Annotated in this window: 43 protein-coding genes and 1 pseudogene; 20 read left to right on the top strand and 24 right to left on the bottom strand. The window is 65.2% G+C overall.

Features of this window, described 5'->3' with window-relative positions; all coding sequences use genetic code 11:
• The 5 genes from AC1RUR_RS36340 to AC1RUR_RS36360 all read left to right on the top strand — a co-directional run.
• Window positions 1-207: chemotaxis protein CheW (locus AC1RUR_RS36340; protein ID WP_492852945.1), on the top strand; the 207-nt coding region annotated here is incomplete at its 5' end.
• 33 nt (window positions 208-240) lie between these two features.
• Window positions 241-627 carry a response regulator gene (locus AC1RUR_RS36345; protein WP_028143851.1) on the top strand — a complete coding sequence of 129 codons (387 nt, stop codon included), beginning with the start codon at window positions 241-243 and terminating at the stop codon, window positions 625-627.
• A 60-nt stretch (window positions 628-687) separates the two neighbouring features.
• A complete protein-coding gene (locus tag AC1RUR_RS36350) occupies window positions 688-1,569 on the top strand; it encodes a CheR family methyltransferase (protein WP_492852946.1) in 882 nt (293 codons plus the stop codon).
• 2 nt (window positions 1,570-1,571) lie between these two features.
• On the top strand, window positions 1,572-1,889 hold the full coding sequence (locus tag AC1RUR_RS36355; protein WP_492852947.1) for a PilZ domain-containing protein: 318 nt from the start codon (window positions 1,572-1,574) through the stop codon (window positions 1,887-1,889).
• A gap of 138 nt (window positions 1,890-2,027) precedes the next feature.
• Entirely contained in the window at window positions 2,028-2,531 is a 504-nt protein-coding gene (locus tag AC1RUR_RS36360) for a response regulator (RefSeq protein ID WP_492852948.1), read from the top strand.
• A gap of 52 nt (window positions 2,532-2,583) precedes the next feature.
• Here AC1RUR_RS36360 and AC1RUR_RS36365 read toward each other — a convergent pair whose 3' ends face one another.
• On the bottom strand, window positions 2,584-2,889 hold the full coding sequence (locus AC1RUR_RS36365; RefSeq protein ID WP_492852949.1) for a hypothetical protein: 306 nt from the start codon (window positions 2,887-2,889) through the stop codon (window positions 2,584-2,586).
• 166 nt (window positions 2,890-3,055) lie between these two features.
• Between AC1RUR_RS36365 and AC1RUR_RS36370 the strand changes: the two genes are divergently transcribed.
• Entirely contained in the window at window positions 3,056-3,691 is a 636-nt protein-coding gene (locus AC1RUR_RS36370) for a response regulator transcription factor (RefSeq protein WP_092192010.1), read from the top strand.
• A gap of 163 nt (window positions 3,692-3,854) precedes the next feature.
• Here AC1RUR_RS36370 and AC1RUR_RS36375 read toward each other — a convergent pair whose 3' ends face one another.
• Both AC1RUR_RS36375 and AC1RUR_RS36380 read right to left on the bottom strand, forming a co-directional pair.
• Window positions 3,855-7,451: a PAS domain S-box protein gene (locus AC1RUR_RS36375; protein ID WP_492852950.1), complete on the bottom strand. Its 3,597-nt coding sequence runs from the start codon at window positions 7,449-7,451 to the stop codon at window positions 3,855-3,857.
• Complete coding sequence (locus AC1RUR_RS36380) at window positions 7,429-7,848, bottom strand: response regulator (RefSeq protein ID WP_492852951.1); 420 nt, start codon at window positions 7,846-7,848, stop codon at window positions 7,429-7,431. Before AC1RUR_RS36380 ends, AC1RUR_RS36375 begins: the two co-directional genes overlap by 23 nt.
• A gap of 386 nt (window positions 7,849-8,234) precedes the next feature.
• Here AC1RUR_RS36380 and AC1RUR_RS36385 point away from each other — a divergent pair, with 386 nt between their 5' ends.
• Window positions 8,235-10,415, top strand: a complete 2,181-nt coding sequence (locus AC1RUR_RS36385) for a HAMP domain-containing methyl-accepting chemotaxis protein (protein WP_492852952.1) — start codon at window positions 8,235-8,237, stop codon at window positions 10,413-10,415.
• Between the two features lie 4 nt (window positions 10,416-10,419).
• Here AC1RUR_RS36385 and AC1RUR_RS36390 read toward each other — a convergent pair whose 3' ends face one another.
• Window positions 10,420-11,124: a GntR family transcriptional regulator gene (locus AC1RUR_RS36390; protein ID WP_492852953.1), complete on the bottom strand. Its 705-nt coding sequence runs from the start codon at window positions 11,122-11,124 to the stop codon at window positions 10,420-10,422.
• A gap of 91 nt (window positions 11,125-11,215) precedes the next feature.
• On the opposite strand from AC1RUR_RS36390, the gene AC1RUR_RS36395 reads away from it, so the two are divergent.
• From AC1RUR_RS36395 to AC1RUR_RS36415, 5 genes are read left to right on the top strand one after another with little or no spacing between them, the layout of a single operon-like run.
• Window positions 11,216-12,235, top strand: coding sequence for an ABC transporter substrate-binding protein (locus AC1RUR_RS36395; protein WP_492852954.1), 1,020 nt, complete (start codon window positions 11,216-11,218; stop codon window positions 12,233-12,235).
• Window positions 12,235-12,996, top strand: coding sequence for an ABC transporter ATP-binding protein (locus AC1RUR_RS36400; RefSeq protein WP_492852955.1), 762 nt, complete (start codon window positions 12,235-12,237; stop codon window positions 12,994-12,996). Before AC1RUR_RS36395 ends, AC1RUR_RS36400 begins: the two co-directional genes overlap by 1 nt.
• A 12-nt stretch (window positions 12,997-13,008) precedes the next feature.
• Entirely contained in the window at window positions 13,009-13,872 is an 864-nt protein-coding gene (locus AC1RUR_RS36405; protein WP_492852956.1) for an ABC transporter permease, read from the top strand.
• Window positions 13,869-15,605: an L-arabinonate dehydratase gene (araD, locus tag AC1RUR_RS36410; RefSeq protein WP_492852957.1), complete on the top strand. Its 1,737-nt coding sequence runs from the start codon at window positions 13,869-13,871 to the stop codon at window positions 15,603-15,605. Before AC1RUR_RS36405 ends, araD begins: the two co-directional genes overlap by 4 nt.
• Before the next feature lie 9 nt (window positions 15,606-15,614).
• Entirely contained in the window at window positions 15,615-16,334 is a 720-nt protein-coding gene (locus tag AC1RUR_RS36415; protein WP_492852958.1) for a ribonuclease activity regulator RraA, read from the top strand.
• A gap of 104 nt (window positions 16,335-16,438) precedes the next feature.
• Here the strand turns inward: AC1RUR_RS36415 and AC1RUR_RS36420 are convergent, their stop codons facing one another.
• On the bottom strand, window positions 16,439-18,538 hold the full coding sequence (locus AC1RUR_RS36420) for a S9 family peptidase (protein WP_492852959.1): 2,100 nt from the start codon (window positions 18,536-18,538) through the stop codon (window positions 16,439-16,441).
• Between the two features lie 303 nt (window positions 18,539-18,841).
• Here AC1RUR_RS36420 and AC1RUR_RS36425 point away from each other — a divergent pair, with 303 nt between their 5' ends.
• The gene (locus tag AC1RUR_RS36425) at window positions 18,842-20,278 is read left to right on the top strand and encodes an MBOAT family O-acyltransferase (protein WP_492852960.1); all 1,437 of its coding nucleotides are present in this window, start codon (window positions 18,842-18,844) and stop codon (window positions 20,276-20,278) included.
• On the top strand, window positions 20,278-21,384 hold the full coding sequence (locus AC1RUR_RS36430) for a hypothetical protein (RefSeq protein WP_492852961.1): 1,107 nt from the start codon (window positions 20,278-20,280) through the stop codon (window positions 21,382-21,384). The genes AC1RUR_RS36425 and AC1RUR_RS36430 overlap by 1 nt, the downstream gene beginning before the upstream one ends.
• 187 nt (window positions 21,385-21,571) lie before the next feature.
• On the opposite strand, the gene AC1RUR_RS36435 is transcribed toward AC1RUR_RS36430, so the two are convergent.
• The 3 genes from AC1RUR_RS36435 to AC1RUR_RS36445 all read right to left on the bottom strand — a co-directional run bounded on the left by AC1RUR_RS36435 (window position 21,572) and on the right by AC1RUR_RS36445 (window position 25,547).
• Window positions 21,572-22,759: a pyridoxal-phosphate-dependent aminotransferase family protein gene (locus AC1RUR_RS36435; protein WP_492852962.1), complete on the bottom strand. Its 1,188-nt coding sequence runs from the start codon at window positions 22,757-22,759 to the stop codon at window positions 21,572-21,574.
• Window positions 22,760-22,924: 165 nt separating this feature from the next.
• Complete coding sequence (locus AC1RUR_RS36440; protein WP_492852963.1) at window positions 22,925-23,650, bottom strand: thermonuclease family protein; 726 nt, start codon at window positions 23,648-23,650, stop codon at window positions 22,925-22,927.
• Window positions 23,651-23,816: 166 nt separating this feature from the next.
• Window positions 23,817-25,547, bottom strand: coding sequence for a hypothetical protein (locus tag AC1RUR_RS36445; RefSeq protein WP_492852964.1), 1,731 nt, complete (start codon window positions 25,545-25,547; stop codon window positions 23,817-23,819).
• Between the two features lie 423 nt (window positions 25,548-25,970).
• Here AC1RUR_RS36445 and AC1RUR_RS36450 point away from each other — a divergent pair, with 423 nt between their 5' ends.
• Window positions 25,971-26,819: a caspase family protein gene (locus tag AC1RUR_RS36450; RefSeq protein WP_492852965.1), complete on the top strand. Its 849-nt coding sequence runs from the start codon at window positions 25,971-25,973 to the stop codon at window positions 26,817-26,819.
• A gap of 168 nt (window positions 26,820-26,987) precedes the next feature.
• On the opposite strand, the gene AC1RUR_RS36455 is transcribed toward AC1RUR_RS36450, so the two are convergent.
• The 4 genes from AC1RUR_RS36455 to AC1RUR_RS36470 form a co-directional block, all read right to left on the bottom strand.
• Entirely contained in the window at window positions 26,988-27,872 is an 885-nt protein-coding gene (locus tag AC1RUR_RS36455; RefSeq protein ID WP_492852966.1) for an efflux RND transporter periplasmic adaptor subunit, read from the bottom strand.
• A gap of 211 nt (window positions 27,873-28,083) precedes the next feature.
• Window positions 28,084-28,254 carry a hypothetical protein gene (locus AC1RUR_RS36460; protein WP_492852967.1) on the bottom strand — a complete coding sequence of 57 codons (171 nt, stop codon included), beginning with the start codon at window positions 28,252-28,254 and terminating at the stop codon, window positions 28,084-28,086.
• A gap of 68 nt (window positions 28,255-28,322) precedes the next feature.
• Entirely contained in the window at window positions 28,323-29,435 is a 1,113-nt protein-coding gene (locus AC1RUR_RS36465) for a lactonase family protein (protein ID WP_492852968.1), read from the bottom strand.
• Window positions 29,436-29,610: 175 nt separating this feature from the next.
• Window positions 29,611-29,748 carry a hypothetical protein gene (locus AC1RUR_RS36470; RefSeq protein ID WP_492828751.1) on the bottom strand — a complete coding sequence of 46 codons (138 nt, stop codon included), beginning with the start codon at window positions 29,746-29,748 and terminating at the stop codon, window positions 29,611-29,613.
• Window positions 29,749-30,045: 297 nt separating this feature from the next.
• Between AC1RUR_RS36470 and AC1RUR_RS36475 the strand changes: the two genes are divergently transcribed.
• Both AC1RUR_RS36475 and AC1RUR_RS36480 read left to right on the top strand, forming a co-directional pair.
• Window positions 30,046-30,168 (top strand): hypothetical protein, encoded by a 123-nt coding sequence (locus AC1RUR_RS36475; RefSeq protein WP_492828750.1) that lies wholly within the window; start codon window positions 30,046-30,048, stop codon window positions 30,166-30,168.
• Between the two features lie 139 nt (window positions 30,169-30,307).
• Window positions 30,308-32,407 (top strand): methyl-accepting chemotaxis protein, encoded by a 2,100-nt coding sequence (locus AC1RUR_RS36480; RefSeq protein ID WP_492852969.1) that lies wholly within the window; start codon window positions 30,308-30,310, stop codon window positions 32,405-32,407.
• 112 nt (window positions 32,408-32,519) lie between these two features.
• Here AC1RUR_RS36480 and AC1RUR_RS36485 read toward each other — a convergent pair whose 3' ends face one another.
• Together AC1RUR_RS36485 and AC1RUR_RS36490 are read right to left on the bottom strand one after the other, a co-directional pair.
• Window positions 32,520-34,217 carry a GMC family oxidoreductase gene (locus AC1RUR_RS36485; protein ID WP_492852970.1) on the bottom strand — a complete coding sequence of 566 codons (1,698 nt, stop codon included), beginning with the start codon at window positions 34,215-34,217 and terminating at the stop codon, window positions 32,520-32,522.
• A gap of 81 nt (window positions 34,218-34,298) precedes the next feature.
• Entirely contained in the window at window positions 34,299-35,171 is an 873-nt protein-coding gene (locus tag AC1RUR_RS36490) for an SDR family oxidoreductase (protein ID WP_492852971.1), read from the bottom strand.
• A gap of 103 nt (window positions 35,172-35,274) precedes the next feature.
• On the opposite strand from AC1RUR_RS36490, the gene AC1RUR_RS36495 reads away from it, so the two are divergent.
• On the top strand, window positions 35,275-36,165 hold the full coding sequence (locus tag AC1RUR_RS36495) for a LysR family transcriptional regulator (protein ID WP_492852972.1): 891 nt from the start codon (window positions 35,275-35,277) through the stop codon (window positions 36,163-36,165).
• Window positions 36,166-36,215: 50 nt separating this feature from the next.
• Here AC1RUR_RS36495 and AC1RUR_RS36500 read toward each other — a convergent pair whose 3' ends face one another.
• The 4 genes from AC1RUR_RS36500 to AC1RUR_RS36515 form a co-directional block, all read right to left on the bottom strand.
• A complete protein-coding gene (locus AC1RUR_RS36500) occupies window positions 36,216-36,476 on the bottom strand; it encodes a hypothetical protein (protein ID WP_492852973.1) in 261 nt (86 codons plus the stop codon).
• Window positions 36,477-36,579: 103 nt separating this feature from the next.
• Window positions 36,580-36,855, bottom strand: coding sequence for a 30S ribosomal protein S21 (rpsU, locus tag AC1RUR_RS36505; protein ID WP_492828740.1), 276 nt, complete (start codon window positions 36,853-36,855; stop codon window positions 36,580-36,582).
• 260 nt (window positions 36,856-37,115) lie between these two features.
• Entirely contained in the window at window positions 37,116-39,779 is a 2,664-nt protein-coding gene (locus AC1RUR_RS36510) for a bifunctional diguanylate cyclase/phosphodiesterase (RefSeq protein ID WP_492852974.1), read from the bottom strand.
• A gap of 242 nt (window positions 39,780-40,021) precedes the next feature.
• The gene (locus AC1RUR_RS36515) at window positions 40,022-40,714 is read right to left on the bottom strand and encodes a hypothetical protein (protein ID WP_492852975.1); all 693 of its coding nucleotides are present in this window, start codon (window positions 40,712-40,714) and stop codon (window positions 40,022-40,024) included.
• Between the two features lie 185 nt (window positions 40,715-40,899).
• On the opposite strand from AC1RUR_RS36515, the gene AC1RUR_RS36520 reads away from it, so the two are divergent.
• Both AC1RUR_RS36520 and AC1RUR_RS36525 read left to right on the top strand, forming a co-directional pair.
• Window positions 40,900-41,955, top strand: a complete 1,056-nt coding sequence (locus AC1RUR_RS36520) for a LysM peptidoglycan-binding domain-containing protein (protein ID WP_492852976.1) — start codon at window positions 40,900-40,902, stop codon at window positions 41,953-41,955.
• Window positions 41,956-42,257: 302 nt separating this feature from the next.
• Window positions 42,258-43,529: a Spy/CpxP family protein refolding chaperone gene (locus AC1RUR_RS36525; protein WP_492852977.1), complete on the top strand. Its 1,272-nt coding sequence runs from the start codon at window positions 42,258-42,260 to the stop codon at window positions 43,527-43,529.
• A 62-nt stretch (window positions 43,530-43,591) separates the two neighbouring features.
• Here the strand turns inward: AC1RUR_RS36525 and AC1RUR_RS36530 are convergent, their stop codons facing one another.
• From AC1RUR_RS36530 to AC1RUR_RS36555, 6 genes and pseudogenes are all read right to left on the bottom strand, one after another.
• Window positions 43,592-44,419, bottom strand: a complete 828-nt coding sequence (locus AC1RUR_RS36530) for a hypothetical protein (RefSeq protein WP_492852978.1) — start codon at window positions 44,417-44,419, stop codon at window positions 43,592-43,594.
• A 151-nt stretch (window positions 44,420-44,570) separates the two neighbouring features.
• On the bottom strand, window positions 44,571-47,732 hold the full coding sequence (locus AC1RUR_RS36535) for a type I restriction endonuclease subunit R (protein WP_492852979.1): 3,162 nt from the start codon (window positions 47,730-47,732) through the stop codon (window positions 44,571-44,573).
• 238 nt (window positions 47,733-47,970) lie between these two features.
• Complete coding sequence (locus tag AC1RUR_RS36540) at window positions 47,971-49,290, bottom strand: restriction endonuclease subunit S (protein WP_492852980.1); 1,320 nt, start codon at window positions 49,288-49,290, stop codon at window positions 47,971-47,973.
• Window positions 49,280-50,857, bottom strand: coding sequence for a class I SAM-dependent DNA methyltransferase (locus tag AC1RUR_RS36545; RefSeq protein ID WP_492852981.1), 1,578 nt, complete (start codon window positions 50,855-50,857; stop codon window positions 49,280-49,282). The genes AC1RUR_RS36540 and AC1RUR_RS36545 overlap by 11 nt, the downstream gene beginning before the upstream one ends.
• A gap of 299 nt (window positions 50,858-51,156) precedes the next feature.
• Window positions 51,157-53,604 carry an adenylate/guanylate cyclase domain-containing protein gene (locus tag AC1RUR_RS36550; protein WP_492852982.1) on the bottom strand — a complete coding sequence of 816 codons (2,448 nt, stop codon included), beginning with the start codon at window positions 53,602-53,604 and terminating at the stop codon, window positions 51,157-51,159.
• Between the two features lie 210 nt (window positions 53,605-53,814).
• A pseudogene (locus AC1RUR_RS36555) lies at window positions 53,815-54,611 on the bottom strand (AsmA family protein); the annotation flags it as partial.

Genomic DNA, 54,611 nt, shown 5'->3' on the forward strand with positions numbered 1-54,611 from the left:
CGCGGTGAATCCTACGGCCTCTTGATCGACCAGATCGGCGAAGTGCTGCGCCTGCCCGAGGCCGGCATGGAGGAAAATCCCGTCAACCTCGACCCCCGCATGGCCAAGCTCGCCGGCGGCGTCCACCGTCTCGACGGCCAGCTCATGGTCGTCCTCGACGTCGATCGCGTCCTCGAGCTGGAAACCAAAGTGCAAATGGCTGCGTGAGCCAACGAAAACATCGAAGCCGGAGAACCGAAAATGAAGACGTGTTTGGTGGTCGATGATTCCAGCGTGGTGCGCAAGATCGCGCGCCGGATCCTGGAGGGCCTCGAATTCCAGGTGACCGAGGCCGAGGACGGCTCGAAGGCGCTCGAGATCTGCCAGCGGCAACTGCCCGATGCGGTGCTGCTCGACTGGAACATGCCGGTCATGGATGGCTTCGAATTCATGGGCCACATGCGCCGCCTGCCCGGCGGCGACCAGCCCAAGGTGGTGTTCTGCACCACCGAGAACAACGTGGCGCATATCGCCCAGGCGCTCAGCGGCGGCGCCAACGAGTACATCATGAAGCCCTTCGACAAAGACATTATCGCCGACAAGTTCGCTGAAGTCGGCTTGATCCCGGTCGGACAAGCCATGGTCTGAGTGTGTCTGGCCGAAGTGCTTTGGCCAGAGTGTTCCAGTACAGCTTCGAAGAGGCCATCCGTGACCCCGACCGAGTATGAGTATCTGCGCAAGTTCCTGAAGGACAATTCAGGTCTCGACCTGTCCGCAGACAAGCAATATCTGATCGAAAGCCGCCTCCTGCCGCTCGCCCGCAAGGCCGGGCTCTCCGGTATCCCCGAGCTCGTGCAGAAGCTGCAAGGCGGCTCGCGCGCTCTGATCACCGACGTGGTCGAAGCCATGACCACCAACGAGACCTTCTTCTTCCGTGACAAGGTCCCGTTCGACCATTTCCGCGAAACCATCATGCCCGAGATCATCAAGGCGCGGGCCGGCCGCCGCAGCGTGCGGATCTGGTGCGCCGCCGGCTCGACCGGACAGGAGCCCTATTCGCTGGCGATGTGCCTGAAGGAGATGGGTGCGGCCCTCACCGGCTGGCGCGTCGAGATCATTGCGACCGACCTGTCGCAGGAGGTGCTGGAAAAGGCCAAGGCCGGCGTCTACAGCCAGTTCGAGGTGCAGCGCGGCCTGCCGATCCAGATGCTGATGAAATATTTCAAGCAGACCGGCGAGACCTGGCAGATCAATCCCGAATTGCGGGCGATGATCCAGCACCGCCAGCTCAACCTGCTGCACGATTTCGCCCAGCTCGGCACGTTCGACATCATCTTCTGCCGCAACGTGCTGATCTATTTCGACCAGGAAACCAAGATCAACATCTTCAACCGCCTGGCGCGCCAGATCGAGCCCGACGGCTTCCTGGTGCTGGGCGCGGCCGAAACCGTGGTCGGACTGACCGACACGTTCAGGCCGATTCCGGAACGGCGCGGCCTCTACAAGCCGAATGACCCGCGTGCAGCTGCGGCCAAGCCGGGCGTCGCCGGCGCCGTCCCGCCGCGCATGGCGGTGATGGCGGGACGATAGGCATGGCCGAGGATGGAAAAGGTGTGGAGCGCGTGACGTTCAGTCGCGGCTATGATGTCTGCATCATGGCCATCGACGGGACCTGGCGCCGCGACTGCAAGCTCAACGCCATTTCCGACACCGACGCCGTCCTCACGGTCGAAGGCTCGATCCAGGGACTGAACCTCAAGGAATTCTTCCTGCTGCTGTCGTCCACCGGCCTTGCCTATCGCCGCTGCGAGCTGGTGCGCGTCAACGGCGCCGAAATGGACATCCAGTTCTTGCGCGGCAAGAACAGGAAGAAGCGCGGCGCATCCGGCGGCCACGACGCGGCAGCCTGACCGGCGCGCGGCTGCCGTCGCTTTCCGCCACGTTGCTTTATATTTGCTGAAACATCCGAATGAATTTGCCGCAGCGGCTTTACGTCACCTAAGCGCGCTCCGTGTATCGATCGCCTGTCTCAATCTCAGGATACGGCAATGCCCAGAAGTTCCCTCTCCCCCGTCCCGTCAAACCTGCCCGACGTCGCCGAGCGGCGTGCGCTTCAGCTCCTGGTGGTCGATGACGACGCCACCCAGCGCAGCCTGATCACCGTCGCCGCCAAGCAGGCCGGCCACGAAGTCACCGTGGCGCCGTCGGTGGCGGAAGCGATCGAGAAGCTCCGCGCCGCGCGGTTCGACTGCGTGACGCTCGATCTCGTGCTGGAGGATGGCGACGGCATCGACGTGTTGCGCGAAATGGCAGAGGCGAAATTCGCCGGTGCCGTGATCGTCATCAGCGGCATGGACGGCAAGCGCCGCAGCGCCGCCCGCAGCTTCGCCCGCTCGGTCGGGATCGGGCTCCAGAGCCTGCCGAAGCCGCTCGATCTGGCGGCCCTGCGCATCAGCCTCGCCAACCTCGGCAAGACCGCGATGGGGCTGCCGGCAATCCATACCTGGGGTGGCGTCGCCACCGACGCGATCGTGGAGCGGCACCGCACCTGACGCGCGGAGCTGCCATGCGATCGGACGCAGCCGCCGCGGCGCCGATCGCGACCTACTCCGCCTTGCCGGAATCCGACAGATATTGCAGGGCGTGGCCAAGGCCTGCCCGGCAGGCGTTGAGGGCGGCGCTCGCCGTGGCATAACGCGGCGTGACGTCGTCGAGCACGAAAATGTCGGCGGAACCCGCCTGATTGCCGTCATCGTCCCGCGCCCGGCCTGCGTCGATCATGGCTGCGTCGATCAGGCGCATGCTGCTCTCGATCTGCGCGATCAGGCAGCGAAGGTCGGCCGCGATCAACTGACGGCTGTCGGCTTCGGGCGTCGTGACGAGAGGTGGCGTGCCGGCCAAATTTAGCATGGATATTCTCCGTCTCCCGCAATTAGGCGCCATGCCGCTACTTGTGCGTTAAGTCTATGTCCCGTACAAATACGGGTGGGCCGAATCCGCGCCGAACGCCATAACGGTTGGCGCGGACGCGAGTCCTCAATGCCGAATGGACTCTAATGCCAATTGGACATGGCACATGGCCGAACAAACCTCTCGCGGTGAAATCTTCGTAGTCGACGACGACCCTGCCGTTCGCGACACCTTGTCGATGGTGTTGAAGGCGGCAGGCTATGAGGTGATCTGTTTCGCGGACGGCGCAGCGCTGCTCTCCGTCGCGCGGAACCGCACACCGGCTGCGATCCTGCTCGACGTGAACATTCCCGGAAAGTCGGGTCTGGACATTCTGAAGGAGCTGCACGGCGAGGATTATCCGGCGCCGATCTTCATGATCTCCGGGCAGGGCGACATCGCGATGGCGGTGGGCGCCATCAAGAGCGGCGCGCTCGACTTCATCGAGAAGCCGTTCCGCGGCAGCGAGATCGTCGGCCGGCTCGACGAGGCCATCGGCGCCTATGCCCGCAGGCAGGCGGAGAACGCAGCGCCGAAATTCGGCTCGCTGCACTTCCCCGGACGCGAGCCGTTGACGCGGCGTGAGCGCGAGGTGCTGGAGCAGTTCGCCGCCGGTGCGTCCAACAAGGAAGCCGGCCGCACCCTCGGCATCAGCCCGCGCACCATCGAGGATCACCGCGCCAACATCATGAAGAAGCTCGGTGCGCGCAATGCCGCCGACCTGATCCGGATCGTGATGACCGCGGCCCAGCGCGCGTCGTAGGCGACCGGTTCTCCTCGCTCGTGCCCCGGACGCAGCGCATCATGCAATGATGCGCTGCCGAGCCGGGGTCCATCTCTCGTCAGTGACAGCAAGAAGCTCTGGGTCCCGGCTCTGCGTCGCAGCGCTGCACGCTGCGCCTTGTCCGGGACACGAGTGCGGCGCGCTATCCGCTCAGCGCCTTGCGGATGATCCGCGCCAGATCCGACTTGCGATAGGGCTTTGCGAGCAGCAGGACGCCCGAATCCAGCCGGCCGTGATGGATGATCGCGTTCTCGGTATAGCCTGACGTATAGACCACCCTGAGATCGGCGCGCGTCTTCATCAGCTCGTCGGCGAGCTGCCGTCCGTTCATCTTGCCGGGCATGATGACGTCGGTGAACAGCAGGTCGAACGGTTTTCCGGCGGCGACGATCGCGAGCGCCTCCGCGGCGTTTGCGGCCTGCAAGGTGACGTAGCCCAGCGAATGCAGCTGCGCCAGCACGTAGTCGCGCACCAGGCGGTCGTCCTCGACCACCAGGATCGTCTCGTGTCCGCCCTCGATCGTCGCGGGGCTGACGCCGTCGCCGACCGCCGTCGCCGTCTTGCCGGGCGGCAGGTACATCTTGATCGTGGTGCCGTGGCCTTGCTCGCTGTAGATCTTGATGTGGCCTGCGGACTGCTTGATGAAGCCGTAGACCATCGACAGTCCGAGTCCGGTGCCCTTGCCCGGCCCCTTCGAGGTGAAGAAGGGATCGAACACCCTGGCCAGCATGTTGGCGGGAATGCCGGTTCCGGTGTCGCTCACGGCGATCAGCACGTAATGGCCGGGGCGGACGTCGTTGACGCTGGCATAGACCTCGTCGAGATAGGCGGCGCCCGTCTCCACGATCAGCTTGCCGCCGCCCGGCATGGCGTCGCGGGCGTTGAGCGCGAGGTTGAGGATCGCCGTGGTAAGCTGGTTGGGATCGACGATCGCCACGCAGCTCTCCTCCTCGAACACGGATTCGATCTGGATCTGCTCGCCCAGCGTCGGCCGCAGCAGTTTTGCGGTGTCGACGATCAGCGAGTTGATGTCGATCTCGCGCGGCTGCAGCGGCTGCTTGCGCGCGAACGCGAGCAGGTGCTGGGTCAGCTCGGCGCCGCGTCCGGCGGCCTCGTCGATCATCTTGGTGATCGCCGCAAGCTCGGGCTCCTTGGCCACCGCGTCGCTGAGGATCTCGATCGTCCCGGTGATCACGGTGAGGATGTTGTTGAAGTCGTGCGCCACGCCGCCGGTGAGCTGGCCGACCGCCTCCATCTTCTCGGCATGGCGGATGCGCTCCTCGGACGCGATCTTGTCGGTGAGGTCGCGGTAGAAGACGTTGAACAGAATGCCCTCGCGGCGCTTCAGCGCCGTGACGCTCAGCTCGGCCTTGAAGTCCTTGCCGTCGCGGCGGCAGCAGACCAGCTCGCGGCGGCGATTGAGCGTCTGACCGTCTCCGGCCTCGAGGAAGCGCGCGAGACCTGCCTTGACCCTCTCGCGCTCGCTCTCGGCGACGATGAGGTCGATCGCATTCTTGCCCAGCGCCTCGTCACGCCGCCAGCCGAACAGCTCTTCGGCCCGCGAGCTCCAGTTCAGGATGGTGCTGCGGTCGTCGGTCTGGACGAAGGCGTCGAGCGCGGTCTCGACGATGTTGCGCGCGAGCTGCTCGCTTTCGCGCAAGGACTCCTCCGCGAGCCTTGCCTCGGTCATGTCGCGCCCGACCAGGAAGAAGCGCTTGGCCTGATCCGACCAGTTGCCGAGCCAGGACAGCCACACCTCGCGTCCGTCCTTGTGGAAGCAGCGGGTGTCGGCGAGCTTCGGGTGCCCGGCGCGCCGGAGCGCGCGCATCTCCTCGCGCGATTGCTCGAGATGGGCCGGGTGGATGAAATCGACGCCGCTGCGGCCGATCATCTCGTCCGGCCGGAAGCCGAGAATGGCCTCGCAGCTCGGGCTGATCTGTACGATATGGCCCCGCGAATCCATGATCATGATCAGGTCCTGCGAGGCGTCGAAAAGCTGCCGCCGCTCCTCGAGCTGCTGCTGCAGGGCCCGCTCGGTCCGTCGCGCCTCGGTGAGGCTGCGCCCCGAGCCCGAGGCGCCGATGATCTCGCCGGAGGGGCCCCTGATCGGCGAGAGGCTGACCGAGATTTCGACCGGCCTGCCATCCTTGTGCAGGCGCATGGTTTCGAAATGTTCGATCCGCTCGCCCCTTGCGATCCGCCGAAGATAGTCCTTGCCCTCTTCGCGGCGATCGGGCGGAAGGAGGATCGACGTCGGCCGTCCGATCGCTTCCTCGGCCGGGTAGCCGTAGAGGCGTTCGGCTGCCGCGTTCCAGCCGATGATGATGCCGTCGAGCGTTTGCAGGACGATCGAATCGTCGGAGGACTGGACCGCCGCGCTGAACAGGCTTTCGCGGACGGCGAGCTGATCGCGGGCGGTCTCGGTGCGACGCCGCTCCTCGACCTCGTGCTCCAGTGCCGACGTCTTTGCCTTCGTCTCCTCGACCATGCGGGCAAAGGCCCGCGCCAGCATGCCGGTCTCGCCGCTTGCATCGACGGGAATGTCCGCGGGCCGTCCGCTGCCGATGGCCTCCACGGCCGCGGTCAGGCGCCCGATCGGTCGCGTCAGCGAGCGCGCCAGCAGCACCGCGAGCAAGGCCGCGGCGAGGACGGAGAACAGGCCGACGAGCAGGGACGTCTTTTGAATGGCGGCCGGCACGCGGCCGAAGACGGACGGGGGAACGGTCACGATGATTGCGACCCATTCCTTGCCCGCAAGCAGCACGGACGCGATCGCCGCGCCGCTCGGCCGGCCCGATCCATCGGTCGTCAGCTGCGTGGAGACTCCCGGCGTGCCTGCCAGGGCCGAGAAAAATGGAAAATCATTGCGCCAGTCGGTGGGGTGGCCGCGCAATGAGCCGAATTCCCGCGTCTGATCGGGATGAACCAGATAGTCGCCGCGCGAATTGACGACGTAGATCTCTCCTCCCGAGCCCGCGGTCGCGCGAACGCGGTCGAGTGCCGGACGCATGTCGATATTGGCGATGATGATGCCGAATGGCTTGCCGTCCGGCGTGAACAGCGGCGTCGCGACTCGCAGAGTCGGAACGTGCAAGGCCGTGGTCCCGCCCTGGCGGGTCGCCAGATCGATGGGCGAAACATAAATCTCGCCCGGCGCCAGGCGGATCGTGTCCTGAAAGTAGGGTCGTTCGCTCTTGCGCTCCAGTTCGCTGTCGGGAACGATCCGTACCGCTCCGTTCGGGCCGGAGCGATCGACGCGGACCAGCTCGCGCTGGTCGTCGTCGAGACCGATGATTCGAAACTGCCCGTAGCTGGGTTTGGCCTCGATCTCGGCCGCGAGCCGCGCCGCGATGCGCTCGCGCCAGGTTTGCTCCGAAACGCCGTCGGATGCGTCAACTCCTCCGCCGAGATGAGCGCGGATCAGGCCATTGATGGCCGCGGCTGAGCGATAGCCGACCAAATCGCCACGAACGCCGGCAACGTAGAATTCGAGATTGGTGGCCAGCAGGCGTGACTGGGCTTCGACCCGTTCCAGGACCCGCGGAATGACGGCCTGCGTGATGTTGCGATAGCCCAGCCAACCGACCGCGGTCACGGTCACCGCCACCAGCAGGATCATCGCGATGGCCAGCCGCGTTGCGAGCGTCATGGGAATAGTCGCAAGGGTTCCCGGAGGACCGCGCCTGGTCTGGCCTGAAGCAGAGGGGGCCCCCTCGTCATCGACGGCCGGTGCTGACATCAGGACCCCCCGGCTTGCCCGCGTCGAGGCAGCCATCGACCGCGGCGAGCAGCGCATCTGCCCGGAACGGCTTCTGAAGGCTCGCCACTGCGCCGAGCTTGGTCGCCATCTTCAGGAAATCCGGTTCCGCATACGCATCCGGCGTGATCGATCGGCCGGAAATGACGATGATCGGAATCGCCGGCTGCTGTGCCCGGATGTGGCGCATCGTCTCCAGCCCGTCCATGCCGGGCATGAATATGTCGAGAAACAGGAGATCAAACTGGCTGGCCTCGAACAGCGCAAGCCCCTTGCGGCCATCGCCGGCGACGGTGACGTGATGACCGGCCCTCTCCAGAAGCAGCCGGATCGTGATCTGCACGGCCGGGTCGTCATCCACGATCAGGATGTTGGCCACGTCTGAAATCCTCCGGGTCGGCTGGGACTTTCCAGTGACCGCAAATCAAAGCAGTAAATGCGAAATTGTTGCGCGGATTCTATCTGCGCCGCAAGCGCCTCGCGCTTGGCGCGGTTGACTCCCCCTGAGCACAAGGGCCTCGCCGTTCGTACGCACGCTTGCGTGCATATGGAGCCGGGATGTTGCCCCCCGAATTCCGTAACCCGTTTTGACAACGGGAGATATTTTTCTCGCCGTAGTTGTACGGAACCCGGATTTCACCATGGGTTAAAGGCGAGTGACCACAATCCACGTCAGTTTCGGTACCCGCATTTTGCGCATTTCATTGCTCACATTCCGGCATCCGACCACGCCGCGACCGTCTGACCATCAGCACGAGACCCTTCATGTTCAAATCGATTGCGAACACGGGAATTCGGACCCGTCTGCTCGGCGGCTTTGCGCTGATCTGCATTCTGCTCGCCGCGACCGTGATCTACACCGTCGCCGCTATCTCGGACATCTCGTCGCGGATCAAGACGGTCGTGAATCTGCGAGCGCCGGTCGCGGTCGCAAGCACGGAGCTCGTCGGCAATCTCTACTCCACGCTCTCGACGCTGCGCGGCTACCTGCTGACCGGCGATGCGCAGGGCAAGCGCGACCGGGCGGCGGTCTGGGCCGATCTCGATCGCACCGCCGCCGCCGTCGACCGCATGGCGGAGGGCTTTTCCAGCCCGCAGAACAAGACCAATTGGAGTGAAGCCAGGGCGCTGATCGCGGAATTCCGCCAGGCCCAGGACAAGGCCGAGCTCGCCGCCTTCACCCCGTCGGCCTATCCGGCGAGCGATCTCCTGGCCAAGGAGGCCGCGCCGCTGATCGCGACCATGTTCGCCGAGATCACCGCGATGATCGACGAGGAGGAGGCGCTGGAGGCGACGCCGCAGCGCAAGCGCCTGCTCAAGACCTTCGCCGATGTGCGCGGCAATCTCGCCGCTTCGGGATCGCAATTGCGGCTCTACGTCGCCTCGGGCCAGGCGGCCGACCGCGACAAGTTCGAAAAGCCGCTTGCGACCTTCAGGGCCGCGCTCGCATCCGTCGGGACCCAGGCGGATCTGCTCACCGAAAGGCAGGCGACCGCTTACCGGGCCATCGCCAAGGCGAACGAGGCCTTTACGCCGCTGCCGCAGAAGATCTTCGCGATCCGCCAGACGCCGCAATGGAACGCGCCGGTCTTCATCCTGTCCACCGAGGCTGCTCCGCGCGCGGGCCGAATCCTCGATCTTCTCGACGGCAGGAAGGATTCCGAGGGCAAGCGTTCGGGCGGCCTCAAGAGTGACCAGCAGTCCAAGCTCGCCGAGGACGCCCGCAGTGTGGCCGCCGAGGTCGAGCGACTGCTCCTGCTGCAATGGATCCTGCTTGCCGCGGGGCTGGCGCTCGGGACCGCGATTGCGATCCTGGTTGCGCGCTCCATCACCCGGCCGATCGTCGAGCTGGTGGGCGATTCCGCGCGCCTGTCCGGCGGCGACACCAGTGTCGAATTCAGGACGGCCGAGCGCGGTGACGAGATCGGGATCGTCTCGCAGGCAGTGGCCAAATTCCGCGACAATGTGATCGCCCAGCAGCAGGCGGCGGCCGGGCTCGCGCGCGAGGCGGAGGCGCGCGAGGCGACCAACCGCAACATGGAGAACGCGGTCGAGGAGTTTCGCGTGACCTCGCGCGACCTGCTCGCGCTGGTCGGCGAGAATGCGGGCACCATGCGGCAGACCGCGGAGAGCCTCGGCGGCATCGCGCAGCATGCGACGAGCCAGGCCGCTTCCGCGGCGACCGCCTCCGAACAGACGGCGGTCAACGTCCAGACCGTCGCCGCGGCGGCCGAGCAGCTCACCAGCTCCATCGTCGAGATCGGCCGGCAGATCGAGCTGTCGAACAAGACCGTGCAGTCGGCAGGCGAGGTGACCGCGCGTTCGGAGTCCGAGATCGAGGGCCTTGCCCACGCCGCCCAGAGCATCAGCTCGGTGGTCGACCTGATCCAGGCGATTGCGGCCCAGACCAACCTCCTGGCGCTCAACGCCACCATCGAGGCCGCGCGCGCCGGCGAGGCCGGCCGCGGCTTCGCGGTGGTGGCCTCCGAGGTCAAGGCGCTGGCCGACCAGACCCGCAATGCGACGCAGGACATCGCCCAGCACATTGCCGCGATCCAGAACTCGACCGGCAGCGCGGTCGCCTCCGTCAAGGAGGTCGCAACCGCCATGCGCCGGATCGACGAGGTGACCGCCGCGATTGCCAGCGCCGTGGAGCAGCAGGGCGCGGCGACGCGGGAGATCTCGCAGAATGTCCAGATGGCGGCGTCCGGGACGCAGACGCTCGCTGTCAGCATCGGGACCGTTTCCGGCGCCATCGCGGAAACCAACCGCTCGGCCGACGACGTGATGGGGGCCGCGAACCACGTTTCGGGCGCGGCCGAACGGCTCGCCGCCGAGGTCCAGGCCTTCTTCGTCAAGCTGCGCAACGGCCCGATGGACCGCCGCAGGAGGGACAATTCCGAATATCGCGGGCTGGAGCGGCGCAACCGCCGCAACGCCGCGTGATCCTTTAATCCGTCAGATACTCCGGATGGTGGCTCCGGATCTTGTCGAGCTCGCTGAGCGTGCCCGACAGATGCTTGCGCAGATGCTGTTGCGCGGCACCGGCGTCCCCGGCCTCGATCGCGCGCGTGATCAGCCTGTGGTGGCGCACGATGTTCTGGGCCTTGCCGGGCGAGGGCAAATGCAGCCGGCGCAGCCGGTCGATATGCCCGCTGCGGCTGCGCACCAGCGCCCACAAATCCTGCTTGCCGGCGGCGGCGTAGAGCTGGGCGTGGAAGTCGTTGTCGGCGGCCATGAAGGCCTCGAACTCACCGGCTTTCGCAAACTGCTGCTGGAGCGTGATCGCGTGGTCGAGGCGGATGATCAGGGCTTGGTCATGCTGTTCCGCGAGCAGCCGCACGATCTCCAGCTCCAGCGCCTGGCGCAGGAAATGCGCCTGCTGGGCGCGGCCGATGTCGATCCGGCTGACCACGGTCGCGTGCTGCGGAAAGACGTCGACCAGGCCCTCTTCCTCCAGCCGCATCAGGGCATCGCGTACCGGCGTCGAGCTGACGCCGAACTGGCCGGCAAGCTCGGCGCGTGACAGCGGCGCGCCCGGCGGCAATTCCAGGGCGATGATCGCATTGCGCAGCCGCTCGAACACCTGCGGCGCGGCCTGTCGGGCGCGATCGAGCCTTGTGGCGGGTCGTGGCGCGGAGTGGGCTGCTTCCATGTCGGGTCCCGCTTGCCTTTGGTGCACTAATATATTAGTGCATCAGCAGGGTCAACGCAGCGCGACGCTTACCCGGAGGAAACACACAACAATGATCAAGCATCTTCGTAGCAAGCTTGCGGCTGCCGCCCTGTTCGCCGCAGCCGCCCTGTCGGCATCCGCGGCGCACGCCCAGCAGAAATCCGAGATCTCGCTGTCGCGCCAGCCCGGCATTTTCTACATGCCGAGCCACATCATGGAGAAGCAGAAGCTGATCGAGAAGCACGCGGCCGCTCTCGGCGTATCAGGCGTCACCACCAAATGGGTCACCTTCTCCGGCGGCGGCGCGCAGACCGACGCGCTGCTCGCGGGCGGCGTCGACATTCTCAACACCGGCACCGGCAACCTTCTCTTGCTGTGGGATCGCACCCGTGGCGGCGTGAAGGGCATCGTCGCGACCTCGGCGCAGCCAATGACGCTGATCAGCCGCGACGCCAACATCAAGTCGATCAGGGATTTCGGCCCGAACGACAAGATCGCGGTGCCGACGGTGAAGGTCTCGACCCAGGCGATCGTGCTTCAGATCGCGGCCGCCGAGGCCTTCGGCGCCGATCAATGGTCGAAGCTGGATGTCAACACCGTGCAACTCGGTCATCCCGACGCCTATGCGGCGCTCGCCAATCCCAAGCACGAGGTGCACACCCACTTCTCGATCCCGCCGTTCACCTTCCTGGAGCTGAAGAACGTGCCGGGCGCGCATGTCGTGCTGTCGTCGCCCGACGTGATGGGCGGCCCGCTCAGCCAGGCGCAATTCTTCACCACGACCAAATTCGCCGACGCCAATCCCAAAATCATCCAGGCGGTGCGTGACGCGACCAAGGAAGCGCAGGACCTGATCCGCAGCGACACCAAACAGGCGGTCGAGATCTACAAGGAGATCACCGGCGACAAGACCTCGGTGGAGGAACTGCTCGATCTCCTCAAGGAGCCCGGCATGATGGAGTGGAATCTCGAGCCGCAGGGCACGATGAAGTTCGCGGCGCATCTGTTCAAGACCGGCACGCTGAAGAACCAGCCGAAAGCCTGGACGGATTACTATCTCCCCGTCGCCCACGATCTGAAGGGCAATTGATGGCGCTGCTCGATGTCAGCTCCGTGACGCTGCGCTACAAGACCTCCAGCGCCGTCGTCACCGCCACCGAGAGGGTGAGCTTCACCGTCGACAGGTCCGACCGCTTCGTGCTGCTCGGGCCGTCCGGCTGCGGCAAGTCCACCCTGCTCAAGGCCGTCGGCGGTTACATGAGCCCGAGCGAAGGCCGCATGAGCATCAACGGTCGCGAAATCCACGGCCCGGGCGCCGACCGCATGATGATCTTCCAGGAATTCGACCAGCTGCTGCCGTGGAAGTCCGTGCTCGCCAACGTGATGTTTCCGCTGCTCACCGCGCGAAAGCTGCCCCGCAAGCAGGCTGAAGAGCGGGCGCGGGCCTATATCGAGAAGGTCGGCCTGACCCGGGTCGTCGACGCCTATCCGCACACGCTCTCCGGCGGCATGAAGCAGCGCGTCGCGATCGCGCGCGGCATGGCGATGGAGCCGGACATCCTGCTGATGGATGAGCCGTTCGCGGCGCTCGACGCGCTGACGCGCCGGACCTGCCAGGACGAACTGCTCCAGCTCTGGAGCGAGACTAGGTTCACCGTGCTGTTCGTGACCCATTCGATCGCGGAGGCGATCCGCATCGGCAACCGCATCCTGCTGCTGTCGCCGCATCCCGGCCGGGTCAAGGCCGAGGTGGTCGATGTCGACAAGGTCTCGAACGAGGACGGCAGCGCCGGCCGGCTGGAGAAGGAGATCCACGATCTCCTGTTTGCGGCCGAAGCCACGTCGCATTGAGGGAGCCTCGACATGGGCGAAGCGAGAATTCTGCTGCGTGACGCGCCGGTCGCCGGCTCCACCGGCGCAGGCGAGGTCGAGCGCAAGTTGAGCGTACCTGAAATGTTGTGGAACGACGGCTTCGTCCGCAAGACCGTCATCATCCTGTTCCTGGCGGCGGTCTGGGAGGCTTACGGTGTTGCCCTCGACAATCCCCTGCTGTTCCCGACGCTGCACGACACCGTCCTGACGATGGTCGATCGCGTGAAGGACGGCACCATCCCGCTGCGCGCCTGGGCCTCGCTGAAGGTGTTGTTCATGGGCTATTCGGCGGGAATCGCGCTCGCCGCGATCTTCACGATCCTCGCCATCTCCACCCGCATCGGCACCGATTTCCTCGAGACGGTCACGGCGATGTTCAATCCGCTGCCGGCGATCGCGCTGTTGCCGCTGGCGCTGATCTGGTTTGGCCTCGGCAATGGCAGCCTCGTGTTCGTGCTGATCCATTCGGTGTTGTGGCCGGTAGCGCTCAACACCCATTCCGGCTTCAAGAGCGTCTCCAACACGCTGCGCATGGTCGGCCGCAATTACGGCCTGCGCGGGCTGCCTTATGTCGCGAAGATCCTGATCCCGGCCGCCTTCGGCTCGATCCTCACCGGCCTGAAGATCGGCTGGGCCTTTGCATGGCGCACCCTGATCGCGGCCGAGCTGGTGTTCGGCGTGTCCTCAGGGCAGGGCGGCCTTGGCTGGTTCATCTTCGAGAACCGCAACCTTCTCGACATACCCGCCGTCTTCGCAGGCCTCTTGACGGTGATTATCATCGGGCTTTTTGTCGAGAACCTGATCTTCCGCGCCATCGAGCGGAACACGGTCCAGAAATGGGGCACCCAATCATGACCAAGAAGAAAACACCCGACCAGCTCCGCAGCGCGCGCTGGTTCGCGCCCGACGATCTTCGCTCGTTCGGCCACCGCTCCCGCACCATGCAGATGGGCTACGCGCCGGAGGAGTGGAAGGACCGCCCGATCATCGCGATCCTCAACACCTGGTCGGACGCGCAGCCCTGCCACATGCACTTCAAGTCGCGCGTCGACGACGTCAAGCGCGGCATCCTGATGGCCGGCGGCCTGCCGCTGGAATTGCCGGCACTGTCGCTGTCGGAATCGCTGCTGAAGCCGACCACGATGCTCTACCGCAATCTGCTGGCGATGGACGCCGAGGAGCTCTTGCGCAGCCATCCCGTCGACGGCGTGGTGCTGATGGGCGGCTGCGACAAGACCACGCCGGCGCTGCTGCTGGGTGCGACCTCGATGAACATCCCGGCGATCTATCTGCCGGCCGGCCCGATGCTGCGCGGCAATTGGAAGGGCAAGACGCTGGGCTCGGGCTCGGACGGCTGGAAATACTGGGACGAGCGGCGCGCCGGGAAAATTTCCGAGAAGGACTGGCTCGACATCGAAGCCGGCATCGCCCGCAGCTACGGCACCTGCATGACCATGGGCACGGCCTCGACCATGACCGCGATCGCCGAGGCGATCGGCATGACGCTGCCGGGCGCCTCCTCGATTCCGGCGGCCGATGCCAACCACATCCGCATGGCCAGCGAATGTGGCCGCCGCATCGTCGAGATGGTGTGGGAGGATCTGACGCCGAAGGCGATCCAGACCCGCAAAGCGTTCGAGAACGCGATCGCGGTTGCGATGGCGATGGGCTGCTCGACCAATGCGATCATCCATCTGATCGCGCAGGCGCGTCGCGCCGGCCAGGACATCGGGCTCGACGATTTCGAGATCGCCAGCCGCAAGGTGCCCGTGATCGCCAACGTCCGGCCGAGTGGCGATGCCTATCTGATGGAGGACTTCTTCTATGCCGGCGGCCTGCCGGCGCTGATGGGCGAGATCAAGCAGCATCTGCATCTCGATTGCGTTACGGTCACGGGCAAGACCGTGGGTGAGAACATCGAGGGCGTCGAGGTTCACAATGACGACGTGATCCGTTCGGTCGACAATCCCATCTACAAGGAGGGCGCGCTTGCCGTGCTCAAGGGCAATCTCGCGCCCGACGGCTGTGTCATCAAGCCGAGCGCCTGCGCCCCGCGCTTCCTCAAGCACACCGGACCTGCGCTGGTGTTCGACGATTATCCTTCGATGAAGAAGGCGGTCGACGATCCCGATCTCGACGTTACGGAGGACCACATCCTGATCCTGCGCAATGCCGGGCCACAGGGCGGGCCGGGCATGCCGGAATGGGGCATGCTGCCGATCCCGACCAAGCTCGTGAAGCAGGGCGTGCGCGACATGGTGCGCATCTCGGACGCGCGCATGAGCGGCACCAGCTACGGCGCCTGCATCCTGCACGTTTCGCCCGAATCCTACATCGGCGGCCCGCTCGCCCTGGTGCAGAATGGCGATCGCATCACGCTCGACGTCGCCGCCCGCACCATCAATCTCGACGTTCCGGAAGCCGAGCTCGACAAGCGCCGCGCCGCCTGGAAACAACCCGAGCGCCGCTTCGAGCGCGGCTATGGCTGGATGTTCACCAAGCACATCAAGCAGGCCAATGACGGCTGCGACTTCGATTTCCTCGAGACCGATTTCGGCGCGCCGATCGGCGAGCCGTCGATCTACTAAAGGACGCACATGTCAAAACTCAGCGAAGCCACCCGCAACAAGCTCAAATCCGTCTCCACCGCCACGGTCGCCACCGCTTTGTTCAAGCGCGGCCTGCGCATCCAGATGATCCAGGACGTGCATCCGCTCGGCGCCGACAAGCCGACCATGGTCGGCGAGGCCTTCACGCTGCGCTACATGCCGGCGCGCGAGGATCTCAACACCATCGACGTGTTCAAGGACCGCTCGCATCCGCAGCGCAAGGCGGTCGAGGATTGCCCGGCAGGCAGCGTGCTGGTGATGGACAGCCGCAAGGACGCGCGCGCAGCATCGGCCGGTGCAATCCTGGTGACGCGATTGATGAAGCGTGGTGTTGCCGGCGTCGTCACCGATGGCGGCTTTCGCGACTCCGCGGAGATCGCCAAGCTCGGCATCCCCGCCTACCATCACCGCCCCTCGGCGCCGACCAACCTCACGCTGCACCAGGCGATCGAGATCAACGTCCCGATCGGCTGCGGCGATGCGCCGGTGTTTCCCGGCGACGTCGTCCTCGGCGATGCCGACGGCGTCATCGTGATCCCCGCGCATCTCGCCGACGAGATTGCCAACGAAACCTTCGAGATGACCGCGTTCGAGGACTTCGTCACCGAGGAAGTCGGCAAGGGCCGCGGCATCTTCGGCCTCTATCCTGCCACCGATCCGCAGACGCTCACCGATTTCGCGGGATGGCGGAAGAAGAACGGAAGATAGCGCAGCAACGCGCTCCCGTAGCCCGGATGGAGCGAAGCGTAATCCGGGACGGTCTTCGCCTGCACGAACCCCGGATTTCGCTTCGCTCCATCCGGGCTACAAGGTCAGGCCTCCGCCATTCCCGCCGCCCACAGCGCGAACGCATAGACGATCGCGACTTCATCCAGCCGATCGAAGCGCCCGGAGGCGCCGCCATGGCCGGCGCCCATGTTGGTACGCAGCAAGACCGGACCGCCGCCGCTCATGGTGGCGCGCAGGCGCGCGATCCATTTGGCGGGCTCCCAGTAAGTGACCCGCGGATCGGTCAGCCCGCCCATTGCCAGGATTGCGGGATAGTCCTTCGCCGCGACATTGTCGTAGGGCGAGTAGGACAGGATGGTGCGGAAATCCTTCTCGCTCTCGATCGGATTGCCCCATTCCGGCCATTCCGGCGGCGTCAGCGGCAGCGTGTCGTCGAGCATGGTGTTGAGCACGTCGACGAACGGCACTTCGGCGACGATGCCGGCGAACAATTCGCCGGCGCGGTTCGCCACCGCGCCCATCAGCATGCCGCCGGCCGAGCCGCCATGGCCGACGATGCGCTTTGCGCTGGTGTATCTTGCCGCGATCAGCGCGCGGGCGCTGGCGGCGAAATCGTCGAACGAGTTCGTCTTCTTCTCGCGCTTGCCGTCGAGATACCAGCCCCAGCCCTTGTCGGCGCCGCCGCGGATATGGGCGATGGCGTAGACGAAGCCGCGATCGACCAGCGACAGGCGGTTGGCGTTGAACGAGGCCGGCATCGCCATGCCGTAGGAGCCGTAGCCGTAGAGCAGCAGCGGCGCCGAGCCGTCGAGCTTGAGCCCGCGCCGATACAGGATCGAGACCGGCACCTCGGCGCCGTCATGGGACTTGGCCATGATGCGCGTGGTGACGTAGTCGGCCGCATTGTGGCCGGACGGGATCTCCTGCCGCTTGCGCAGGGTCCGCGTCCGCTTCGCCATGTCGTAGTCGTAGACTTCCGACGGCGTCGTCATCGACGAATAGGCCAAGCGCAAATTCGTCGTCTCGAACTCGTAGGAGCCCATCGTATCGAGCGAATAGGCCGCCTCGTCGAAGGCGATGGCGTGCTCGTCCTTCGTTGCGAGATCGCGGATCACGATCGACGGCAGCGCGTTGGCGCGCTCCAGCCGCACCAGATGGCCGGCATAGAGATCGAGGTCGATGATGTAGATGCCCGGCCGGTACGGAATCAAATCGCGCCAGTTCTTGCGCTCGGGCGAGAGAAGCGGCGCGGTGACGATCTTGAAGTCGATGGCGTCGTCGGCATTGGTGAGGATGAAGAGCTCGTCGCCGCGGTCGGCCAGCGAATATTGCACGCCTTCCTCGCGCGCCGCGACCAGGCGTGGCGGTGCCTCAGGGTTGGCGAGATCGATCAGCCGCTGCTCGGAGGTTTCGTGATCGCCGCCTGCGATCACGCAGAAGCGGCCGCTGGTGCTCTCGTGCAGATGGGTGAACCAGCCGGAATCCTGCTCCTCATAGACCAGCGTGTCGTCGGCCTGTTTCGTCCCGAGCCGGTGCCGCCACACCTGCATCGGCCGGTGATTGTCGTCGAGCTTCACATAGAAGAAGGAGTTTGCATCCGCAGCCCAGACCACGCCGCCGTCGGTCTCCTCGACGAGGTCGTCGAGATCCTGCCCCGTCGCCCAGTCGCGGACGCGGATCGAGAAATATTCGGAGCCCTTGGTGTCGGCGCTCCAGGCTTGCAGCTTGTGATCGTTCGAGTGCCGGCTGCCGCCGAACTTGAAGTATTTGTGGTCCTTGGCGAGCGCGTCGCCGTCGAGCACGATCTGGCCCTCGCCGCCATCGCGCGGCATGCGGCCGAACAGCTCGTGCTGCCCGCCCTCGCGAAACCTGCGGAAGTATGCGAACGGCCCGTCCGGCGACGGCACGCTGGAATCGTCCTCCTTGATCCGCCCGCGCATCTCGCGCACCAGCGTCTTCTGGAGCGCCGCGGTGTGGCCGAGCAGGCTCTCGGTGTAGCCGTTCTCCTCATCGAGATATTTGCGGATGTCGGGATCGAGCACCCCGGGGTCGCGCAGCACCTCCTGCCATTTCTCGTCCTTCAGCCAGGCATAATCGTCGGTGACGGTGATGCCGTGATGCGTGAAGGAATGCGGCCGGCGCGGGGCGACGGGGGGCTGGGAAGGTGTCTTGGCTTGTGTCACTCGGTCCTCGTTCGTCAGCGCATCGTCTTGTCTTAACCTCGCCCCGCTTGCGGGGAGAGGTCGCCGCGAAGCGGCTGGTGACGGGGTACAGGTCCCTCGACCATCTCGCGTGTGGAGAGAGGCCCTCACCCCAGCCCTCTCACCGTAAGAACGGGGAGGGGGAGAGCCGCCGCCTTGTCCGCCGCGTTGCCTCTTATATCGTCCCGATTCCTCGAATTGCCAGCGGGACTGCGCCAAGTCGCCGGGTTGTTGCTCGGCCGCTTGTGTGCTTTAGGCTCCGTACCCCGCCGCCGGTCCAGCCTGATGCTGTTCAATTCCTACCCGTTCATCCTGCTGTTCCTGCCGGTCGTGCTGGCCGGCTATTTCTGGCTGGGGCGGCGCAGCAATCTGGCCCCGGTGGTCTGGCTGGCGCTGGCCTCGCTCGCCTTCTACGCGATCGGCAGCTGGCAGTTCGTGGCCTTGCTGCTGGTCTCGATCGCGTTCAATTACGGCATCGGTCATCTCCTGATCGTGGCGAAGCTCGCTCCAATGCAACGAAAAGCGGCGCTCGCTCTCGGCGTCGCCGGCGATCTCCTGGTGCTCGGCATCTTCAAATATGCGGGCTTCGTTACCGAGAACATCAACGCGCTGGCCGGCACGCATGTCGCGGTCCACATCCTGCTGCCGGTCGGCATCTCCTTCTACACCTTCACCCAGATCGCGTTCCTGGTCGATGCCTGGCGCGGCCGGGTCGCGGCCTACGCGCTGCCGCATTACGCGTTGTTCGTGACGTATTTTCCGCATCTGATCGCGGGGCCGATCCTCCATCACAAGGACATGATCCCGCAATTCGAGCGGAAGGAGTCCAAGCATCCGCAGGCGCATCTGATCCTGTGCGGCGTGATCATCTTTGCGATCGGCCTGTTCAAGAAAACCTGCCTTGCCGACGGCATCCAGCCGCTGGTCGCGCTCGCCTTCGACGCGCGCGCGCCGAGCTTCGACCAGGCCTGGCTCGGCGCACTCGCCTACACGTTCCAGCTCTATTTCGACTTCTCCGGCTATTCCGACATGGCGATCGGCATATCGCTGATGTTCGGCATCTTTCTGCCCGTCAACTTCAACTCGCCCTACAAGGCCACCAGCATCGTCGAGTTCTGGCGCCGCTGGCACATGACGCTGTCGCAATTCCTGCGCGACTATCTCTACATTCCGCTCGGCGGCAATCGTCACGGCCGCGCGCTGCGCTACGTCAATCTGATGATCACGATGCTGCTCGGCGGGCTCTGGCACGGCGCGGCCTGGACGTTCGTGGTGTGGGGCGCGCTGCACGGCGCCTATCTCTGCGTCAATCATGCATTCAATACGCTGGTGCCGAACATTCCGTCGACGCTTGCGCGCCCGGTCCGCATCCTCGGCGCCGTGCTGACTTTCCTCGCCGTCGTCGTGGCCTGGGTGTTCTTCCGTGCCGAGCGGGTCGATTGGGCCTTGCTGATCGTCCGCGCCATGGCGGATCCAGCGACCATCGTCTTCGGCCGCGAGGAGATCGCGGCGCTGGTACAGGTCACGATCTATGCGGCGCTGGTGTGGCTGGCGCCGAACACGCAAGCGATCATGGGCTACGATCACGGCAATCGCAGGGTCGGCGAGAGCCTGCGGGCGGGGCGCATGCGGCCGCTGTTTCTCTACGGTGCATCGCTGGTGCTCGCGTTCGGCTTTCTGGGTATCCAGAGCCACAGCGAATTCATCTATTTCCGGTTCTGATGCAGGGAACGTTCACCAGTCTGAAGCATCTTCTGCTCGCGAGCGTCGCGTGCGTGCTGGGCGCAGCGGCGCTCACCTTCGCCGTCGATCCGCTGCAGCTGTTCCGCCCCTCGCGCCTCGTCGCGGCGTTCTATTCCGACGACACGCGCATGCAGAATGCCGGGCTGATCCGCAGCCAGTCGTTCGACACCGCCTTCATCGGTTCATCGCTCGCGATCCATTTCCGTCAGAGCGACATCGATCGCGCGCTCGGGGTCCATTCGCTCAAGCTGGCGATGACCGGGTCCAATTCGCGCCAGCAGGGGTTTGTGCTGGAGCAGGCGATCGGGCGCGGCGCCCGGCGCGTGATCTGGGAGATGGACGACTGGCTTTTCGTCGATGCGCCCGGCATCGACGCCGATCCCTATTTTTCGGCGGATCTCTATCGAAGGACCGCAAAGGGCGCCGCGACCTATCTGTTCAGCGCGGCGATGGCGAAGGAATCCCTGTTCGCGCTGCTGCGGTCGATCCCGCCGCTGCGGGAGCCGCTGACCCGCGCGGCACCTTTTCTTCCCGTCAAATTCGCCCTGTCCGACGTCGACGACATCTACGCGCTGCCACGGGATTTCGACCTTGCGCGCGTCTACAACGCGGAGCGGACCCGCGCGGCCTTCGCCTACATCACCGACCCCGTGCGCAGCGGCTTCCTCGGCGAGGGTTACGGCTACGACGCCATGATCAGGCATTTCGAGCGCGACGCCGTCGGCCTGATCGCGCGCCATCCGGACGTGACCTTCGACATCTACTTCCCGCCCTATTCGATCCTGCAATTCGTCGCGATGCGCGATGCCTCGCCGGCAACGCTGAAGATCGTCACCGATCTCACGGCGGTCGTCGCCGAGCGCCTGACGCAGCTTCCCAACGTGCGCCTGCACGATTTTCGCGCGGTCAGGGACGTGACCCACGACCTCGGCAATTACAGCGACGTCATCCACCATTCGCCGGTGGTGGATGCGATGGTGCTGAAATGGCTGGCGAGCGGAGAGTATCGCGTCGATCGCAGTAAGCCGACCGCATCACTGGATGAGTTGAAAGCTCAAGTAGAGGCCTATCGCGTCGCGCGCTGATCTTCCCCTCTCCCCCTGTGGGAGAGGGTGGCTCGCCGCATGGCGGCGAGGCGGGTGAGGGGTTCTCTCCGCGAGTCTGGCAGTTGCGATTGAGGAAACAACCCCTCATCCGGCGCTTCCCGCCACCTTCTCCCACAAGGGGAGAAGGAAGAAAGAGGCCCGGCCTTCGCCGGGACGACGGCGGCGATTACGCCGCCACCTCTTCGCCGAGATACGACACCGCGGCTTCAAGCCCGCCCTTGCCGTGCGGGATCTTCAGCGCGTTGAGGCCGATCTCGATCACGCCCAGCGTGCCGAGCAGCATCGGCGCGTTGACATGGCCCATATGGGCGATGCGGAAGGCTTGGCCCGAGAGGTCGCCGATTCCGGTGCCGAGCACCACGCCGCACTTCTCCTTGCAATAGCGTTGCAGCACCGCGGGATCATGGCCGTTGCTCATGGTCACCGTGGTCACGGTGTTGGAGCGCTCGCTGGCCTCGGCGACGTTGAAGCCGAGCACCTGGCCTTCCGACCATGCGCCGACCGCACGGCGCGCGGCTTCGCCCAGCAGGCTGTGGCGGCGGAAGGCGTTTTCGAGCCCTTCCTCGTGCAGCATGTCGATCGCCTTGCGCAAGGCGAACAACAGATGCACCGGCGCGGTGCCGGCATATTTGCGATAGTTCTCGGTGCCTTCGCGCTCGCTCCAGCTCCAATAGGGCGTCGACATATTGGCCTTCTTCTGCACCTCCAGCGCGCGCGCATTCGCCGCGACGAAGCCGAGGCCGGGCGGCGTCATCAGGCCCTTCTGCGAGCCGGACATCGCGACGTCGATGCCCCATTTGTCCATCTCGAACGGCATGCAGCCGAGCGAGGCGACAGTGTCGACCATGTACAGTGCCGGATGCCCGCTTGCCTTGATCGCCTTGCCGATCGCCTCGATGTCGTTCTGCACGCCCGAGGCGGTGTCGACCTGGACCACGACGACGGCCTTGATGGTGTGCTCCTTGTCGCGGCGCAGGCGCTCCTCGACCTCGCTCGGCCGCACCGCGCGGCGCCAGTCGCCCTTGAGCACCTCGACCTCGGCGCCCATCAGCGCCGCCGCATTGCCCCAGCCGATCGCGAAGCGTCCGCTCTCCAGCACCAGCACCTTGTCGCCACGCGACAGCACGTTGCTCAAGGCGGCTTCCCAGGCGCCGTGACCGTTGGCGATGTAGATGTAGGATTTGCCCTTGGTCGCAAACAGCTTCGAGATGTCTGCGAGCAGTGTATCGGTCAGCTCGTGCATCTCCTTGGAGTAGATGTCGATCGCCGGACGATGCATCGCCCGCAGCACCTCGTCAGGCATCGTGGTGGGCCCGGGGATGGCCAGAAATTCCCGGCCCGCGCGAACGGTCATTGCTGTCGGTCCTTGTTGCTTGAGAACAGGATGGTGGGTCGCTGATTCCTACTTTTACGTGGCGCTGGGAGCCAAGAAAAGCGCCTAAAACGCAGGCCTGACGGCCATTTTGCTCTAAGCATGGTCTTGTCGGAAAACCGCTTCACACTTTTCCGGACCATGCTTCTATCGTTTGGTCTCCCGGCAACCGGCCGCTTCGGCCTCTTCCACCGAGCAGAACCAGCGGGTGCCCTTGCTGATCCTCATCTTGATCTGGGTGTACCAGCGGCTGGTCGGCTGGTGATAGATGCACTCGCCGGCACTGTTGACGTTGCCCTTGATGGTGCAGTCCGGCGAGGGCGCGACCGGGCCCGAGGCCGAGGCGAGCAGCACCGAATGCGCGCCATCCGGCGGCTTGGCGGCCCCCAATATCGTCGTCTTCTTGTTGCGCACGCGCCAGTCCCAGGGCGCGATGAAGGCGCCCTGCCACATGCCGGCCTTGGCTTCGCGCGCGGCGGCTTCGTCGGGTTCGTAATCTTTGGAGACGCGGGTGTAGGCCAGCGCCCAGCCGCTGCGCACCAGCCATTTCTGGATGTCCTCGCCGCCGACGTCGCAGCGCGCCACGGTGCGGCCGCGCCGGTCGATCGCACGGGTATGGCAGACCCAGCTCTTGCCCTCGCTGTATTTGGCAAGCTCGTCGCGGGCGGCGACGCCGCAGGTCCAGCGCTCGCCCTTGGTGTTGAGGCAAAGCTGGTCGGACGACGGCGCGTCGATGCCGCCGAGCCGGATCCGCGTGTTGCCGATCACGACGGAATCGCCGTCGCGCACCTTCGCCGTGCCGGTGATGTCGGCGGCCTGCGCCAGCGCCGGGAGAGCGAGCAAGGACAGCGCAATCAGGAACTTTCGCAACATGCCGGTCCGCGTGTTCAGGACAATCTCGATAAGCCGCGCAATTGTGGTCGGCTTTTGTCCGCCCGGCCAGCATATGCCCAACGGACAGGCTTTCAACTTCCCGTCATCGAAGCGGGCGAATAGCGAGTGGGGAATGGCGAATAGGGACGCCGCGAGCCCCCATTCGCTACTCGCCATTCACCATTCGCCTCCGTGCCACCGCCAGCCCCATCAGCACGAACGCCGACGTCACTTCGGGTCCGCCGACCAGGATCCGCGTCGGCGTCTTCATCTTGTTCCATTCATAGGCGCGAAACGGGCCGCGGCGGCCGCCTTCGCCGAGGCACGCGACGATGACATTCAGCGCCGGCGCGAAGGCGCGCGGATCGGCGCCGAGATGGCCGAGCGCGATCAGCGCCAGCGCCGCGTCGAACACGTTCATCTCGGCGGCCATCAACTCGCCCTTGACGTAGGACAGCACGCGGTGGCGGATGAAATCGAAGTCGCCGGCCGGATCAATCGCCGCCTGCGCCGCCAGCGGCAGCGCCAGGAAGGCGGCATAGCAGCGGCCGAAATAAGCGCTGTAGAGCTCCGGCAGGTAGTAGATGTGCGAGCGCGGATTGGCGAAGGCGCCGCTGGCCGCCAGCCGTTTCTGGAAGCCGATGATGCGATGCACGGTCGCCAGCCGTGCCGGCGTCTCCAGGATTTTCCAGCGCGAAAGGTTGCGGAAGCTGACCTCGAGAATGTCGAGATTGAGCGTCGGATCGAGATCGTTGCCATAGGGCCGTTCGCCCTTGAGATTGTCGATCCAGGTCGCGACCCCGCCCTCGTAGTCGATGTTGTCGTTGAGCGGCACGGTGACGCGCGGCTCGTTGACGCCGGCGCGCACCTGGTAGCCGCTGTAGAAATCCAGCAGCGGCTGGTCGATGATCGGATCGGTGCAGCCGGCCTGCGTCGCCGCCGAGATCGAGCAGGCCGTGGTGTCGCAATCCGGCACGTAGACGCCGAAGCCGAGATCCTGCTTGATCTGGGCGAAGAAGCGCGAAAAGCGCGGATGCGGCGCCGGCGCGAGCGCGGTGATGACGTCAAAGCGTGCGCCGTCGGTGCCCTCGACCTCTTCACGACTGATGTTGACGCAGAAATCCACCATGTCGGCGATCGCGCGCTCCGCCGCGATCTTGTCCGTCGGCGAAGCGAGCCCGGTCTCGACGAAGCTCAGCAGCGCCTCGATGAAGAACGCGTCGTAATAGGCCGAGCGGTGGCGGATCTGCACCGGCTCCCACATCGGCTCGGCGATGCCGGTCCAGGGCGGGTTGACGACCGCGCGCGCCGGCGAGCGCGCGATGAAGACGCGGGCGAGGTTGAACAGCAGCGAGGAGTTCTTGTAGCCGCGCGCGTTCAGCCCCGTGAGCGCCATGGTCAGCTCGCGTCCGCGGAAATCAGGATCGCCGATCAGGTTGAAGGCGGCATAGGTCGGCAGAAAACCGTTCTTGCGATACGCGACGAGCAGATGCTGCGCACAGTCGCGGATCACGCCGTCGATCTGTGAGGCGTGCGGCATGGTGCCGGTGAACAGCGCCGGCGGTGGCTTGGGGTGGTCGAGCGCGATGCTGTCGACGAGATCGGCGACGGGCTGGCCGACCGCGGCCCAATCCGGCTCGGCCTCGTCGCGGGCGCGCACCAGCGCCTCGCGCAGCCGGTTCAGCCTGTCTTCGTCACGCAGATCCGGCAGGCCGGCGCGGCGCAGCAGCACCCGCAGCGCGGGATTGCCGAGTGCGGTCTTGTAGAATTTGGCCAGATGCGGATCGCCGCTGGTTGGCCCCGCCAGCACGGGATCGCAGACGTCGTAAAGCGAGGGGCCGTCCTTCCGCGCCGTCAGCGCGCGGCACGCGGCGCCGGCAAAATAGTGAAAGCTCATGAAATACCTGGTCGCGGGGCCTTGCCCGAGTTCCGGCGCGCGGTCCCATCCGCGTGTCGGTCCCTGCAAGTCTTTGAAAAGCTACCCGGATTCGCAGGAAATACAAATGTGATGAAGGTCACGGAAAAATCTGGCACGGCGGCTGCTTGATCGGGGTCTGAAAAAGGGGGTGGCAACGAAAAAAAAGCGCCTGGCGGCGTTGGATGATTATCGCGTGCTCTCAATCACTTAGCTCAAATTTTGGGCAATCTATTGCAGGGCACACTATATCCCGTTAAAGGTTTGTTTGGTGCGGCGCCGCAAATTGCGCGCAATTCGGGGGCACTCCCCCGGCCAATCCCTCAAACCTAAAGACGCCATCGCGCTACTCAAACAGTGTGCGCGCGCTTGGCTGGTCTTTGGCACTGACAGGAATGAAGCGAGATGAATGTAAGGCAGCTCGACATTTCCCGACGCACGATTGCGGTGGCCGCAGCCCTCATCGGCACGGTCTCGCTCGTGATCGGCGCCCATGCTGCCCTTAACATGCGCGCGCTCGATGCCGCCAAGGCGGTTACGACCGACCAGGTGACCGGCTCGATCGGCCATGCCTCGCGCCTCGCCCTCGTCATCGGCAATGGACATTATCCCGACGCCAGCGCGCCGCTGACGCAGTCGATCAACGACGCCCGCGCGCTGTCCTCGACCCTGCGCAAGAACGGCTTTGACGTCGACATGGTGGAAGACGCGACCAAGGACGACATGGTCCGCGCCGTCAACCGCCTGAAGTCCCGGATCAAGCGCGACACCGTCGTCATGCTGTTCTTCGGCGGCTACGGTGTGCAGGCCGGCCGCGAGAGCTACATGCTGCCGATCGATGCCGTGATCTGGAAGGAAAGCGACGTCCGCCGCCACGGCATCTCGATCGAAGGCGTGCTCGACATGATGAAGGAGCAGGGCGCCAAGGCCAAGCTCGTCGTCGTCGATGCCTCCCGCCGTAACCCTTACGAGCGCCGTTTCCGTTCCTACAGCCACGGACTCGCGCCGATCAGCGCGCCCGACAATGCGCTGATCCTCTCCTCCGCTTCGCCCGGCAAGGTCGTCGACGACGGCAAGGGCGAGCACAGCGTGCTGGTCAGCGAGCTGCTCGGCAACCTCAATGCGCAGGGCAGCGCCGAAAGCGCCTTCAACAAGACCCGCGTCGCCATCTCCCGCGCCTCCGAAGGCGACCAGGTCCCGACCGTGTCGTCGTCGCTGCTCGAGGACGTGAATTTCGATCAGGCCGGCGGCTAGTTTTCCCTAAGTCTACGGTCTCTCTCGTGCCCCGGACGCGGCGCATCATGCAATGATGCGACGCTGAGCCGGGGCCCAGTTTTTTTGACTGTCGCTGTGTGACGAGATGGGTCCCGGCTCTGCGCAGCAGCGGTTACACGCTGCAGCGCGTCCGGGACACGAGGAAGCCTACTTCGCCGCTTCCGCGGTCATCACCGGGCGGACGGGATCGCCTTCGCGCAACAATGCGCCGGCGCGGGCGACGACGACATCGCCTTCGTTGAGGCCGTCGCGGATCTCGATATTGCCGCCCGACATCAATCCGACCTCGACGCGCTTGGTCTCGACGCGGTTGCGGCGGATCACCTGCACCACGGTGCCGGCGGACGAGTATTGCACCGCGGTGAGCGGCACCGCGACGTTGCAGCTCTGGCCGGTCTTGATCAGCGCGCGCCCGCTCGCGTTGATCAGCAGCCGCTTCTGCGAGGAGATGCCGATATAGACCATGCCCTGCTGGATGTTCGGCTCGACGGTCGGCCCGATGCGGCGCACCTTGCCGTCGATGTCGCCGGTGCCGGCGAAGCGCACGGTTGCCGGCTGGTTGACTGCGAGCTTGCGCATGTCGGTCGTCGCCACGAGGCCGACGAGATCGTATTCGCTGCGCGCCACGATCGTGAACAAGGCCTCGCCCTTGGCCGAGGCGAGGTTGCCGATCTGCGCGGTCGAGGTGGCGATCACACCCGCCACCGGTGCGGTGACCTGCAGCGTGCCGCCTTCCGGCAGCGCGAGGCGCGCCAGCACCTGGCCGGCGGTGGTGGTCTCGCCGGCCTCCGCCAGCACTTCCGTCACCTTCAGGCCCGGACGCTCGGGCCGCACCGAGGTCTCCTCGCGTGCGACGATCGTGCCGGTGGCCTCGACGATGTTGGAGAAGCAGGATTTTGCGACTTTCAGCACCGTGACCGCCGGCCCCTTGGGCGCGTCGTCATCGGCGGCGCCGGCCGGATATTGGCCGAAGACGAGCACTGCGGCGATCGCTGCGGGAAACAGGCTTCGAACACGGGGCAAATGACGCATCGGAAATTCCACGGGGGCTATGCCTCCAATCGATAGCAGATGGCAGCGGTCCGGACTACGGCAGCGTTGTCCCAAAGCGGGATGCCGCGCCGCCGCGGCAAGTCTTTGATTAGTCGCGGGATTGGTGATCAGGTTCGCCGCTGCCGGCCGGGCACGGGTGGTCGCAGCTTGTGATTTGCGAAGGGAACGGTTCGCTCGCGAGCTGCGCCGGTCAGCCGCGGCGGTCGCCGAGCAGCTTGCCGGAGGAACGGTCGATCAGATGCAGCCGCGTGCAGGCCGGGCAGGGCACGGACACGTGCGTGCGATCGGCCGGCTCGTCGCCAAGCCGATGCTGCACATTCATGCCGGTCTGCGGGCACTTGAAGACAATATGACGGTCCATCGTCGTCATATGGCGACAAGGCCCGGACTTTGAAATTACGGATGTTTACTTAGGTCGGCCGCCGCCCCCTAGGGCAGGCTCAAGAACTCCACCCAGTTCGGTTTCTTGCCGGTGGGGTAGGATTTCAGCTTGGCCAGTGCGCCGCTGCCCTGGTCGATGGCATAGACCGTCATGCCGTCGGACAGCTCGCCCACCGCGGCGAGATAGCGGCTGGACGGGTCGATGTTGAAGCCGCGCGGCTGCTTCTCGGTCGGCACGCTGCCGATCGTGGTCAGCTTGCCGCTTGTAGCGTCGACCTTGTAGGCGGTGAGCGTGTTGGTGGTGCGCTCGGAGGCGTAGAGGAAGCGGCCGTCCGGGGTGATGTGGATGTCGGCGGCCCATGGTTTTCCCGAAAACCCTTCCGGGAGTGCGGTGGTGCGCTGGATCTCGTCCCATGCGCCGCCCTTGGCCTCATAGGTGAACGCCGCGACGTCGCCGTTCAGCTCGTGGATGAGATAGACGAACTTGCCGTTCGGGTGGAACACGAAGTGCCGCGGCCCCGATTTCTCCGGCACCTTGTAGACCGGCGGATCGCTCGGCGTGAGCGTGCCGGCCGCGGCGTCGAACGCGAAGCTCAGCACCTGGTCGGAGCCGAGATTGGTCGCGAACACGAAGCGGTTGTCGGGCGAGGGCAGGAAGGCGTGCGCGTTCAGCCCGGTCGGGATCACCTGCTTCGGCTCGGCCACGACGCCGTTCGGGCCTAGCGGATTCAGCGCGACCTTGTTGCCGCCATAGGAGGCGCTGAACAGGAATTTGCCGCCACGATCGGTTGCGATGTTCGCCATGCTGTCGGCGAGCGGCCCGTTGCCGATGGGGCTGAGCTGGCCCGTCTTGGGGTCGATCGCAAAGCTCACCGCCTGGAACGGCTGCGAGCGGATTCCGGCGATCAGCACGCGGTGGTCGGGCGTGATCGCGAGCGGCGTCGAGGATCCCGGCTTTTCGATGCCCGCGAAGGCGGCGGTCTGCACCGGCGTCATCTCGCCGCTCTCGGACAGCTTGAACACGCTGATGTCGTTGCTGTCGGCGTTGCCGACATAGGCGAAGGTCTCGGCCATGCCGGCGCGAACTCCCGAAATGAGGGTGAGAAAGGCGAGGGTGGTGGCGATTGCAGCGCGTGGCGCGATGCGGTTGGTCGGTCTCATGGGCTCCTCCTTGGGCCGTGCGGTATTGTTATTTTGTCGCAGAGGATAGCGGCAGGCGCGTCACCGCACCAAATTCCAATTGAGATCGATCGATGCTGAAATCGTATCGGTAGCAAAGCGTTTCGAGTGAAGTGGATACCCGGTTCGCGTCAAGAAACCGCGTCAAAACACGAATCTACCGCACCGCGGCCGTCAGGTCGCGGGAGGGCAGATGCAGGCCGGCCGGCCGTTCCGGCGGCCCGAGCACGGTCCAAACGGCGACGGCGAGCAGCGCCGAGGTCAGGATGGTCCAGGCGACTAACCGTTTCCGCATCAGGCCAAATCCGTCCGTCAATTGAATGCGCCGGGGCGCGACAACGATCGTGCACTGCAACCGGCGGCGATCCTATGAAGTCGTTCACAGCTGAAGGCCGGCGGGGCCTGGGACGTCGTGGCAAAGCGCCACAGCGGTTAAACCGATCGCAAGGTCTCGCTGACAAACTTGATTAGCGTTGCGCTTCGCCTGCTCAAGCCGCAGGCCCCGGCCAGAAGATCACTCGGGAACGGCAAGCCTTCTCCCGCCGTTACCCCCGGTCTCGCGGGCGGAGGACACCGAAACGGAGGCTGGCACGTGTTTTGGATTTGTTGGAACACCGCTTGGTCGCTGATCATCAGCGGCATCATGTTCACCACCATCGTCACGCATCCCGACGCCGAGTTCGCCGAGATCCGGGCGGCGAGGCAGGCGAAATGAGCGTTCCCGTCGCCTGAGATCTCCGTAGTTCAACTGACCCTGGCTCGCCCGCCGCGGGCCGCGACGCATGTGGTGAACGAAATCTTAGGGGGTGGACCGGTATATTTCTGCATCTTTTCCCGCAGGATCCGGCGCTCTCATGGCATTGTTCGGCAATCCCTCCATTCGCTCCGTTCTCGGCGCCATTATCGGCGTGCTTGGCCTGTTCCTGGTCGGGCAGCTGGCGACGGGTCTCTTCGGGGCCATTGAGCGCAACGGCGCCGCGCAAAAGGTCGATCGCTTCGCCAGCACCGACCAGCAGCTGTTTGCGACCCTGCTCGGCTTCCGGCTCGAACGCGGCACCTTCCTGTCGGCGCTGGTCGCGGACGCGCCGGCCAATGCCAATGCCGACAATCGCATCGCCACCAACCGGCAGTTGTCCGAGGCCGCCTACAAGAGCGTGCTCGAGCGTCTCGATGGCGTGTCCGATTCTCGCCTGGCCGGCGCCCTCGGCAAGCTCGTCGCGATCCATGATGCGCTCGTGCCGCTGCGACCCAAGGCGGAAACCGCCATCCACCAGGCCAAGGCGGAGCGCGATGCGAAGGTCGGCGACGAGTTCCGCAAAGCCGCGCAGGATTATCTCGATGCCATTCTGGCGCTGACGTTCGAGCTCGAGAACGCGCTCAAGCTCACCGATCCCGTGGTCGATCATCTTCTCGGCGTCAAACAGTCGGCCTGGGCCGCACGCAATTTCGGCGGCCTCGTCGCCATCCGCCTCGAAGCTGCGGCCGCGAGCGGCAAGCCCTGGAGCACCGCCGACATGGTCGGCGCCGCCGAGGATACCGGCCGCGCCAGGCAGGCCTGGAGCCAGGTGCTGGATATCGGTGGCCGTGCCGACGCCCCGGCGAGCCTCGTCGACGTGATCGCCCGCTCGAAGCAGGGCGAGGCCGCCGCCATGACCGAGCGCCAGCAGGGTTTCATCAAGGCGTTGAGCAATAACCAGACCATCGACATCAAGATCGAGGATCTGTCGAAGCTCAACACCGCCATTCTCGGCTACAGCGTCGAGGCCGGCCAGGTCGCGCTTGCCGAAATGGTCGCCCGCGCCGGGCAGCAGATGATTTCGGCGAAATGGAGCCTGGCGCTCAATGGCGGCATGATGCTGGTCGCGCTCGCCATCACATTGTTCGGCTTCATCCTGGTGAATCGTCGCGTCAGCGCACCGATACGCAAGCTGACGCAGGCGATGCGCTCCCTCGCCGAGCGTGACTATGCGATCGAGCTCGCCGGCATCGAGCGCGGCGACGAGATCGGCGAAATGTCGCGCGCGGTGTCCGTGTTCAGGGAGAACATGATCACCGGTGATCGCCTCGCCGAGGAGAAGGCTGCGGAGCAGGGCCGGAAAGAGCGGCGCCAGCTCGCTGTCGAGCGGCTGATCGAGCAGTTCGAGAAGACCGTCACGGAATCGCTGCACACGCTGGCCTCGGCCTCGGGCGAGCTGAACGCGACCGCGCAGTCGATGTCGTCGACCGCCGAGCAGGGTTCTTCCAAGGCGGCCTCGGTCGCAAGCCTCTCGGGCGACGCCTCCTCCAATGTGCAGACGGTTGCCGCCGCCACGGAAGAGCTCTCGGCCTCGATCACCGAGATCAGCCGCCAGGTCGCTGAATCCTCCAGCATTGCCGGCGCCGCCTCAGCTGAGGCCGATCGCACCAATGCCGAGGTGCAGGCGCTGGCCGATGCCGCGCAGCGCATCGGCGACGTCGTCGCGCTGATCACCGGCATTGCCGAGCAGACCAATTTGCTCGCGCTCAACGCCACCATCGAGGCGGCGCGCGCCGGCGAGGCCGGTCGCGGCTTCGCGGTGGTCGCATCCGAGGTGAAGAACCTGGCCACGCAGACCGCGAAGGCGACCGAGGAGATCACCGGCCAGGTCGCCGCGATCCAGGGCGCGACCCAGTCGTCGGTGACCGCGATCCAGTCGATCGGCACCACCATCCAGCGCGTCAACGAGATCGCGGCCGCGATCGCCGCGGCCGTCGAGCAGCAGGGCGCCGCGACGCGCGAGATCGCGCGCAACGTGCAGCAGGCCTCGCAAGGCACCAACGAGGTCTCGCGGCACATCTCCGGCGTCTCGCAAGCGGCCGGGCAGACCGGTGCGGCCGCCGGCGAGGTGCTGGATTCAGCCAAGATGCTGGCGCGGCTGTCGGACGATCTCAAGCGCGACGTCGACCGCTTCGTCGGCGACCTCCGGGCGGCGTAGACAAGTCCGTAGGGTGAGTTAGCGAAGCGTAACCCACCCCTTCTCTCTCCGGAGTGACAGAAGTGGTGGGTTACGCCTTCGGCTAACCCACCCTACGACACCGTCGTCGACATCACTGCATGATCGCCGCCGCGATCTTCTCCGCCGACATCAGCACCGGAAAATTGGTGTTGGCGCATGGCACGACCGGGAAGATCGAGGCGTCGACGACGCGCAGGCCCTGGATGCCCTTGACCCGTCCCTGGTTGTCCACCACCGCCATCGGATCGCTGACCAAGCCCATGCGGCATGAGCAGGAGGCGTGCCATACGCCGATGGTCGCCTTGCGCACGAAGGCTTCCAGCGCCTCGTCGTCGTTCATCACCTGGTCGAAGGTGAAACCTTCGACGACGAAATTGTCGATCATGTAGTGGCGCAGCGCTGCCGGTCCGTCCATCATCGCCGCGGCGATCCTGGTCAGAATCCTGTTCTTGGTGTTGACCACGCCGATCTTGCGGACCTTGTCGGTATAGGCGGCCGGGAACGGCTTGTCCGTCACCGCCTTGACCACGTCGCTCATCTGCACCGCCGCCATCTTGCGGAAACCGCTCATCAGGCGATCGAGATCGCGCCGGTCGGACAGCAGATTGAACTCGACGATCGGCTCGGCCGCGGGATCGCGCGAGGCGAGCTTGACCTGTCCGGTCTCGGAATAGGTCTTGTTGACGAAGGTCAGCAGCGAGCCAATCTGCTCGCCGACCGCATGCCAGGCCGACTTGCTGAGCAGCACGACGAACATGTCGCCCTTCGGCACGCCCGCGAGGCCCGACGAATAGCGCAGGCCCAGCTGCATGTGGCGCCGTGTGTGCTCGTTCATGCGCGCGCCGCGGCGGACAAAGGACGACAGCGAGATCGAGGGATGATCCATCAGGCGCTGGCCGACGCCCGGCAGCCCCATCAGCACGGGAATGCCCAAGTCCTTGAGGTGACCGACCGGGCCGATGCCGGCGCGCAAGAGATGCGCCGGCGAATGGATGGCGCCGCTGGAGAGAATGATCTCGCGTCCGCGGAATTCCTGCTCCCGGCCGTCGACAACAGCCTTCACGCCGACGCATTGCGTGCCGTCGAACAGCAGCTCTCGCACTTGCGTGTTGGTGGAGATCGTCAGATTGGCGCGCTGGCGCGTGTCGCGATCAAGATAGCCCATCGCGGCCGAGACGCGCTGCTCTGATTGATTGGAGTGCGTCACCGGGAAATAGCCGTCGACGAATTCGCCGTTCTGGTCCGGCACGAAGGGATGGCCGGCCTGCTGGAAGGCCTCGGCGAAGGCCTGCGAATGCCGCGTCCAGTGCTCCCGCGGAATGCGGCGCACCGGAATCCGGCCGTCCTTGCCGTGATACGGGCCGTCGAAATCGAGGTCGCGCTCGACCTTCTTGAAAAACGGCAGCACGTCGTTCCAGGTCCAGCCCTCGGCGCCCCGCGCGTCCCATTCGTCGTAGTCGGTCGGCGCGCCGCGATTGGCCATCTGGCCGTTGATCGACGAGCCGCCGCCCAGCACGCGCGCCTGCTCGTATTTGCGCAAAGGTGGCCGCGCTTCGTTCGGATTGTTGTGGCTGACGACCTGCGTCGTGACCTTGAGCTCGGTCCAGTGGAAGCGCGGATCGAAATAGGCCGTGCCCGGATAGCTGTCCCTGATCTCGGCCGGCTCGTTGCCGGGTGGTGTGTCCTGTCCGGCTTCGCAGAGCAGGACCTTGTTGGCACTCCTGGCGGAGAGCCGGTGGGCCAGCACGGACCCCGCCGAGCCGCCGCCCACGATAATGTAGTCGTACACGATTGGCGTTTCCTCTTGTTCTTGTGCCAAGAGGGTAGCGTGGATTTATCGTGAGGTCACGTCGGCGGGGTGTCGCGAAGGTCAGACCGGCTTCGCTGCGATCCGGGTCGCGAAGTCGCGGTAGGAATGCAGCGGTCGTCCCAGCATTTTGGTCAGACGCGCGACGTCACCGTTCCCGGGGATCATGCCGTCGCTGACAAAGCGCTCGGCCATCAGGCGCATCTCGTAGGCCATCCATTTCGGCATGAAGCTCGCCAGATTCTGCTCGAAGCCGCTGGGATCATCGCCGCCATAGGCGACCGGGCGGCCCAGCACATCCGACCAGATCGCGGCCACATCAGGACCGGTCAGTGCGTCGGGGCCGACCAGATTGATGGTTTCGCTCGGCAGCTTGCCAGGCGCCTGATCGCGGCGGATCAACTCGATCGCTGCGACCTCGCCGATGTCGCGGGCATCGACCATGGCGAGACCCTTAGCTCCGATCGGCATCGGGTAGACGCCGTGGCTGACGATGACGTCCTTGATCGTGAGATCATTGTCGATGAAGTAGGACGGACGCAGGATCGTGGCGCCAAAGCCCATCTGCTCGAGCATCCGCTCGGCGCCGAACTTCACCGCGAAGTGCGGCACGTTGACGAAGCGATCGGCGTGGATCACCGAGAGATAGACGACCCGATCGACGCCCGCCTCGCGCGCGATGTTCAGCGTGATGATCGCCTGGGTGAATTCGTCGCCCGTCACCGCATTGAGCAGGAACAGCGTCTTGATGCCGCTGAATGCCGCGCGCAGCGAGCCGATGTCGAGCAGATCGCCTTTCACGACCGTCACGCCATCAGGGAATTCGGCCTTGGCGGGATCGCGGGACAGCACGCGCACATCGGCGCCGCGCTTGACGAGTTGCTGGACGACGTGGCGGCCGACACGGCCGGTGGCGCCGGTCACGAGGATAGTCATGGGGTCACTCCTGTTGGGGTCAAAGGGCACCCCCGCAAATTAGCGATCCACACACGGTCCAATAGACGCTATATTTAGACGCTTAGTCTCACTGGTGGAACAGATGGACCTGCTTGCCCTCGCTGACTTCAACCTGGTCGCCCGGCACGGAGGGTTTGGCCGGGCCGCCCGTGCCACCGGCCGCCCGAAGGCGACGTTGTCCCGCCGGGTCTCGGAACTGGAGGGCAGCCTCGATCTGCGCCTGTTCGAGCGCGGATCACGTGCCCTGAAACTCACCCAGGAAGGGCGCGCGCTCTACGAGCGGACGGGGGCGTTGCTTGCCGAGCTTGACGAGACCGCAGCCGCAATCGCCTCCGGCGGCGACAGGCCGCGCGGCAGGCTGCGGATCAGCGCGCCGCTGCTGTTCTCGCAGACCGCGATGGGAAAACTGGCCGCCATATTCGCGCTCAGACATCCGGAGGTCCGGCTCGAGGTCACGACCGAAGATCGCGCCGTCGACATGATCGAGGAAGGCTACGACCTGGTGATCCGCGTCAATCCGGATCCGGACGAAAGTCTGGTTGGACGAATCTTTCTGCGCGATCGGCTGGTGGTCGTGGCGAGCCCCGGCCTGCGTCGTCCCACGGGCGATCGCGCCGTACCGGTCGTGGTGCGCGGAGCGAGCGATCTGACCCCGACCTGGGATGTGATGGCGCCGGGCGGAAATTCGCGTATCGCGGTTGATCCGGTGCTTCGCCTGGCGTCGCTGATGATGGTTCGTGATGCGGTCCGGGCGGGCGTCGGCGCCGCGCGGCTTCCCGTGTCGCTTGTGAGTCATGACCTGGCGGCCGGCAAGCTCGTCCACTGGGGCGATGTCGACGGACCCGAGATCACGCTCTGGGCGCTCTATCCGTCGCGCCGGCTGCTAAGCGCGCGCGTATCCGCGTTCCTCGACGGTCTCAAGGACGCGTTCCCTTCGGGCGCGCCCGAGGAGCTCGCAGCCTTCCTCGACTGAGCGGAAGAGCATGGTTTGCGCAGGCAGCCGCTGTTGCGCGGGCAAACCGCTTATTGCAGCACTTTCGGCATCACGATGACGACGTCAACTTGCTCGTCCAGCACCTGCGATGCGACCGCGGCGATGTAGGGCGAGTAGCTGTCCTCGATGTCGGACGCGACCTCCGCGTTCCCGGCGAAGGCGTAGAGCATGGTCCCCTCGATCTTGTCGAAGCGGATGCCCGCGAAGACGCGATCGAACGTCTCGGCGCCGACGATGCCCGCCATGAGCGCCTGGATAGCCTGGTCCTGGACGAGTGTGAGCTTCATCATGCCGATGAGATATGGACCGTCTTCCCGGATGCAAGATGCGCAGGAACGATGTCGGCTTGCTTCCGCTGCCCGGCCTGATGCTTTGCCCGGTCTTGCCGGTGCTTCAGCTCGCCGGCCTGGAGAGCTGCGGCAGGGCCGGCTTGCGCTCGGGAAGCTTCTTCTTCGGGGGCGCCGGCAGCAGCCCTTCCCTGATCGCCTGCTTCCGCGCGAGCTTGCGGGCGCGGCGAATGGCTTCGGACTTTTCGCGCGTCTTTTTCTCTGAAGGCTTCTCGTAGGAGCGGCGCTGTTTCATTTCGCGAAACACGCCCTCGCGCTGCATCTTCTTCTTCAGGACACGAAGCGCCTGGTCGACATTGTTGTCGCGAACAAGTACCTGCAATTGTGTCTCCTCGTCGGGCTGCGAAATGCGGCAGTCCTGCACGCAGCCTGTTGCGCAGGAACTTCAATGCGATCGTGAGGATGACAGTGACGGCGGTCTTCCGCGCCGGCCTCGAACACGCGAGCTGCTTGTCGCCGCGATACAGTTCGGGGGCGACGTGAACACTCCCGGGCCGCCGTGTCAATCGATTAAGGCTTCCGCGCGCGTCAATTCGCCGTCTGAGGCCGATTCGAGTCGGCGCGAGAGGTGTTTTCGCGGTCCTAGGCCGCGGCCGCCTGCGCCGACAGCAATTGCTTCAGCTTGGCGGCCGGCACGGCCGGGCTGAACAGCCAGCCCTGCATCTGGCTGCATCCGAGCTGCCGCAGCACCTCGCGCTGCGCCTCGGTCTCGACGCCTTCCGCCGTCGTCGCCATCCGGCGCGCAGCGGCCATGTGCACCACGGCCTGCACGATCGGTGAGGAATCCTCGGGCTCGCCGATGTCGCTGATGAAGCTGCGGTCGATCTTGATCTTGTCGAACGGGAAGCGGTGCAGATAGCTCAGCGAGGAATAGCCGGTGCCGAAATCGTCGAGCGCGATGCGCACGCCGAGCTCGCGCAATTGCTGGAGAACCGTCAGGGCCTCCTCGTCGTCGCGAATGAGGACGGTTTCGGTGACCTCGAGCTCGAGCCGCCCGGGTGCGAGGCCCGACTCGGCCAGCGCGGCGGCGACCTTGAGCGCCAGCGTCTTGGACCGGAACTGCACCGGCGAGACGTTGACGGCGATGTGGATCCGGCCGGGCCAGGAGGCCGCCTCCGTGCAGGCCTGCTTCAGCACCCATTCGCCGATCTCGCCGATCAGTCCGGTGTCTTCCGCGACCGGAATGAAGTCGGCCGGCGAGATCATGCCGCGCTCGGGATGGCGCCAGCGCAGCAGAGCCTCGCAGCCGGTGACGACGTTGGCCGCGAGGTCGACCAGCGGCTGATAGTGCACCTCGAACTCGCCGCGCGTCAGCGCCTGTCGCAGATCGAACTCGAGCTGCCGGCGCAGCCGCGCCTTGGCGTCGTATTCGGGCGTGAAGACGCGGAAGGTGCGGCGGCCCTCGGATTTGGCCGCATACATCGCCAGATCGGCGCGCTTGAGCAGATCGTCCAGATTGTCGCCGTGGTCGGGTGCGATCGCGATGCCGATGCTGGCATCGGTCGGCACCTCCTGGCCCTTGCAGTTCACCGGCGTGCGCAACGCCTTGAGGATCGTTTCCGCCAGCGCGGTCAGCTCGGCCTGGTCGCGCGTGCCGGCCTTGACGATGGCGAATTCGTCGCCCCCGAGCCGTGCGACGAGGTCGTTGCCGCTGACGCAGGCGCGCAGCCGGTTCGCGACCTGGCGCAGCAGCTCGTCGCCGACCTCGTGGCCGAGCGAATCGTTCACGCCCTTGAATTCGTCGACGTCGATATAGAGGATCGCGAACGGCTTGCCCTGGCTGAGCTCCGCCACGCGGCGTTCCAGATGGCCGCGCATCAGCACGCGGTTGGGCAGGTCGGTCAGCGCGTCGTAATGCGCCATATGCGCGATGCGCTCGTCGGCGCGAATGCGCTCGGTGACGTCGTCATGGGTGGCGAGCCAGCCGCCGGCGGCGCCGGGCTGGTTCTTGATCTCGATCAGGCGGCCGTCGGCGGTCTCCACGATCGCGCTGTGCGTCTGGCCGACACTGCTCAAAATGCCGTCGCAATAGCTGTCGACGTCGCCGTCGAAGGACCCGGTGTCGTAGCGGTGCTGGATCACGTCGCGGAAATAGGCCCCGGGCTTCACCAATTCGGCCGACAGCCCGTACATCTCGATGTACCGCCGGTTACAGACGATCAGCCGCTCGTCCTGGTCGAACATCAGCAGGCCCTGCGTCATCGTGTTCATCGCGGTGTCGAGCCGCTGCTTCTCCAGCGAGAGCCGACGTGTCATCTGGCGGAAGATCAGGAACAGCGTCAGGACGAGCAAGCCGATCGACAGCACGGCCACGGCGACGAAGAATTTCGTCTGCGTGCGCCAGGTGGCGAGCGCCGCATCCAGCGACTTGGTCGCGACCACGACCAGCGGCTCGCCGGTCAGCAGGCGCGAGGCGACGATGCGGTCCTTGCCGTCGATCGGGCTCGTGAGCTTGGTCGTGACGAAGGTGCGTTCGAACACCGCCGTCTGCTCCGGCGTACCCTTGCGAAAATTCTGCCCGATCATGGCATCGAGATGCGGGATGCGTGCGAGCAACTGGCCGTTCTGGTGGTACATCGCGATCGAGGATTCCTCGCCGAGTCCCGTCGAGGCGAAGAATGATTCGATCTGGGCCGGCGTGATCGCGCGCGACACCATGCCCAGGAACTCGCCATGCGGACTGGAGATGCGCCGTGCGAAGACGATGGCCGGGCCGTTGTCGAACCGCCCGGGCACGACCTCGATCTCTTCCTGCGCGATCGGATCGTTCTTGAGCCGGTTGAAATAGCCGCGGTCGGCGACGGAGATGTCGGCGACCGGCCAGCGTCGCGACGAGTTGATCAGCTGGCCGTCGGAATCGAAGATATTGGCGCCGGCGACGTCGGACCAGCCACTGGCCTTCGCGCGCAGCATCTCGTGCACGGCGCGGGTGCTCATCTCGGTGCGGAACAGCTCGGCGGATTCGATGCCGTGGCTCTCGAGCTCGGCGACGACGCCTTTCTGGAACACCGCGAAATCCGCGAACTCGCGGTCGTAGTGCCGGGCGAGCAGCCGTACCGCGCTCTCCACGCTGTCGCGGCCGCTCTCGATCGCATTCTGCCGGAAGCGGTCGACGGAAAGTGTGGTGCCGATGGCGGTTGCGGCCATCAGCACGAAGCCGCCGACGATCAGCCATGTCAGCGGCGCCCCGCGCCAACGGCGGAGCAACGCGCGCATTCGCGCGGTCCATCGGATCGACGTGCCCATCCAGCCCTCCCGTGGGATGCAAGATGCAGCAAAACCGACAAAACCCCGTTACCAGCAAGGGTTAGGAAAGTGTGAATTGGAGCGGAATCAGCGGGTTGGTTTGCTCGCACCGAGTCGGTAGAGGCACCAAAAGCCTCCACAGCGTCATGGCCGGGCTTGTCCCGGCCATCCACGCATATCCCCGCAGCACAAAGAACGTGGATGCCCGGGACAAGCCCGGGCATGACGATCGCGGCGGGATCTCACCGCTTGATCTCCCATCGCAGCGCTTCCGCATTGCCCTTGGCGAACATTGCCGGCACGTCGAAGGTCCCGGTCTTGAGGTCATAGCGGCAGCGCCAGTTGGCCAGTCCCTTCACGGCGACGTTCTTCGGGTGCTTGTCCATCTCGCCCGACAGCGAGATCAGGAGGTAGCGGTTGTTGGGCCAGTCGACGCCGAGCCAGCGATAGGCATCTTCGGTGCCCTTCATCAGATTGGCCGAGATGTGGTAGTCGAGCTTCATGGTCTTCGTGTCGGGCCGGCTGTGGAAATAGGCCCAGGCAAGATCGCTGAGCGATGTCTTCGTCGCGCTCACGAAGGCGCCGTTCTCGACATGGTAGAGAAAGAGGTCCTGCTCGCCGGAGCCGGTCTTCTGCATGCGCACCAGCCATTGCGAGTCTTTGGTGAAGCGGAAGCCGGCCCCATAGCCCTGTTCGGGCTTCAGTTCCGTCATCTGCGCGCCGCGCCGCGCCCAGGCCTGCCATTTGACGTCGAAATCCCCGCTGTCCTTCATGTATTGCTCGATCCCGGTGGCGCCGTCGGGGGAGGTGAAGGCAAGGTCGGCATTGTCGGTGAGGACGTAGTCCGGCGGTGGGCCCGATGCGGCGAGTGCGGGGGAGGCGGCGAGCAATATGGCAAGCGCCAGCCATGGCGCGCGGCGGCAAAACACGGTCACGGGAAAAATCCTCAAAAAATATGCCGCGATGCGGCCTCGATGATTTGACGCCGACCGGGCCGTGCCGGTTCACCCGCGGCGGGCGGGAACGGAGGGGGCTCATCCCTTCGACCGTCTTGCTGCCGCAGCCAAATCGGCGCAACTTGCCGCCATCGGCTGATTTACCAGCAAGGGTTCGCTTTCTGATGATGACCGCTTCCAAGGCCTTCATTGCATTCTGCCTGCTCGCATTGGTCGGCACCGTGCTGGTGATCGGTCCCACCGAGCTGCGCCGCCTGTTGCCGGGTGGGGCGAACACCGAGACCGCCGTCGCGGCCAGGCCTGAGGTCAAGGTTGAAGCCAAGGCCGATGCCAAAGCCGGGGCCAAAGTTGAAACCAAGGCCGAGGCCAAAGCCGAGACCAGGGCAGAGCCGAAGCCCGACGAACCGAAGCTCGCCGCCAGCGCGCCGCCCGCGTCCCCGGCGCCGGCCGCCGCGCCGAAGCCTGTCAGTCCATTGGCCGAGACGCAGAAGCAGGTCACGGCGCTGGCCGATCTCGTGCCGGCCAAGCCGCCGGTGGCTGCGGCCGACGCCGGTCCCCGGTTCGACGTCGCGCGCGTCGACGACCATGGCGAAGCGGCGGTGATCGCGGGCCAGGCGGTGCCGGGCGCGAAGGTCGAGCTGCTGCGCGACGGCCAGCCGCTGTATTCGGTGGTGGCCGATGCGTCGGGCCAGTTCGTGATGACGCCGCCGCAGCTGCCCGCCGGCAGCTATGAGCTGACGCTGCGCGCCAAGGCGCCGGACGGGACCGTCACGCAGTCCGGCCGCACCATGCCGGTGACGATCGCGGAGGCGGCGCCGCCGCCGGCGCGTGTTGCGCCGCCCGCCGCCAAACTGGAAACCAAGCGGGCCGAGACGCCGGACGAGAAATCGGATGTCGTGGCATCCTTGCCGTCGGCATCGGACAGGCCCGCGACCCGGCCCAGATTGATGGGGGCACCGAAGCCGAGGGCCATGGCGCGAGCGCCTGCCGCCACGACGATCGCATCGGCTTCGCCGGCCGACGCTCTCAACGGTGCACCGGCCGAGGCGAACGGTAGCCGGGTGATCTCCCGCGGCGACAGCCTGTGGGCGCTCAGCCGGCTCGCCTATGGCGACGGCGCCCGCTACGCGGTGATCTTCAACGCCAACCGCGACAAGATCCACAACCCGAACCTGATCTATCCCGGCCAGACTTTCGTGCTGCCGCAAAAGGCGCAGTGAGCGCGGCATACGGCCAAGGCCCGCCGCATATCAAGAAGAACGCGGCGAGAAGATCGCCTGTGGCCCATCCTTCGAGACGCCCGCCTGCGGCGGGCCCTCAGGATGAGGTCGTGTTTTTCGGCATGATGACCCTCATGGTGAGGAGCCTGCCAAAGCGGGCGTCTCGAACCATGCAGGCCGAGCTCCCCGCGACGCTTTGACCCCTGCACCTCCGGAACCTTTGGTTCCCCTGCGCGTCATGGTGATGCGAGGTGGTGCGCGCTTGGCGCTGGAGGAGGGCCAAGGTGGAGAGGTCAGCGATCATGTCGGGATCACGGATGGGCCTCGCGCTCGCCGGCGCAGTTCTCGTGATTGCGGCAGTGCTGCTGCCTGATAGGGCCGAGGCGCAGTTCGGGATGCGCGGCGGGCCGCTCGGCGTCGCACGCTTCGCCGTCGGCCACGTGATCGGCGTGTCGCGCCTGCGCCATGCCCGCATGGCGGTGCGGGGCGGGCGATACCGTTCCGCCGCGTTGCGGTCCCAGGATCCCCGTGGGGCCGAGAGCCGCCAACCACCCAATCCCGCCATCCTGCGTGCGGCCCTCACCGCGCAAGCGGCGCTGGCGGGCTGGCGTGGCGGCCGCCGCCCGCAGGGCTGGTGGCGCCACCCGGACGGCAGCTATGGCTGGGCCGGCCCGGTGTTCTGGCCGTTCGCCCATGACGATCTCGCCAACGCGATCATTCTCGGCCACACGACCAGCATCTCGCTCTATGGCTATGGCGACATCTACGCGGCGCTGTTCTCGCCCTATGCGGCCAGGGAGCTTGCCGCCTACGCTGCGCCGCAAGGCAGGTTTGCGCGCAGGATCCCGTCGGCGCAAAACATCTGCGATGTCAGCGATCCCGCTGGCTTCCCCGCGGAGCGCATCGCGGCCGCCGTGCAGCCGAACGAATTGCAGCGCACCGCGCTCGACGATCTCAGCGCCGCCTGGCTGGCTGCGCGCGACAGCATTCGCGCGACCTGCCCGGTGCAGGCGCCGGCGAGCGCATCGGAGCGCCTCGGCCTGATGCGCGAGCGCCTCGCGGCCATGATCAAGGCGACCGACGCGATCGCGCCGCCGCTCGCCAAGTTCGTCGATCTGCTCGATGACGACCAGAAGACCCGGCTTGATGCGCTGGCCAACGAGGCTCGCGCCGCGCTTGCGTCGAGCCAGCGCAAGGATGAACAGGCGTCCGCGGCCTGCGCGGCGGACAGCGACCCTCGCTACGACATCCAGCTGCAGCGCCAGTACGAGCAGCTCGTGCAGCAGCAATGGCCTGTCGCCGACATCGCGTCCACGCTTCGCCTCGACGAGGTCGCGCGCGCCCGGCTCGACGTGCTCCAGGACACCACGCTGCGCACCATGGAGACGCTGAGTGCCTGCCCGACCCCGGCCGCCACGACACCGCAGGCCCGCCTTGCGGCCGTGAAGGCGCGGCTGGAGACGATGCTGCAAGCCGTGAAAAGCGTCGGCGACGCGCTCGACGATTTCGAGGCGGACTTAAGCGACGAGCAGAAGGCCGGCTTCGAGGCGATCGGACCGAAGCGCGGGGCGTGATCAGAGCGTTTTCGAGCGAAGTGGATGCCGGTTCGCATCAAGAAAACGCGTCAAACAAAAAACTAACCGCACGCCCAGTCGAACTTCATGTCCTTGAAGTCGAGCTGCGCGTTGCCGGTGCCGAAATTGTAGCCGCCGAAATATTCCTCGAACTCGATGTAGAACGGGCTCATCTCCGGCACCGCCTGGCAGGGCCGCATGGTGCCGCCGAGATGGTCGCGAGCGTGGTCCTTGGCCCAATCGTGCAAGCGGTAATTCTCGGTGCTCGGGACGCCGCCGACGAAGTAGTAGTAGGACTGATAATCGCTCGGCGGGTTGCGCGGGAAGTGCAGGTCCTGCGTGTCCTTGCCGGCGTTGGGATCGGTCGCGCGCGGCGTCAAGGCGATCGCGAGGGTCTCCGCCAGATCGGTCCGCGGCGGGCCGGCGAACATTTTCTGCGCGAAGGGCGGGGCGGACTCGAAGAAAGCGCTGGCACCGCCGACATCGAGCCAGCGCGGCCGCTCCGCCGTCGCAACCGCAAGCGGGGCCGGCGGCGTCGCGAACGCGCCGTCATATTCGGCTTGGGTCAGCAGCAGCGCGGCATATTCGTAATCGAGGATGTCGGTCATGCGCGAGAGCCGCGGATGCGAGGGGAGCGCCAGCACGGCCTCGCGGATTTCAGGATCGCCAGCCGCGCCGCCGTCATTGTGATCGGGCGGCGTCGCAAAGAACGACACCGCGACGATGTCCTTGCCATGCACGCGATAGTCCTCCGGCAGCAGAAGCGTGAAGCCATGCATCAGCGGAAAACCGGTGACGGGATCGAACGGCCATTGCTCGCTGCTGATGCCGGGCGGTAGCCCATAGACCCAGCCGTGATCGCGCGCGCGATCGACGGGACGGTCCAGCATCTGCAAATCATAAGCACGCGAAGGCAAGGCAAGCGTCACAGGTCGTCTCCATTCCGAAGTCGGCCTCGTCGTTGAGGCGAGGGTTAGTCGCGGGGAAGAGGGATGTGGTTCGTGGGTGGTGTGGAGGAATTGTGCGAGGCTGCTGCATGGGTCAAGCGACTGCCCATCCTTCGGAAAGCGCTTCGGCCTGCTCAAGCACTGTTTGAGTGGCCTTTTCCTGGAGGTCCGGTGGATAGCCGTATTTGCGGAGAATCCGCTTCACCAGCACGCGCAGCTGCGCGCGGACGTTGTCGCGCACGGTCCAGTCGATCGTGACGTTTGCGCGAACCGTGGCGACGAGTTCGCGAGCGATGATCCTAAGCGCCTCGTCACCCAAGACCTTCACCGCGCTGTCGTTGGTTTCCAGAGCATCGTAGAAGGCGACTTCATCATCGGTCAGGCCAAGATCTTCGCCGCGTTGGGCAGCTTGACGCATGTCCTTGGCGAGCTGAATCAGCTCCTCGATCACCTTCGCGGTCTCGATCGCGCGATTCTGGTAGCGGCGCAGAGCCTGCTCCAGCATTTCGGAGAAGGCCCGCGCCTGCACGACATTGCGGCGTGAGCGGACGCTGATTTCGCCCTTCAGCAGCTTTTGCAGCAACTCGACGGCGAGATTTCTTTGCGGCATTCCGCGGACCTCGGCGAGGAACTCGTCCGACAGGATCGATATGTCCGGCTTCTTCAGCCCGGCCGCGGCGAAGATATCGACCACCTCGTCCGAAACCATCGCCTTGGAGATGATCTGCCGGATGGCATGGTCGAGGTCTTCACTGCTTTTGCGTTCGCCCGGCTCGTTCTTCGCGAGCACGGCCCTCACCGCCTGGAAGAAACCGACATCGTCGCGGATGCGCAACGCCTCCGCGTGCGGCACGGCCAGGGCAAATCCTTTCGACAGTTCGTGGACGGCCTGCATCAGCCGGGTCTTGCCGTCTTCCTGCGCCAGGATGTGCTCCTGGGCTTCCGGCAGGAGCGAAACCCTTTGGCCCGCAGTCCCGGTGAGCCAATGCGACCAGTCGAAGCCGTGGAACAGACCACGGCAGACCTCGTATTTCTCCAGCATCACGGCGACCGCTTCCGCCTGATCCAGCGCGGTCCGCCCGGTGCCGCCGGCTTCGGTATAAGTGACGAGGGCGCGCCGCAGTTCGTCGGCGAGGCCGAGATAGTCGACTACCAATCCGCCCGGCTTGTCCCGGAACACGCGATTGACGCGTGCGATCGCCTGCATCAGCCCGTGGCCGCGCATCGGCTTGTCGACATACATGGTCGACAGGCTCGGCGCGTCGAAGCCGGTCAGCCACATGTCGCGCACGATCACGATTTTGAACGGATCGTTGGCATCACGGAATCGCTCGGCCATGTCCTCGCGCCGCGACTTGCTGCGAATGTGCGATTGCCATTCCAGCGGGTCGGACGCCGAGCCCGTCATGATGACCTTGAACGCGCCCTTATCGTCCTCCTCGCTGTGCCATTCCGGCCGCAGCTTGATGATCTCGTCATAGAGCGCGACCGCGATGCGCCGGCTCATCACCACCACCATCGCCTTGCCATCCATGGCGGTGAGGCGGGTCTCGAAATGCTCGACAAGATCGCGCGCAACGAGCGCGATCCGGTTCTCGGACCCGACCACGGCTTCGAGCTGTGCCCATCGGCTCTTGAGTTTTTCCTTGCGGTCGGTCTCTTCGCCTTCGGTCGCCTCTTCGAATTCGGGGTCGATGTTCGGCCGCTCGGACGCCTTCAGCTCCAGCTTGGCCAGCCGGCTCTCGTAGTAGATCGGTACCGTGGCGCCGTCGATCACCGCGCGCTGGATGTCGTAGACACTGATATAGTCGCCGAACACGGCGCGGGTGTTGGCGTCGGTCTGCTCGATCGGCGTTCCCGTGAATCCGATGAACGAGGCGCGGGGCAGTGCATCCCGCAGATGGCGCGCAAAGCCGTCGATGAAGTCGTACTGGCTGCGATGTGCCTCGTCGGCGATCACCACGATGTTGCGTCGTTCCGACAGGACGGGATGGCGGTCGCCACGCTCCTCCGGAAAGAATTTCTGGATGGTGGTAAACACAACGCCGCCGCCAGAGACCGACAGCTTGTTACGCAAGTCCGCGCGGTCGGCCGCCTGCACTGGCGGCTGGCGCAACAAGTCGCGGCAGCGCGCGAAGGTACCGAACAATTGGTCGTCGAGGTCGTTGCGGTCGGTGAGCACCACGATGGTAGGATTTTCCATCTCGGGCGCCAGGATCACCCGGCCGGCATAGAACGCCATGGTCAGGCTCTTGCCGGAGCCCTGCGTGTGCCAGACCACGCCGACGCGATGGTCGCCGTCCTCGCCGCCGGCCATCGGCCCCGCGTCATAGCGGCCGGTTTCTTCGGTTTCGGCAAAGCCCTGCGACTTGTGCCAGCTCCCCGCCGGGATCGCCGCCCGCAGCGTCTCCTCCAGCGCCACGTTGACGGCGTGGAACTGGTGATAACCGGCCATCTTCTTGACCAGCTTGCCGCCATCCAGCGCCTCGAACACGACGAAGTAGCGGATCAGGTCGAGGAAGCGCCGCTGCTCGAACACGCCCTCCAGCACCACCTGCAGCTCGGCGACTTTGATCGCCTCGTCGCGTCCGGTGATGGTTCGCCAGGGCTTGAACCACTCCCGTCCCGCGCCGATCGAGCCGATCCGCGCCTGCGCCCCGTCGGAGGCGACCAGCGCCACATTGGTCGAAAACAGCGCCGGGATTTGCGCCTGATAGGTCTGGAGCTGACGGAACGCGGCCCAGATATCGGCGCCTTCGTCGGCGGCGTTCTTGAGCTCGATCACGGCCAGCGGCAGGCCGTTAAGGAAAAGCACGATATCGGGCCGCCGAAGGTGCTGCCCCTCGACCACCGTGAACTGGTTGACGGCGAGCCAGTCGTTCTGCGCAGGATCGTCGAAATCGATCAGCCGCGCCTGCGCGCCGCCGATCGAGCCGTCCTTGCGGCGAAATTCGACCGTGATGCCGTCGACCAGCATGCGATGGATGGCGCGGTTGCGCTCGATCAGCGAGGGCGCATCGAGCCGCGTCAGCTTGCGGTGCGCGTCTTCCAGCGCTTCGGACGGCAAGTCGGGATTGAGCCGGGCCAGCGCCGCCCGTAACCGCGCCTCCAGCACCACATCGCGATAGCCGGAATCGCTACGCTCCGCGGCAGGTTCGCCGACGGCGATGTCGGGGCCGTGCATCACCGAATACCCGAGCCGAGCCAGCCAATCGAGCGCGGCCTCCTCGACGACGGATTCGGTGAAGCTGCTCATGGGTGTGGCTCCTGCGGGGAAGGTTGGTCCCGCCCAACTTGTAAGAATGGCTTACAAGTTGGGGTCACGCCCCGTGACGTAGGATCAGTTGTCAAGGATTCCTTGACGACTGAGTTTCGCGACGGTGTGCCCTTCGTCTGGTTCAGCCAGATCGTTCCATCCACCACCCGCAGCCGTATACCCCCTCGCCCGTCCTCGATGCGGTAGAGGATCAACTCGCCGCGGGACGGGACGTTGCTCATGCAACGGCCTCGACGATTTCTTCGGCGGTCTTTACGCGCAGTTCGCCGGAGATGAGTTTAGGGAGAAGGGTGTCGCGAAGGGCGGCCAAGGTAAGGATGGCCTTTTGGTTTTCGTCGATGCAATTGTCGAGCGATGAGACGAGGTCGTAAAATTTCTCAGCCAAGCTCTCCGGTGGGCAAACGAGCTGCGCCCCAGCAAGAACTTGAGCGCTTGCATTGGGCTGGGCAGAGCCACCGATACGCCCCGCAACATAGTCGAAATAGCTGTCTGTTCGCATGAAGGCTCCAATCAGGCGCGCGGTAGCCAAATTCCGAAACTGAAAGCGCACGAGATAGGATGCGAACACGGCGGAAGGGGCGCTAGACATGTAGATGTTCTCGCCCGTCGATGCTCCGGTCCGCGCTACGAAGATATCACCGCGCTTTATGCAATACTTTTCGTGCTGCTGCGGAGTAACTTGACAGAAAGGGACCTCACTCCAATCGACCTTACCACCTTGGATGTCGGTGATGCGTAGGAAGTGGGGCCCGACCTCCTTTATGGAAGCACTCTGGGTGAGGCCGTATTGAATATTTTCGGCAAGCTCGCGAATCGTGTCCACACGCCATCCTAGAGGAATCAGACCTGCCTCTGAATCCTCGAAGTCAGTGGGGAAGAGGTCAGCTATGTGACTGGGTAGAGATGGATTGCCCCCTTCTGATTTCGTGCGCACCGGATCAAAGTCCACGAACCATGACTGAAACAGCGCCCGTGCCATTCTCTCCAGCGTCTCGTTCATCCGCCGGTTTAATTCGATCCTATCGTCGAGCGTTTTCAACACCCGACCAATCGCCGCCTGTTCACCCGCGGACGGCAATACAATCGCGAGTCTTGCAAGCATTTCGTTGTTTAAGCTTGCCCTTGTTGAAAGCGATGACATCGCGTAAACCGCGTCGCGAAAGCTGGGGCTTCGGAAAACATATCCAGCATATTCCGGCACAACCGCACCGTGGGACTTGGGTCTAAGTCTCTTTGTGAAGCCATTAAAAGTGGCATTTGGAACGTCTCTCAGTGCAACACAGCTCATACCCAGTTCATCCACCGCCTCACTCGTTCTTGTAAGAAAAACATCCCCCCTTCTGATTGATAAGTTTTGTCGTTCAGTCTCGGACGACTTCACAAGCTCTCTCAGGTCCTGTGGGACAAAGGTATTATGAAAAACATCCTTAAACGAAAGGAACGGAAACCCCTCCCCAAACTCGGACCGTGGCTTCGAAAGTCCGGAAGCGAATTCGTAGAGCTGATTTAAATGAACCATGGGTCTGTTAGCCTCCATACCCGAGCTCCCTCAGGCTCAAGGCAATGGCGGCATCAAGCCTCACGGCCTCCTTCTGCTGCTCCCGTAACGTAGCGGCTAGCCGCGCCATCTTGTCCTCAAACGGCTCGTCGTCCTCCTCGGCCGCTGCCGCACCGACGTAACGTCCCGGCGTGAGCACGTGGCCGTGCTTGCGAATATCGTCCAACGTTGTCGTCTTGCAGAAACCCAGCGTGTCGACATACTTGCCAGCCTCTTTGTCGCCGCGCCATGCATGGTAAGTGCCGGCGATCTTCGCAATGTCGGCTTCAGTCAGCTCGCGATGCACGCGATCGGTCAACGTCCCCATCTTGCGCGCGTCGATGAACAGCGTCTCGCCGCGACGATCACGGAAACGGCCATTCTTCTTGTTGCGCGCCAGGAACCAGAGGCAGACCGGAATCTGCGTCGAGTAGAACAACTGGCCCGGCAGCGCCACCATGCAATCGACGAGATCGGCCTCGACGATCGCCTTGCGAATCTCGCCTTCACCGGACGTGTTCGACGACATCGAGCCGTTGGCGAGCACGAAGCCGGCGAGCCCTGTGGGGCTGAGGTGATGAATGAAGTGCTGCACCCAGGCGAAATTGGCGTTGCCGGCGGGCGGCGTGCCGAAGGTCCAGCGCTTGTCGTCCTTCAACAGATCGCCGCGCCAGTCCGAATCGTTGAACGGCGGATTGGCCAGCACGTAGTCGGCCTTGAGGTCGGGGTGGCGATCATTGTGAAAAGTGTCGCCATGGCCAATCTGGGCGTCGATGCCGCGGATCGCGAGGTTCATCTTGGCGAGGCGCCACGTCGTGTAGTTCGATTCCTGGCCATAGATCGAGATGTCGCCGAGCTTGCCGGCGTGGGCCTCGATGAACTTCTCGCTCTGCACGAACATGCCGCCCGAGCCGCAGCAGGGGTCGTAGACCCGGCCTTTGTACGGCGCGAGCATCTCGACCAGCACGCGGACGACATGGGACGGCGTGTAGAACTGGCCGCCGCTCTTGCCTTCCGCGCTGGCAAAGCGGGAGAGAAAATATTCGTAGACGCGGCCGAGCGTGTCCTTGGAGCGGTCCGCGGGCGCCCCCAGCGCGATGTCGCTGACAAGATTGATGATCTGGCCGAGCCGCTGCTTGTCCAGCCCAGGCCGGGCAAAATCCTTCGGCAACACGCTCTTGAGCGAGGTGTTGTCCCGCTCGATTGCGGTCATGGCGTCGTCGACGAGCTGGCCGATGGTCGGCTGCGGCGCCATCGATTTGAGATAGCTCCAGCGCGCTTCCGGCGGCACCCAGAAGATGTTCTGGGCGCGATATTCATCCGGATCCTCGGGATCGGCGCCCTGCGCGCGCTGCGCATCGAGTTCCCCGTGCTTCGCCTCGAAGGCATCGGAGATATATTTGAGGAAGATCAGCCCGAGCACGACGTGCTTGTACTCGGCCGCGTCCATGTTGTTGCGCAAAGCGTCCGCTGCTGCCCACAGCTTTGCTTCGAACGCACCATTGCCATTGGTGTCAGCGCCGCGATCGACTTTCGCCCCTCGGCTTTTCCCCGGACCTCGTGCCATGTCTTCCCGTCATTTCCCGTCAAACGTGCGCCTACTCATACGACACGGGACGACTCTTGCGCATTAGCTTTTTTGCTTAGATCACAACAGGATAGCATTCGGCGGGTCGGCTGACTCGTCCGCAAGATAAACCATGGATGGGATGAGTTCGGCGCAATCGCCCGATGATGCCATTCTGCCAGTGTTTTGCCCGACGCGTCAACTCCAATTTCGCAAAATCCGCAATGAGATAAAATTCGCCATACGGTTCAGGCCCATGGCTACTGTGCATGGGGTTGTTTTCGACGTTCTCGTTGGCCTCACCTCCGCCGCCTTGCCGCCGAGGCATCCACCACGTTGTCCACTTCCTCGCGCCAGGACAGGATTTCCATCGCCAGCACGGGATGATTGAACCCCTTGAGCTGGAGATCGTCGAGCGGACGGGCTTCGACGAAGGGCTCGACCATGCCGTAGACGCGGCGGCTGACCACGATCTGGTTGGGCTTGGCCTCGCTGCAGAGGCGGGAGGCCAGATTGGTGACGCTGCCGATGGCGGCATATTCCAGCCGCTGCTCGAAGCCGACCTGGCCGAGCGTCGCATAGCCGAGCGCGATGCCGATGCCGAAGCCGAGGCTATGCCCGCGGTTGCGCCAGCGCTCGGTCAGCGGATCGATGGTGTCGCGCATCTCCACCGCCATCTTCACGGCGCGCTGGGTGTGGTCCTCGAACTGGATCGGCGCGTTGAACAGGATCATCACGCCGTCGCCGGCATATTTGTCGAGCGTGCCCTCGTATTTGAAGATCAGCTTGCCCAGCGCCGCGTGATATTCGCGCAGCACGTTCATCGCCTCTTCCGGCTCGGTCGCTTCCGTGAACGCGGTGAAGCCGCGCAGGTCGCAGAACACCACGGTCACCTCGCGGCGCTGGCTGGTCAGCAGGCCCTCGGGGCTGTCGGAGGAGGCGATCAGCTGCGCCACCTGCGGCGCCAGGAAACGCTCGAGCTTGCGGATGCGCTCGATCTCGCCGAGCTGGGTCGCGACGCGCTCCTCCAGCGACTTGTTCCAGTCCTTGAGCTGCTCGGTCTGCTCGCGCAGCTTGTCGGCCTGGGCGCGCACGGTTTCGTTCGCCGCCTCGAGCTCGCGGCCCTTGTGGTCGACCTCGGTGAACAGGCGCGCATTGCGCATCGCCAGCACCGCCTGGTTGGCGAAGGTGCGCATCAGGCCGGTGAGGCTGCCGGCGAACTCCCCGCTTGCCCGTCGCAGCACCACCAGCGAGCCGAGCGTGCCCTGCTGGTCGACCAGCGGCACCACCAGCACCGAGTGGAAGCCGGCATCGATCGCGGCGTCGCGCAGCGGCTGCTCGAAGGCCCCGTCGAGATCGGCAAGCGCGATCGGTTCGCCGCTCGCCGCCGCATCGCTCAGGATGTTCTGGCCTTCCTCGATCGTGATATGCGCACCCTCGGCCGATCTGTCGATGCCGTTGGCTTCGACCAGGTTGAAGCGGCGCGTTGCGGCGTCATAGCCGTAGATCAGCACCGCGTCGGCATGGGTGATTTCGAGCGCGCGGGCGGCGATGGTCGGCAGCACGGCGTTGAGGTCGAGCGAAGCGGCGACCGCGCGGCCGACCTCTTCCAGCACCTTGAGCTCGTTGATCGACTGCGCGAGGTCGCGCGTGCGCTCCTCGACCTTGGTTTCGAGGCCCGAATAGGTCTCCTGCAGCTGGCCGGCCATGCGATTGAACTGGCCCGCGAGATCCTCCAGCTCGTCGGAGGTGTGCACGTCGATGCGGTGGCTGAAATCGCCCTCGCCGAGCTTGTGCGCGCCGTCGCGCAGCGCGGTGATCGGGATGATCATGCGGCGGGCGAGCAGCGTGCCGGCGAGGATCGCGACCATCAGGCCCATGCCGATCAGGAGCGCGATGCGCACCAGCTGGTCGCGGATCGGCATCAAGGCCTGCGTGGTCGGCTGCTCGAACATCACGCTCCAGCCGAGCTTCGGCACCGTGCTCGCGGCGGCGAGCACCGAGTGACCGTTGAAGTCGGTGCCGAACGTATCCGGCTCGGAGGCGGGTGCGATGGCAGCCGCCACCTGCGGCAGCTTCGACAGGTCCTTGCCGACGTCGGGGCCCTTCGAAGAGGTCGCCAGCACGCGGCCGCGTGCATCGACCACATAGGCGAAGGCCGCCTTGCCGAGCTGGGAATCGGACAGGAAGTCGGAGAGGAAGCCGAGATCGACCTCGGCCACGGTGACGCCGGCATTGAAGCCGGAATGCGCCACCGAGATCGACATGAACGGCGTTCGGTCCACGAACCAGGCCGGCGCATAGCTGACGCCGCGGGCGACCGTGTCGGTGAAGCGGGCGTCGCGGGAGAGATCGGCATTGCTGCCGGTCGTGGTCGACTGGCGGGAGACGCGCAGCACCTCGCGGCCGTCGCCGTTGAGCTGAAACAGCTGGGCGACGACCGAGACCTGATGCAGCAGCTGCGCGTAATCGGCCCGGCGCTTGTCGAGCGTGTCCTGGCTTGCCCGCGTCACCCAGCTGATCTGGCGCTCGAGCTCGGACACGGACTGCTCCATGCGCCGGGCGGCGGCCTGAGCCTTGTCCTGGAGCCCGTCGGTCAGTTGTGTGGTGGTGGCGCGGTAGGAGATCCAGGTCTCCATCGCGCCGTTGACGGCCAGCACGAACACGACGAGGCCGACGAGGGAGAAGACGTATTTGGCGAACAGACCCTCGCGCAGAAATCGAATCTTGCCTTTCGCTCCTGCCATCCGATCCTCTTGCGTCGCACAACGCCGGCGCCAAGGGCTGTACGGGCCCCGCGGTTCTTCTAGCACAATTTGGGCCTTCGGACCGGCCAGGGCCGGTGTTGTTATCCACCGGGAGGGGCGGCTGGCGGGGGCGCCGCAATGTCGTGGCCGTCTGCTTCATCCGTTCGGATGAAGAAATGGGCCTTGGAGTCCGAAGCGTTGGTTCAGGAATTACCGATTAAAGATCTGCCGCATCACGTCGTTCATCGGCTGGCTGTCCTGCTGCGCGACCGGCGGTTCTTGGGGCGAAGGGGCCTGGGTCGGCAGGGCCTGGGTCGAAGCTTGCGGGGCCGGCGAGGTTCCCGGCAGGCCGCGGCTCCGGCCGGTGCCAGTCCCGCTGGACAGAGGGCCGCTGGACAGTCCCTGCTGGATCAGGTTGCCGATGGCTTCGCCGAATTGGCCGCCCGGCATGTTGTTCGGCCCCGGCAACTGGATCTGCGGAGCGGTGGTGCCGGCGGTGTTGCCGCCGCCTGGGGCGGTGCCGCCGAGGCCGAAGCCGTTGAGGAAGGCGCCGAGCCCGGCGCCGTCAGGGCCGAACAGACCCTTGCCCATCTCGCGCAGCTTGGCATAGGCGGCATCCGGATTGTCGAGCATGCCGGTCATGTCGGGATAGATCTGCGGCTGCGACCAGGCGCCCGAGACCATCACGGGAATGCCGAAGCCGACCGGTTCGGAGGTGCGGCCCTGGCCTTCGGTCGTCATCACGAGCTTGGGCTCGACCCGAAAGCCCATCATCTTGGTGTCGAGCGCGATGGTGCCGGCGCCGGTGATGCGCACCAGCGGTCCGACCAGCTTGAAATCGGTCGTCACCGCCTGGCCCTTGTCGATGCGGAAGGAGGCGGAGAGCTGCGACAGGTCGGTGCTCTGCTCCTGGCTGGGGGTCTGGCTGGGGGTCTGGTTGTCCTGCCAGCCGGACAGCTTGCTGGTCGTCAGCGAGCGGATCATCTGCGCGACATTGATGCCGCGGA

Source organism: Bradyrhizobium sp. GW821-FHT12B03 (assembly GCF_058807535.1).

Excerpts from the sequence above, each read along its gene's own strand:
- AC1RUR_RS36345 (WP_028143851.1), top strand. The coding sequence starts at position 241 with ATGAAGACGTGTTTGGTGGTCGATGATTCCAGCGTGGTGCGCAAGATC.
- AC1RUR_RS36355 (WP_492852947.1), top strand. The coding sequence starts at position 1,572 with ATGGCCGAGGATGGAAAAGGTGTGGAGCGCGTGACGTTCAGTCGCGGC.
- AC1RUR_RS36360 (WP_492852948.1), top strand. The coding sequence starts at position 2,028 with ATGCCCAGAAGTTCCCTCTCCCCCGTCCCGTCAAACCTGCCCGACGTC.
- AC1RUR_RS36365 (WP_492852949.1), bottom strand. The coding sequence starts at position 2,889 with ATGCTAAATTTGGCCGGCACGCCACCTCTCGTCACGACGCCCGAAGCC.
- AC1RUR_RS36370 (WP_092192010.1), top strand. The coding sequence starts at position 3,056 with ATGGCCGAACAAACCTCTCGCGGTGAAATCTTCGTAGTCGACGACGAC.
- AC1RUR_RS36375 (WP_492852950.1), bottom strand. The coding sequence starts at position 7,451 with ATGTCAGCACCGGCCGTCGATGACGAGGGGGCCCCCTCTGCTTCAGGC.
- AC1RUR_RS36385 (WP_492852952.1), top strand. The coding sequence starts at position 8,235 with ATGTTCAAATCGATTGCGAACACGGGAATTCGGACCCGTCTGCTCGGC.
- AC1RUR_RS36390 (WP_492852953.1), bottom strand. The coding sequence starts at position 11,124 with ATGGAAGCAGCCCACTCCGCGCCACGACCCGCCACAAGGCTCGATCGC.
- AC1RUR_RS36395 (WP_492852954.1), top strand. The coding sequence starts at position 11,216 with ATGATCAAGCATCTTCGTAGCAAGCTTGCGGCTGCCGCCCTGTTCGCC.
- AC1RUR_RS36400 (WP_492852955.1), top strand. The coding sequence starts at position 12,235 with ATGGCGCTGCTCGATGTCAGCTCCGTGACGCTGCGCTACAAGACCTCC.
- AC1RUR_RS36405 (WP_492852956.1), top strand. The coding sequence starts at position 13,009 with ATGGGCGAAGCGAGAATTCTGCTGCGTGACGCGCCGGTCGCCGGCTCC.
- araD (WP_492852957.1), top strand. The coding sequence starts at position 13,869 with ATGACCAAGAAGAAAACACCCGACCAGCTCCGCAGCGCGCGCTGGTTC.
- AC1RUR_RS36415 (WP_492852958.1), top strand. The coding sequence starts at position 15,615 with ATGTCAAAACTCAGCGAAGCCACCCGCAACAAGCTCAAATCCGTCTCC.
- AC1RUR_RS36425 (WP_492852960.1), top strand. The coding sequence starts at position 18,842 with ATGCTGTTCAATTCCTACCCGTTCATCCTGCTGTTCCTGCCGGTCGTG.
- AC1RUR_RS36430 (WP_492852961.1), top strand. The coding sequence starts at position 20,278 with ATGCAGGGAACGTTCACCAGTCTGAAGCATCTTCTGCTCGCGAGCGTC.
- AC1RUR_RS36435 (WP_492852962.1), bottom strand. The coding sequence starts at position 22,759 with ATGACCGTTCGCGCGGGCCGGGAATTTCTGGCCATCCCCGGGCCCACC.
- AC1RUR_RS36440 (WP_492852963.1), bottom strand. The coding sequence starts at position 23,650 with ATGTTGCGAAAGTTCCTGATTGCGCTGTCCTTGCTCGCTCTCCCGGCG.
- AC1RUR_RS36445 (WP_492852964.1), bottom strand. The coding sequence starts at position 25,547 with ATGAGCTTTCACTATTTTGCCGGCGCCGCGTGCCGCGCGCTGACGGCG.
- AC1RUR_RS36450 (WP_492852965.1), top strand. The coding sequence starts at position 25,971 with ATGAATGTAAGGCAGCTCGACATTTCCCGACGCACGATTGCGGTGGCC.
- AC1RUR_RS36455 (WP_492852966.1), bottom strand. The coding sequence starts at position 27,872 with ATGCGTCATTTGCCCCGTGTTCGAAGCCTGTTTCCCGCAGCGATCGCC.
- AC1RUR_RS36460 (WP_492852967.1), bottom strand. The coding sequence starts at position 28,254 with ATGGACCGTCATATTGTCTTCAAGTGCCCGCAGACCGGCATGAATGTG.
- AC1RUR_RS36465 (WP_492852968.1), bottom strand. The coding sequence starts at position 29,435 with ATGAGACCGACCAACCGCATCGCGCCACGCGCTGCAATCGCCACCACC.
- AC1RUR_RS36470 (WP_492828751.1), bottom strand. The coding sequence starts at position 29,748 with ATGCGGAAACGGTTAGTCGCCTGGACCATCCTGACCTCGGCGCTGCTC.
- AC1RUR_RS36480 (WP_492852969.1), top strand. The coding sequence starts at position 30,308 with ATGGCATTGTTCGGCAATCCCTCCATTCGCTCCGTTCTCGGCGCCATT.
- AC1RUR_RS36490 (WP_492852971.1), bottom strand. The coding sequence starts at position 35,171 with ATGACTATCCTCGTGACCGGCGCCACCGGCCGTGTCGGCCGCCACGTC.
- AC1RUR_RS36495 (WP_492852972.1), top strand. The coding sequence starts at position 35,275 with ATGGACCTGCTTGCCCTCGCTGACTTCAACCTGGTCGCCCGGCACGGA.
- AC1RUR_RS36500 (WP_492852973.1), bottom strand. The coding sequence starts at position 36,476 with ATGATGAAGCTCACACTCGTCCAGGACCAGGCTATCCAGGCGCTCATG.
- AC1RUR_RS36510 (WP_492852974.1), bottom strand. The coding sequence starts at position 39,779 with ATGGGCACGTCGATCCGATGGACCGCGCGAATGCGCGCGTTGCTCCGC.
- AC1RUR_RS36520 (WP_492852976.1), top strand. The coding sequence starts at position 40,900 with ATGATGACCGCTTCCAAGGCCTTCATTGCATTCTGCCTGCTCGCATTG.
- AC1RUR_RS36525 (WP_492852977.1), top strand. The coding sequence starts at position 42,258 with ATGTCGGGATCACGGATGGGCCTCGCGCTCGCCGGCGCAGTTCTCGTG.
- AC1RUR_RS36530 (WP_492852978.1), bottom strand. The coding sequence starts at position 44,419 with ATGCTGGACCGTCCCGTCGATCGCGCGCGCGATCACGGCTGGGTCTAT.
- AC1RUR_RS36535 (WP_492852979.1), bottom strand. The coding sequence starts at position 47,732 with ATGAGCAGCTTCACCGAATCCGTCGTCGAGGAGGCCGCGCTCGATTGG.
- AC1RUR_RS36540 (WP_492852980.1), bottom strand. The coding sequence starts at position 49,290 with ATGGAGGCTAACAGACCCATGGTTCATTTAAATCAGCTCTACGAATTC.
- AC1RUR_RS36545 (WP_492852981.1), bottom strand. The coding sequence starts at position 50,857 with ATGGCACGAGGTCCGGGGAAAAGCCGAGGGGCGAAAGTCGATCGCGGC.
- AC1RUR_RS36550 (WP_492852982.1), bottom strand. The coding sequence starts at position 53,604 with ATGGCAGGAGCGAAAGGCAAGATTCGATTTCTGCGCGAGGGTCTGTTC.